Origin of the sequence: Fibrobacter sp. (assembly GCA_024399065.1) — a bacterium.
In the GTDB taxonomy this organism is placed as follows: domain Bacteria; phylum Fibrobacterota; class Fibrobacteria; order Fibrobacterales; family Fibrobacteraceae; genus Fibrobacter.
The window spans coordinates 1-46,221 of record JAKSIB010000027.1 but is presented as its reverse complement, the minus strand read 5'-3'; the positions used below and the strand labels follow the sequence as shown (position 1 = coordinate 46,221).

General features: G+C 49.3%; 46 protein-coding genes and 2 tRNA genes. 17 read left to right on the top strand and 31 right to left on the bottom strand.

Annotated features, from left to right (window positions below; all coding sequences use genetic code 11):
• From MJZ25_12285 to MJZ25_12270, 4 genes are all read left to right on the top strand, one after another.
• The coding region (locus tag MJZ25_12285; protein MCQ2124950.1) for an IMP cyclohydrolase at positions 1-594 on the top strand (594 nt) is incomplete at its 5' end.
• Positions 595-713: 119 nt separating this feature from the next.
• A complete protein-coding gene (locus MJZ25_12280) occupies positions 714-1,169 on the top strand; it encodes a hypothetical protein (GenBank protein MCQ2124949.1) in 456 nt (151 codons plus the stop codon).
• Entirely contained in the window at positions 1,169-2,545 is a 1,377-nt protein-coding gene (gene trmFO, locus MJZ25_12275; GenBank protein MCQ2124948.1) for a methylenetetrahydrofolate--tRNA-(uracil(54)-C(5))-methyltransferase (FADH(2)-oxidizing) TrmFO, read from the top strand. The genes MJZ25_12280 and trmFO overlap by 1 nt, the downstream gene beginning before the upstream one ends.
• A 122-nt stretch (positions 2,546-2,667) precedes the next feature.
• Positions 2,668-3,084, top strand: a complete 417-nt coding sequence (locus MJZ25_12270; protein MCQ2124947.1) for a hypothetical protein — start codon at positions 2,668-2,670, stop codon at positions 3,082-3,084.
• A 61-nt stretch (positions 3,085-3,145) separates the two neighbouring features.
• Here MJZ25_12270 and MJZ25_12265 read toward each other — a convergent pair whose 3' ends face one another.
• The 5 genes from MJZ25_12265 to MJZ25_12245 form a co-directional block, all read right to left on the bottom strand.
• A complete protein-coding gene (locus MJZ25_12265) occupies positions 3,146-3,373 on the bottom strand; it encodes a hypothetical protein (protein MCQ2124946.1) in 228 nt (75 codons plus the stop codon).
• Between the two features lie 195 nt (positions 3,374-3,568).
• Positions 3,569-4,636, bottom strand: a complete 1,068-nt coding sequence (locus MJZ25_12260) for an alpha-hydroxy-acid oxidizing protein (protein MCQ2124945.1) — start codon at positions 4,634-4,636, stop codon at positions 3,569-3,571.
• 56 nt (positions 4,637-4,692) lie between these two features.
• Positions 4,693-5,007: a hypothetical protein gene (locus MJZ25_12255; protein MCQ2124944.1), complete on the bottom strand. Its 315-nt coding sequence runs from the start codon at positions 5,005-5,007 to the stop codon at positions 4,693-4,695.
• Positions 5,008-5,707: 700 nt separating this feature from the next.
• Positions 5,708-5,781, bottom strand: a tRNA-Pro gene (locus MJZ25_12250).
• A gap of 63 nt (positions 5,782-5,844) precedes the next feature.
• Positions 5,845-5,917: transfer RNA gene (locus MJZ25_12245), tRNA-Lys, on the bottom strand.
• A gap of 126 nt (positions 5,918-6,043) precedes the next feature.
• Between MJZ25_12245 and MJZ25_12240 the strand changes: the two genes are divergently transcribed.
• Positions 6,044-7,054, top strand: a complete 1,011-nt coding sequence (locus MJZ25_12240) for a hypothetical protein (protein ID MCQ2124943.1) — start codon at positions 6,044-6,046, stop codon at positions 7,052-7,054.
• A 17-nt stretch (positions 7,055-7,071) separates the two neighbouring features.
• Complete coding sequence (locus MJZ25_12235; protein MCQ2124942.1) at positions 7,072-7,836, top strand: hypothetical protein; 765 nt, start codon at positions 7,072-7,074, stop codon at positions 7,834-7,836.
• A 5-nt stretch (positions 7,837-7,841) separates the two neighbouring features.
• Here the strand turns inward: MJZ25_12235 and MJZ25_12230 are convergent, their stop codons facing one another.
• The 5 genes from MJZ25_12230 to MJZ25_12210 are packed head-to-tail and all read right to left on the bottom strand — an operon-like array spanning position 7,842 to position 11,936.
• Positions 7,842-8,300 carry a hypothetical protein gene (locus MJZ25_12230; GenBank protein MCQ2124941.1) on the bottom strand — a complete coding sequence of 153 codons (459 nt, stop codon included), beginning with the start codon at positions 8,298-8,300 and terminating at the stop codon, positions 7,842-7,844.
• Positions 8,297-10,045 (bottom strand): c-type cytochrome, encoded by a 1,749-nt coding sequence (locus MJZ25_12225; GenBank protein MCQ2124940.1) that lies wholly within the window; start codon positions 10,043-10,045, stop codon positions 8,297-8,299. Before MJZ25_12225 ends, MJZ25_12230 begins: the two co-directional genes overlap by 4 nt.
• Positions 10,045-10,992, bottom strand: coding sequence for a 4Fe-4S dicluster domain-containing protein (locus MJZ25_12220; GenBank protein MCQ2124939.1), 948 nt, complete (start codon positions 10,990-10,992; stop codon positions 10,045-10,047). The genes MJZ25_12225 and MJZ25_12220 overlap by 1 nt, the downstream gene beginning before the upstream one ends.
• Positions 10,993-10,998: 6 nt before the next feature.
• Positions 10,999-11,571 carry a hypothetical protein gene (locus MJZ25_12215; protein ID MCQ2124938.1) on the bottom strand — a complete coding sequence of 191 codons (573 nt, stop codon included), beginning with the start codon at positions 11,569-11,571 and terminating at the stop codon, positions 10,999-11,001.
• Positions 11,568-11,936, bottom strand: coding sequence for a hypothetical protein (locus MJZ25_12210; protein MCQ2124937.1), 369 nt, complete (start codon positions 11,934-11,936; stop codon positions 11,568-11,570). Before MJZ25_12210 ends, MJZ25_12215 begins: the two co-directional genes overlap by 4 nt.
• 40 nt (positions 11,937-11,976) lie before the next feature.
• Between MJZ25_12210 and MJZ25_12205 the strand changes: the two genes are divergently transcribed.
• A complete protein-coding gene (locus MJZ25_12205) occupies positions 11,977-12,534 on the top strand; it encodes a manganese efflux pump MntP family protein (GenBank protein MCQ2124936.1) in 558 nt (185 codons plus the stop codon).
• Between the two features lie 117 nt (positions 12,535-12,651).
• Positions 12,652-13,575, top strand: coding sequence for a hypothetical protein (locus MJZ25_12200; GenBank protein ID MCQ2124935.1), 924 nt, complete (start codon positions 12,652-12,654; stop codon positions 13,573-13,575).
• A gap of 85 nt (positions 13,576-13,660) precedes the next feature.
• Here the strand turns inward: MJZ25_12200 and MJZ25_12195 are convergent, their stop codons facing one another.
• The 3 genes from MJZ25_12195 to MJZ25_12185 all read right to left on the bottom strand — a co-directional run bounded on the left by MJZ25_12195 (position 13,661) and on the right by MJZ25_12185 (position 16,864).
• A complete protein-coding gene (locus MJZ25_12195) occupies positions 13,661-14,680 on the bottom strand; it encodes a hypothetical protein (protein MCQ2124934.1) in 1,020 nt (339 codons plus the stop codon).
• Between the two features lie 256 nt (positions 14,681-14,936).
• Complete coding sequence (locus MJZ25_12190; GenBank protein ID MCQ2124933.1) at positions 14,937-16,526, bottom strand: hypothetical protein; 1,590 nt, start codon at positions 16,524-16,526, stop codon at positions 14,937-14,939.
• Between the two features lie 137 nt (positions 16,527-16,663).
• Positions 16,664-16,864 (bottom strand): hypothetical protein, encoded by a 201-nt coding sequence (locus MJZ25_12185; protein ID MCQ2124932.1) that lies wholly within the window; start codon positions 16,862-16,864, stop codon positions 16,664-16,666.
• A 68-nt stretch (positions 16,865-16,932) separates the two neighbouring features.
• Here MJZ25_12185 and MJZ25_12180 point away from each other — a divergent pair, with 68 nt between their 5' ends.
• Entirely contained in the window at positions 16,933-17,619 is a 687-nt protein-coding gene (locus MJZ25_12180) for a hypothetical protein (protein MCQ2124931.1), read from the top strand.
• Here the strand turns inward: MJZ25_12180 and MJZ25_12175 are convergent.
• The 4 genes from MJZ25_12175 to MJZ25_12160 form a co-directional block, all read right to left on the bottom strand.
• Entirely contained in the window at positions 17,608-18,435 is an 828-nt protein-coding gene (locus MJZ25_12175) for a hypothetical protein (protein MCQ2124930.1), read from the bottom strand. The genes MJZ25_12180 and MJZ25_12175 overlap by 12 nt on opposite strands.
• Entirely contained in the window at positions 18,435-20,792 is a 2,358-nt protein-coding gene (locus tag MJZ25_12170) for an AHH domain-containing protein (protein ID MCQ2124929.1), read from the bottom strand. Before MJZ25_12170 ends, MJZ25_12175 begins: the two co-directional genes overlap by 1 nt.
• Positions 20,793-20,918: 126 nt before the next feature.
• Complete coding sequence (locus MJZ25_12165; GenBank protein ID MCQ2124928.1) at positions 20,919-21,386, bottom strand: hypothetical protein; 468 nt, start codon at positions 21,384-21,386, stop codon at positions 20,919-20,921.
• 76 nt (positions 21,387-21,462) lie between these two features.
• Positions 21,463-22,194 carry a hypothetical protein gene (locus tag MJZ25_12160; GenBank protein MCQ2124927.1) on the bottom strand — a complete coding sequence of 244 codons (732 nt, stop codon included), beginning with the start codon at positions 22,192-22,194 and terminating at the stop codon, positions 21,463-21,465.
• Between the two features lie 115 nt (positions 22,195-22,309).
• Between MJZ25_12160 and MJZ25_12155 the strand changes: the two genes are divergently transcribed.
• Positions 22,310-23,329, top strand: coding sequence for a WYL domain-containing protein (locus tag MJZ25_12155; protein MCQ2124926.1), 1,020 nt, complete (start codon positions 22,310-22,312; stop codon positions 23,327-23,329).
• Here MJZ25_12155 and MJZ25_12150 read toward each other — a convergent pair.
• Positions 23,265-23,870, bottom strand: a complete 606-nt coding sequence (locus MJZ25_12150) for a hypothetical protein (GenBank protein MCQ2124925.1) — start codon at positions 23,868-23,870, stop codon at positions 23,265-23,267. The two genes, MJZ25_12155 and MJZ25_12150, sit on opposite strands and share 65 nt — an antisense overlap.
• 170 nt (positions 23,871-24,040) lie before the next feature.
• Here MJZ25_12150 and MJZ25_12145 point away from each other — a divergent pair, with 170 nt between their 5' ends.
• Both MJZ25_12145 and MJZ25_12140 read left to right on the top strand, forming a co-directional pair.
• The gene (locus tag MJZ25_12145; GenBank protein MCQ2124924.1) at positions 24,041-25,147 is read left to right on the top strand and encodes a hypothetical protein; all 1,107 of its coding nucleotides are present in this window, start codon (positions 24,041-24,043) and stop codon (positions 25,145-25,147) included.
• A gap of 95 nt (positions 25,148-25,242) precedes the next feature.
• Positions 25,243-25,572 (top strand): hypothetical protein, encoded by a 330-nt coding sequence (locus MJZ25_12140; protein MCQ2124923.1) that lies wholly within the window; start codon positions 25,243-25,245, stop codon positions 25,570-25,572.
• A 494-nt stretch (positions 25,573-26,066) separates the two neighbouring features.
• Here the strand turns inward: MJZ25_12140 and MJZ25_12135 are convergent, their stop codons facing one another.
• From MJZ25_12135 to MJZ25_12115, 5 genes are all read right to left on the bottom strand, one after another.
• On the bottom strand, positions 26,067-26,588 hold the full coding sequence (locus tag MJZ25_12135) for a hypothetical protein (GenBank protein ID MCQ2124922.1): 522 nt from the start codon (positions 26,586-26,588) through the stop codon (positions 26,067-26,069).
• Positions 26,589-26,716: 128 nt separating this feature from the next.
• Positions 26,717-27,646 carry an Rpn family recombination-promoting nuclease/putative transposase gene (locus tag MJZ25_12130; protein ID MCQ2124921.1) on the bottom strand — a complete coding sequence of 310 codons (930 nt, stop codon included), beginning with the start codon at positions 27,644-27,646 and terminating at the stop codon, positions 26,717-26,719.
• A 157-nt stretch (positions 27,647-27,803) separates the two neighbouring features.
• Positions 27,804-28,325: a hypothetical protein gene (locus MJZ25_12125; GenBank protein ID MCQ2124920.1), complete on the bottom strand. Its 522-nt coding sequence runs from the start codon at positions 28,323-28,325 to the stop codon at positions 27,804-27,806.
• A gap of 128 nt (positions 28,326-28,453) precedes the next feature.
• The gene (locus tag MJZ25_12120; protein ID MCQ2124919.1) at positions 28,454-29,374 is read right to left on the bottom strand and encodes an Rpn family recombination-promoting nuclease/putative transposase; all 921 of its coding nucleotides are present in this window, start codon (positions 29,372-29,374) and stop codon (positions 28,454-28,456) included.
• A 168-nt stretch (positions 29,375-29,542) separates the two neighbouring features.
• Complete coding sequence (locus tag MJZ25_12115; protein MCQ2124918.1) at positions 29,543-30,007, bottom strand: hypothetical protein; 465 nt, start codon at positions 30,005-30,007, stop codon at positions 29,543-29,545.
• 315 nt (positions 30,008-30,322) lie between these two features.
• On the opposite strand from MJZ25_12115, the gene MJZ25_12110 reads away from it, so the two are divergent.
• Positions 30,323-31,144: a DUF6261 family protein gene (locus MJZ25_12110; protein MCQ2124917.1), complete on the top strand. Its 822-nt coding sequence runs from the start codon at positions 30,323-30,325 to the stop codon at positions 31,142-31,144.
• Between the two features lie 113 nt (positions 31,145-31,257).
• Positions 31,258-32,418, top strand: a complete 1,161-nt coding sequence (locus tag MJZ25_12105) for a hypothetical protein (protein MCQ2124916.1) — start codon at positions 31,258-31,260, stop codon at positions 32,416-32,418.
• Here the strand turns inward: MJZ25_12105 and MJZ25_12100 are convergent.
• Together MJZ25_12100 and MJZ25_12095 are read right to left on the bottom strand one after the other, a co-directional pair.
• Positions 32,396-33,535 (bottom strand): acyltransferase, encoded by a 1,140-nt coding sequence (locus MJZ25_12100; protein MCQ2124915.1) that lies wholly within the window; start codon positions 33,533-33,535, stop codon positions 32,396-32,398. The genes MJZ25_12105 and MJZ25_12100 overlap by 23 nt on opposite strands.
• Before the next feature lie 6 nt (positions 33,536-33,541).
• Complete coding sequence (locus MJZ25_12095) at positions 33,542-34,366, bottom strand: hypothetical protein (GenBank protein MCQ2124914.1); 825 nt, start codon at positions 34,364-34,366, stop codon at positions 33,542-33,544.
• Positions 34,367-34,519: 153 nt separating this feature from the next.
• Between MJZ25_12095 and MJZ25_12090 the strand changes: the two genes are divergently transcribed.
• Positions 34,520-36,367, top strand: coding sequence for a hypothetical protein (locus MJZ25_12090; protein ID MCQ2124913.1), 1,848 nt, complete (start codon positions 34,520-34,522; stop codon positions 36,365-36,367).
• Positions 36,351-37,865 (top strand): hypothetical protein, encoded by a 1,515-nt coding sequence (locus MJZ25_12085; GenBank protein ID MCQ2124912.1) that lies wholly within the window; start codon positions 36,351-36,353, stop codon positions 37,863-37,865. Before MJZ25_12090 ends, MJZ25_12085 begins: the two co-directional genes overlap by 17 nt.
• Here the strand turns inward: MJZ25_12085 and MJZ25_12080 are convergent.
• Complete coding sequence (locus tag MJZ25_12080; GenBank protein MCQ2124911.1) at positions 37,862-39,910, bottom strand: hypothetical protein; 2,049 nt, start codon at positions 39,908-39,910, stop codon at positions 37,862-37,864. The genes MJZ25_12085 and MJZ25_12080 overlap by 4 nt on opposite strands.
• A 97-nt stretch (positions 39,911-40,007) precedes the next feature.
• Between MJZ25_12080 and ligA the strand changes: the two genes are divergently transcribed.
• Positions 40,008-42,173, top strand: a complete 2,166-nt coding sequence (ligA, locus tag MJZ25_12075) for an NAD-dependent DNA ligase LigA (protein ID MCQ2124910.1) — start codon at positions 40,008-40,010, stop codon at positions 42,171-42,173.
• Between the two features lie 308 nt (positions 42,174-42,481).
• Here ligA and MJZ25_12070 read toward each other — a convergent pair whose 3' ends face one another.
• The 5 genes from MJZ25_12070 to MJZ25_12050 all read right to left on the bottom strand — a co-directional run bounded on the left by MJZ25_12070 (position 42,482) and on the right by MJZ25_12050 (position 46,181).
• Complete coding sequence (locus MJZ25_12070; GenBank protein ID MCQ2124909.1) at positions 42,482-44,626, bottom strand: hypothetical protein; 2,145 nt, start codon at positions 44,624-44,626, stop codon at positions 42,482-42,484.
• A 130-nt stretch (positions 44,627-44,756) separates the two neighbouring features.
• The gene (locus MJZ25_12065) at positions 44,757-45,041 is read right to left on the bottom strand and encodes a hypothetical protein (GenBank protein MCQ2124908.1); all 285 of its coding nucleotides are present in this window, start codon (positions 45,039-45,041) and stop codon (positions 44,757-44,759) included.
• 10 nt (positions 45,042-45,051) lie between these two features.
• Positions 45,052-45,630 carry a hypothetical protein gene (locus MJZ25_12060; protein ID MCQ2124907.1) on the bottom strand — a complete coding sequence of 193 codons (579 nt, stop codon included), beginning with the start codon at positions 45,628-45,630 and terminating at the stop codon, positions 45,052-45,054.
• A gap of 58 nt (positions 45,631-45,688) precedes the next feature.
• The gene (locus MJZ25_12055; GenBank protein MCQ2124906.1) at positions 45,689-45,844 is read right to left on the bottom strand and encodes a hypothetical protein; all 156 of its coding nucleotides are present in this window, start codon (positions 45,842-45,844) and stop codon (positions 45,689-45,691) included.
• A 205-nt stretch (positions 45,845-46,049) separates the two neighbouring features.
• Positions 46,050-46,181: a hypothetical protein gene (locus MJZ25_12050; GenBank protein MCQ2124905.1), complete on the bottom strand. Its 132-nt coding sequence runs from the start codon at positions 46,179-46,181 to the stop codon at positions 46,050-46,052.
• Positions 46,182-46,221 lie beyond the last annotated feature (40 nt).

Genomic DNA, 46,221 nt, shown 5'->3' with positions numbered 1-46,221 from the left:
CTCTTGGAAGTTGGCGAAATCAAGAAGGCCACCAAGATGAAGGTCTACAAGCACGTGATCGGCGGTATGCTGGTTCAGGACCGCGACGTTGACGTTTACGAAAAGTTCGAATGCGTCACCAAGAAGAAGTTCGCAAAGAACAAGGAAGCCCTCGCCCGCTTCACTTGGATCGTCACCAAGCACACCAAGTCCAACGCCATCGTCATGGGTTACGAATACGCTCGTGGCTACTTCCAGGTTCTCGGTCTCGGCCCCGGCCAGCCCAACCGCATCGACTCCAACCTCCGCCTCTGCCAGCCCCGCGTTCGCGACAACGTTGCTCGCATGAAGGCTGCCCAGAAGTTCTTCAACGAAAAGGGCAAGTGCATCGATAAGGCAGGTCTCAAAGCTCTGGAAGCTAAGGTGTTCAGCGAAGTCGTTATGGGTTCCGACGCATTCTTCCCGTTCCCGGATAACGTTGAAGCCGCAGCTGCAGCCGGTGTCCAGTACATCGTCCAGCCGGGTGGCTCCAAGAAGGATGACCTTTCCATCGAAGCTTGCAACAAGCTTGGCGTGGCAATGGTCTTCACCGGCATGCGCCACTTCCGCCACTAAGAAAAACGTCGCTTAGCGACACCAATAACAGCCGCGAAATTACGCTCGTTCCTCGCAGGCACCAAACGTGTCATTGCGAGGAGCGAAGCGACGTGGCAATCTAAGCATTTTAGGTATCCATGATTCAAGCTTCCCAAAAGGAAATCAATCAGAAAGAAAAAGAACTGTACTACGCCGTACTTTCTTTTTTGAAGAAGATCCGCAAGGCCGGCAAAACTACCGACAAGGAATGGAAGGAATACCGTTCCGAGCTTAAGGGCATTGCCCTCTCCCCCGATATGGGACGCGCCGCCGATATGTGGACTATGGATAACCTTGACCAGTTCCAGCCCGACAACACCATGCTGCCGCCGCTGAACGACATGGAATGCGTTGCACGCGTTTCACCGGCATTCCTTTCTCAATTAATTGAAGCTCTGTACTACGGCATGCTGAACCTAACCCAGGCCAACATGATTTCCGATGAAATCCAGGACGCAGATCCGGATTGCGTAACTACAGCTTCTCTTGAAGAACTTCTTGTAAAGCTCTGGATTGGCAACGCCAAGACCTACAAGAAAATGGTGATGAACTAATGGCTCAGAAAGTTCGTGTGATTGGTGGTGGTCTCGCCGGATGTGAAGCCGCATTGCAGTTGGCAAGCCGCGGCTTTGACGTTCATCTTTATGAAATGCGCCCCGTAAAGCCTACCCCCGCCCATCGTGACGGTCACTTGGCCCAGCTGGTTTGCTCCAACAGTTTCAAGGCTCTTGGGGTTACAAGCGCACACGGACTTTTGAAGCAGGAACTGAGAATGCTGGGCAGTTTCCTCATGGAATGTGCCGCCGAGGCCGCCGTGCCCGCAGGCGACTCCCTCACCGTGAATCGCGACATTTTCAGCGACCTGGTAGAAAAGAAAATTACGGAATGTCCGAACATCACCTTGCATCGCGAAGAAGTGACTTCTTTGGAAGGCGATTGCCCCACGCTGGTTGCCGCAGGTCCTTTGGCTAGCGACACCTTGGCCGACGACATCTTCAAGCGACTGGGCAGCGACCGCCTGCATTTTTACGACGCCATCGCTCCTGTGGTGGAAAAGGACTCCATCGACTTTGACCACGCCTTCTATATGAACCGCTGGGAAAAGGGCGAAACCGCAGACTTCATCAACTGCCCCCTGGACCGCGAAACCTACGAGAAGTTCGTGGCCGCCCTGGTGGACGCAGAATCTGTGGAGCCCCGCCCCTACGAAAAGCACGAGCTGTTCGAAGGCTGCCTGCCCGTAGAAGAACTGGCCCGCCGCGGTTACGAAACTTTGCGCCACGGCCCTATGCGTCCCATCGGTCTGGGCCTTGGCAATAACGGCAAGCTTTGGTACGCCGTGATCCAGCTTCGCGCCGAAAACAAGCAGAAGACTTTGTACAACATGGTGGGTTTCCAGACACGCCTCAAGTGGGGAACCCAGAAGGAAATCTTCACCATGGTGCCGGCCCTGAAGAACGCAAACTTTGCGCGCCTGGGCTGCATGCACCGCAACACCTTCATCGATTCCCCCAAGTTCCTGGACAAGACCTTGCGCCTGCGCCCGGATCTGGAATGCGCCAAGGACTTGCCGCCCATCTGGTTCGCCGGTCAGATTACCGGTTCCGAAGGCTACACCGAAGCGGTGGCCACCGGCTGGTATTCCGCATGGAACATGGCCCAGACGCTATTGCACGGTCATGCCGACCCGCTGCCCGACGAAAGTTGCATCGGTGCCCTGATGAACCGCCTGGTGGAAGAAAACGAAGACTTCCAGCCCATGAACTTCAACTTCGGCCTCCTCCCCCATCACGAAGGTCTGAAGAAGAAGAACAAAAAGGAAATTCTTGGTGAAGCCGCCCGCGTAAGCGTTCAGAAATGGATCGCAGAACGCACCATCGGAAATGCGAGATTCATCAACCCCCAAGCTGACGAAAACTGCGAAGGTTAATTCTTTTGAATAAAGCCATCATCTTCGTACTTGGTTTACTGCTTTCGTACGCATCGGCGTTCGCTAGTTCGGACCATGAACAGAATATCAGCATAAGCTATGGTTATTTCAATCTCAATGCTATGACTATTGTGTCTGGCAACATAATATCACATGCTTTCGATAAAGATTTCGAAGATGAAGAAGTAGACTTTATAACGGCAAGTTCATTCAACATTGCCTACGGATTTGAAGTCGGAAAACTTCTTGAAACCGGTGGTTTCCTGACTTACGCATACGCCGCAAATGATATCAATATGCATACCATTTCGCTCATGCCCAAGGCAAAGTTCAATTGGGTCAACAAGACAGATTTTCGTTGTTACTCCCAGTTGGCATTCGGGGTCGCCACAATTTTTGACAGTGACACATTTGATGTTGAAGCTGTATTCCACATCTCTTTAATCGGCTTCGAATTCGGATTAGACACATCATTCTTCTTTGAACTTGGTGCTGGACAAGTCGGATCATTTTCTGCCGGCGTAAAATTCAGCTTATAAAAAAGGCTCCCTCGAGGGGAGCTTTTTTAATTCAATAAGCGTAAAGTATCAACAAAGATTCTCATACGCCATACCGGGCATCAAGATATTCATTCATTGATTCACGAATATTTAAAGATTCCGCATCGATGCATCCGGAAAATTTCTTGAACAGGGCAATATTGCCTTTCATTGTAGAATTTTCTTTTGCGCTCATTGCATCAAGTAAAACAGCAAGCAACTCAGCCTGCTGTTCTGCTGTAAGCGACAAAACATTCTCTGTATATTCAGCAAATGCGGTTTCTGACATACCAATAAATCTACTAATAGCCCAATAAAAATGCAAGTACACCAAACATTTTGCAAACAACCGTTTGCACGAGAGTCGCGACAGCCAAGCTTGCTTGAGCTGGCATGACCGAGTGCTGAGTTGTTCTTGAAACAACTGTTTGCACGATCCTATCGGATTTGCGGTCCACCAGAAAAGAAAAATCCGTGATAACAACTAAAAACGAATCATCGAACGATTAATGTCTGCAATTTTTCGGGCACCACACATGTACATGGTGTCTTCAAGTTCCGCCTTGATTTTATCCAGGTAGCATTCGATGCCTTCTTGACCGCCGCCGTAGTAGGAAATCAGCACGGGGCGGCAAATGAGGCAGGCGTCAGCGCCCATGGCCAGAGCCTTGAACACATCCAGGCCGGAGCGGATGCCGCCATCCACGAGGATCTTGGTCTGGTGAGCTGCGCCGGAAACTGCACCCGCTGCGCGACTTGCGACGTTGGCGCCCTTGACGGCAGCAACGATTTCCGGCAGGACTTCTGCAGTAGCGGGAGTGTCCGCCAGGACGCGGCCACCGTGATTGGAAACAATGATGGCGTCGGCACCGGCTTCAACAGCCTTGAGGGCGGTGCGGGCGCTCATGATGCCTTTGACGATGAAGGGCACTTTTGCGTAAGCCTTCAGTTCGCGCAGGTCTTCGACGGTCTTGGTACCGCCGCCCTTGCCATTGAAGGTCTTTAAGTGCGGAAGGCCTGCGCTATCTACGACAACGCACATAGCCTGCGGGAGGCAATCCTTGTACAAGTCCATCAGCTTCTCGATACCTTCGTTGGTGCCGGGATTGAAAACGGGAATGCCGCAGTTGCCGTGAGCCTTTCCCGATTCAATAGCGCGGTCCCAGACTCGCTGGTCGCGGCCATTGCCGTAGGCATGGAAAATTCCGCGGGTTTCGCAGGCGGCCATGCACTTTTCGTTGAAATCCGCCACGTCGTCGGTGGGGTTAAACTGCATGGCGATAGACCCGATGGGAGCGGTAATCAGCGGCAAACTCAACTTGAGGCCCAGCAGATCGGTGCTGGTATCAATGGGAGTGTTGGGAACGAAAGTATCCACATTCAGCTTGATGTTTCGCCAAGCCTTGTAGTTATCATTGGCACCGTTGCCCGGAGCCTTGGAACCGGGGCCCGGCATAGTATTGCCACAGGCAAGGCCGTTACAGACGGGGCAAACCTTGCAGTTGGGGCCAATGTTCTTCTTTGCGTTTTCAAGAACTTCTGAATAATTCATAATTACCTCAGCCACAATATATGAAAAAAGCCCCCATACGGGAGCTCTCGTACAAGTTAATACTGTTCAAACTCGTAAACACTGTCGATGCATTCTTTGTTGCGGCGCTTACCTTCTTCAACAGAAACCGTTTCGCCATTTTTGCACATATAGGACGTGGGTTCGCTACCTGAATTTGAACTATCGTACACGGGACTGCATCTAAGCGCAGGGTCGCACGTTTCTTCGGGGCATTGGCCGCTGCAGCCATAGGTGCAGGCAGTCTGCTGGATTGCCCAAAAACTGGCAAACAAGCCCAAGAAAAGTCTTTTCTTGTCGGCCCACAGAAATGCGGTAAGACCGGCAAAAATCTTGCTAATTAAAGAATGCATCTTTTCGATTCCTTTCACCAAGGGGGGATTATATCAGCCCACAAGGCGATTCAATACTAAGTAAAAATATATAAAGAGGATACCGAAGAACGTAGAAACAGGTAAAATTTGTTTTTTTGTCACTATATTCATATACTTTCTCATTTAGTGGCATAATTTTTAGTTTGTTTGTAGGATAATAAGCAAAAGTCATTCATTTTTAGATGGTTTTATTAATAGAATTCAAGAAAACACCCGATGGCCAACGCTTTGAAGGCTAAATTCCATTAATTTATTCAAAAATTTTGTCACTAATGTTCATATTTGCAATGTTTGGTGACACATTTTTGAAAAAAAGCCATTTCAGAAACGACGAGCCAGCGAGCCCCACAAGGGGTGCCTTTCTCGTATCGGGGTAGCCAGATTGTTCTCGTCGCTACTCGTCTTCGACGAGCTCTCAGCCTCTCTGGCTAGAAGCAAATAAGATGTATCGGGATTATAGCCAGATTGCTGCGCCGGCTCCGGTTTCGCTTCGCTCAACTCCCCGGCTTGCCCTACGGGCAACCCTCTATCGCACTTTCGTGCTCGGGGTAGCCAGATTGTTCTCGTCGCTACTCGTCTTCGACGAGCTCCTCGAACCCTACGGGCGCCGACATAGTCGGCGCTATCTGGCTACCCTAAGATACGAGAAAAGGCACCCACAAGGGGTGCCTTTCTCGTATCGGGGTAGCCAGATTCGAACTGACGACATTCTGCTCCCAAAGCAGACGCTCTACCAGGCTGAGCTACACCCCGATTTTTTACTCGGACTTAAGAAAAAGAAAAGACCGATTCCGATTACTCGGAACCGGCCTTTCCTGAGCTATGAAGGACTCGAACCTTCGACCCACGCCTTAAAAGGGCGTTGCTCTACCAACTGAGCTAATAGCCCGAGTGAGTCCAAATATATTAAAGGTTCCGCTGTTTGTAAAGGCAACGGCGGGCTTTTTAGCCCAATTTGAACAAAAATAAACGTAAAAATTACATTTATCAAAACATTATTTTTTAGATTTAGGTCATGATTTTGAAACGCTTTATGCCCCTCGCCCTCGCATGGCTCGCACTCCCCGTGGCAAGCCACGCCTATTTTACCCAGGGCGACGCCGGTCAGGAAGTGTTTTCCTTCATCAACACCTTTGATAGCCCCCGTAACGCAGCTCTTGAAAAGTCTGCCGGCGCGCTTCCGTCTACCGACCCGACCATCGTTCAATTGAACCCGGCAGCAGTCCGCCTGCCCGAAGGAAAGGACCGCGTAGCATCTATTCATTGGCAGACTGGTGATTTCGCCTCTAACCAGGGTAGCATCGACTATACCACCCACATCGACAAGTACATCCTCCAGGTCACTTACAACTGGATCGACTACGGCACCATCGACGGTTACGACGAAAACAACAACGCTACAGGCGTTGAATACCAGCCCTTTAGCCAGCTCGCCACCATGTCGGTGTCCTTCCCCATGAAGCATTTCCAGTTCGGTGCAACCATCAAGTTCGCATCCGACAAGCTTGCCGAGGAAAAGGGCGACCAGACTGCTTTTGGCGGCGCATTTGACTGGGGTATTTCCTGGCAGTCCAGTACCAAGCAAGTTGGACTTGCCCTGGCAGCCCGAGACTTCGGTAGTCTTTGGCGCGACTATACCGACGATCTCGACGACGACTATTACCCCATGTCCCAGACATTCTCTATTTCTGCATACTTCAAGCCCGGTTCCATCCGCCGCCTGACCTTGTTTGCAAATAGCGATTTCCCCCGTTACCAGGAAGCTTTCCTGAGTCTTGGTGGCGAATACTTCCTGGGTGATTTCTTCGCAGCACGCGTCGGCTTCAGCAGAACATGGCTGGACCTTTACCGCGACGCCCTGGAGCTGATGGCTTCCAAGAAGCGCCCCAACGAAACCAACCGCGCCCACATGCTTAGCGCAGGTCTCGGCTACAACTCTGACATGTTCTCCCTGGACTACGGCATTTCCTACCTGGCACAAGGCCTCGGTTTTGAACATCGCCTGGGCCTCAGAGTTAATTTCTAGCCCCTCGGCAATTTCAAATGCGACAGTTCGACGTTTTCGTCTTTGACGACACTCCCGATTTCGACAGCTGGACTCCCCTTTTCGAAGACCCTGCCTTGGGCTGGTTCCATACCAAGAACCTGAATTCGAAACTGGACGAACTTGAAGCGGAATGGATTGTTTTCGCACACCGATCCATCAAGGTGGATCGTGACTTTCTGAACGAACTTGCACAGGTGACCGAAGGTTTCCCCATGGCAGATGCTTTCGCTCCCCGCGTCAAGATTGGCAATAAGTTCGAAGGTGGTTACCTTTTCGACGGAAACAACGGCTACTGGCAAATTTCCGAAAATTCCAAGATGCGTTTTGTGGCAGCGCCCAACCCGTTGATCGCCGTGTTCTCCCGCAGAATCATCCAGCGCACCGGCCTGTTCGATACAGAACTTCCCTTGGAACTCCAGCTTGCAGACTACGCGGCCCGTATGTTCCACGCAGGCGGCAAGATGTTCAGCGTTCCCTACCTGGTGGCAGAACACGAATCCGCCAACAAGCCCGATGCACAGGAGCCTACATTCAACTACAAGCTTAAAAAGGTGGAAAAGTCCATCTGGGACATTTTCTACATGTGCCTCCCGCCCACCTACCTGATTTCCTTGACTCTCCACCACCCATCCGTTTTGAGCAAGTGGTTCCAGAACAAGAAAGTCCTGCAGGTCAAGCGCACCAAGGCCACAGACCTTTCCAAGCTCACAGAAAAATTCCTGAAGGAAATCACCGTCTCCAAGGCGGAACGAAAGGGATAAAATCCTTAGAAGAAGATCCAGACGGCGATCCAGAACACCATCAGGCAGAATTCCATTTCCTTGGAAATCTTGGACAACAGCGAGCTGAAGAAGGCAATGCCTGCGATGGCAACAATGCGGGTCCAGGAAATATCGAAACCTCGATAGAACAAGGATATTCCGCCAAAGAGTTCAATCCACAGCCAGAACACCTGGGCAAGAACCATGTAACGGCGGCGACGCACCGAAAGGGACGTGGTTGAAAAGCAAAGGCTCAACGCGAGCATCTTGAAGGGATAATGTTCCAGCACAGGCATACTGCCCGCCTCGAACATTTCGCCACCAAAGAAGGTGAACACCCCGAAGACAATCATGAAGAGCACCAGCAGCAAACTGTTGCGGTAGAACGACGACTTGTAACGCCAAAGGAACATGGCGGAAGCAAGACAAAGCAAACAAGCGAGGGCGTTCACAAAGGGAGTCATTTTGCCTCCTTTGCCAGCTGCTGCATGTAACGGACTAGGCCGCGGGCTTCTGCGTTAGACAAGCGATTTCCATAGGCGTTCATATTGACTCGCCCGTTAAGAATGACGTTCACCAGGGAATCTACACCGATGGAATCGATTCTGGCAGAGTCCAGTTTCTGGGGCACCGGATAATATTCGCGAACAAACTTCTCGTTGAACTTACCATCGGTTCCATGGCAAGTGGCGCAGCGGGAATTCCAGATGAGGGCGGCTTGCGGAACAGAAATTTCCGGGAGGTCCGCCTTTTCAAAGTTATAGGGCTGAGCCGAAACGTCCTGCTGACTGGGCGTAGATTTTCCGCCGGCGTAGAACGCACCAAGCAAGCCACCGAAAGCAAGAATCAAGGCAACAGCCACCACATGCAACAACTTGCGGTGCTTAATTTCAACACTTCCCAAGTTGGGGCGTACCTCCTGGATGTAGGCCTTTCCGCAGACAATGAATGCGGCCACCAAGGCGGCAATGGGATAAACCAGAGGCACAATGTTCGCCAGGGAAAGTCCAATATCATCAAAGGTCAATTGAGCGGAACACCAAACGCAGAACAACGTGGCAACAGAGAAACCCACAAACAAGGGGAAACGCAAAGTTCTCGTTTCGTGGGAAGCCCAAGGTTCCACATAGTCTTCATTGGACGGGTCGGAATCGGCTGTCATGTCGCTGCCGTCCACTTCACCAAAGAAGGTGTTCTCCCCTTCCATGGCTGCACCAAGTCCGCCACGGATTGAAGTAAAGGCAAGAATAAAAGCGCCAGATCCAAAGGCAACCAAGCCCAGGTCCACCCAGCCGAATTCAGCACCGGCACTGGTTCCAAGACTTGGAGAAACCAGGAACAAACGTTCCAGGAAAAGTCCCAGAAGGACCGAGGAGAAAATGCAGAAACGGCCCACACGGGTTTCACGGATACTTTCAACCCAGTAGAGCTGCGGGAGAAGGCCTGCGAAAATAAAGGCGGAAGCGCAGAAGGTTCGCTGGGTCGCAAAGTTCCAAAGCCAGATGGCGCAGAGGATCCAGGAGCTGATCATCAGGAGCTTTTCCAGCAGGCGCATGCGGTAACCTTCGAACCAAAGGATGAAGCACACCAGCGCAATACCGGAGTAGACAGCGCCAACGATAAAGTAGACCGGGAAGAACGCGCCCGCCCATTCCGGCACGAAGGAGGCGGCAAAGTCCAGGCTCACCACCGTATGCACCCACAGCACCAGCGGGAACAGCAGCCAGGCCAAGGGCTTGCGGATTTTCTTAAGACCGTTAAAAGCCTTGGCTCCCAGATGGGTCCCGAAGAACAACAGCGAAAGGATGCCGTACACACCAATGCAGCAGAAGTCCCACACCAGAGGGGACCTGACGTTGGCAAAGTTGGCGCGGGCGTCGGCAAGAGGCAGCACCATATAGAAGCGGTCCAACACACCCAAGTGCATCAGCGGATATATGACCGCAATGGCCAAGCTGCACAACGTGGAAAGTTCAGCCATCATGGCGGTTCGCTTGTCCATCTTGATATCCAGAGCAAGGAAGATTGCCGAAAGCAAAGTTCCCGCATGGGCAAGACCGATCCAGAAGACAAAGAGACTGATAGGCGTTCCCCAGAAGGTTCCGGAGTCTACCGCCCAGGCAGCCGGGCCTTGGTACACCGAGTAGCCCAGAGCCACAAGCCCCGGCAGCAGCAAAAGCACACCGATGTTCCTTAGCAAATTGAACATCAGCGCTTCCCCATCATGAATACAACGGCAGGATCATGGTCCGCAAGTTCACGAGGCGCATACAGTTGCCTGCCTTGCGCGGCCTTCACCAGGGGCGACTCCTTGTCGAGCCAGTTCCCGAACACAATGGCGTTACGGGGGCAGGCCTCGGCACAGGCCGTCTTTACGCCACGGCCGCGCCATTCCGCACTGCTACCCGCAATGGCAGCCTCTGTCTTGAAACGCATGCGGTCGTTCTGCAGACGGTGCAGACACAGGCTGCACTTCTCCATAACGCCTTTCTCGCGCAAAGGAACGTCGTAATTCAGCTTACGCACCAGTCCCAATTCCTGCGCATCGTTGAAATTAAATTTGCGGGCCTTCGCCGGGCAATTGGCCCCGCAGAAACGAGACCCGGTACAACGCTTGTACATCATGGCGCTTATGCCATCAGGCGTATGATTGGCCGCTCCCGTGGGGCAAACCTTTTCGCAGGGCGCGTCACCACAATGTGCGCACATGAATGGCGCACCACCGCGCATCTCGATCCAGTGCATAAAGCGGCCTCGGGCAGCCTCTTCATCGGTCACCAGGGCCACGTTGTTTTCCGTATTGCAAGCCAGAATGCACTTGCCGCATCCGTTGCACAAGTCCAAATCGATAGCCATGCCAAAACGATTCAAGCTAGACCCGCGAACAGCTCCAACCGCAGAACCTACGATAGTCCCCGCAGCAAAGCCTGCGGAACCCTTCATTTCTTTCGGCGTCGGAATCTTCACCAGGTCCATGCGACCCTTGGCTTGAGACACCGCCAAACGCACCTCGTCTTCACAACGCTTCATGAAGGTCGACAAACGTTCCCCGCCGGCACCATTGGCACCGTCACCAAGAACACCCTTCTTGCAACCTTGCAACAAGCCCACCAGAGCCATCAGGGAACAGGACTTTATAAAATCTCGACGATCCATACTCCCCTACCTATGGCAAGCGGCGCAGTAAGTAGCCGCGGGCTTAAAGTTACGTTCCTTGAAAGTTTCGCCCTTATGGCACTGCAGGCAAGTCTTCATATCAATCTTCAAACTTCCACCCACACCCTTATTGCCTCCGTGGCAGTCGGCGCAGGTCACCCCAGCCGCAGCGTGAACCCCATGATGGAACACCACATGGTCCGGCAACTGGGATACTGCCTTCCAGGGATGTTCAGGAGCATCGGCCAAGGCTGAATCCAATTTCTCAATTCCCGGATTTTCGGTCAAAGGCAAACGATGGCAATCCATGCAGTCGCTCTTGGCAGGCATAAAGGCCCTTGCACCACTCTTCGCCCCCGTATGGCAGGCGGCACAATCCAAACCAATGGAATCCCCGTGAAGGGCGTGATCAAACGGCACTCCGCGACTTTCTAATCCGCGACTTTCTAATCCGCGACTTTCCATACCGACGCGCGTTCCAGCTTCAGCGACTTGCACAGAAGTCTCCCCCTGGCTCCAGATAAAATCCGCAGTCAAGAAAGCACAGAACAGGCAAAGAACCGCTACGAGAACCTTCACTTAGGCCTCCCAGGGTCATCGGGATTCTTGAGAATATACAGCAGCCAGGCCGTCATCATCTTGGCCTGGGTCTCCGAAAGAGGCGTAATATCCATGGCGGGCCACTGGTCCGGATGCTTCGGCGTAGGCTTCATCAGGTACTGCACCATTTCTTCGGGATGTTCCGCATACTGTGCCACATTATCCTTCATGGGCGGGGCCGCAAACTTGCGTGCCCAACGGTGGCAAGCCTTACATTCGTAGGCAAAAAATTCCTGGGCATTGCTCTTCAGTTCCGGGGTAACTTCGGGCAAGGCAAAATCCAGGGCGAAAAGCCCCGACACCAGCACGAACACACCTATGATAAACTTAAAACGAGCTCCCATCGTAAAAAGAAATATACCTCTTTTTTCTATATTCATGCCCATGGGAATCATTGAAATCATCGTTATCGCAATTGTAGAAGCCATGGACTGTTTCGCAGTCTCCATCGCCACAGGTTTAAGCAAGTCCGGCATCAAATATAGCCGCGCCATGATCCAGGCCGTAAGCTTCGGTGTTTTCCAGGGTGGCATGACCCTTCTGGGCTACTTCCTGGGCAACTTTGCGGAAAAATGGTTCAATTCCATAGGCACCCCCATCGCCTGTGCCATCCTGTGCATTCTGGGCGGCCGCATGATCTGGGGCGCAGTCCGTGGAGGCGACGATGAAGCCGCCGAAACCAGCGCCAAGAACCTGACTATCGCAAACATCCTGCTCATGTCCGTGGCCACAAGCATCGACGCCTTTGCAGTGGGAATCTCCTTCGCATTCATCAACGCCGACATGATTACCGCCACCTCCGCCATCGCCATCGCAAGCTTCGTGATGGGTGTGCTGGGTTACGAAATCGGCCGCCGCGCCGCCAAGCAGTTCAAGACAAAAATCCCCGAAATTGTCGCCGGCATCATCCTCATCGGCATCGGCGTGAAGATGTTCTTCTAGACAACGTAATACATCGTCATACGAGTTTTCCGTTTTTTTTATTACATCTTACATTTGGGCCCCCATATCCCCGAAAATAACCTATACTTAGGCCGCTTTCTTTAGGAGGATTGCGGAGTGTTTATTAAGGAGGAAAAGGGTTCCACCCTTTTGTTAAAACTGTTTGCCATACTCTTTGGCATCTTCATCGTATTCGGCTACGTGCTGGTACACACCGTCGATACCACTGGCAAAATGCTGTTCCAGAAAACAGAAGCCATCTGCAACGTGAACAACGTTGGCTACTGTTTCTCCATGGAAATCCTTTACATGGTGGCCCTGTTGGTCATCGCAGCCCTAGGTTTTCTGAGCGTCACCCTCATCACCATGGAATGGGGCATCCGCAGGGAATCCGAAACATTGTCTGCACAGGCCAAGGCAACCTCCATGCCCGATTTCTACAGGAACTGCGTCTGTTTCCTGAACTGCATCAAGATCGCCATGGCAGTCATTTTCTGCACCATGTTCTTCAAGTACTCCAACGCGACGCTCATCATTCCCATGGCTGTTTCCGCCTCCCTTTTCCTGGACAGTTTCGTTTGGAACAAACGCTGCCGCGAAATGAACGCAAATCACCAGAGCCTGCTCCTGGACGTGGCGCTGGAATTCATGAACGTATTCACTCCTAAAAAGAACCGCAAGGCAAACCAGGTCAAGCACCGTCAAAGCTTTATATTCTACGCCTGCGCCACATTTTTCATAATGTTCTGCATCGCGGCCATCGCCACTAAACTAAACACCGCACCCGTCGCAGAAACCCCGGCACAAGTCTCCGCCCCCATCAACGCCGTGATCGACCCGGTGAACATGGCCGAGAACGAAGCCCTTCTGCAAAAGCAGGCCGCCAAGGCCAGGGCAAAGGCCGCAGCACAAGCCGCCAAAAAACGCAGGGCCGCCCGCAAGAAAGCAGAAGCCGCCCAGGCCGCAGAGCCCGCCAAAGTTTCCGTTGCCCCTCCCCCGTCATCCACCCCCGTAGACGACGATGACGAAGACTGGTGGTAACAAAAGATCCTCATTGAGCTAACCTCTCAATCAAAAAAGGGCCTCGGCGAAAGCCGGGGTCCTTCTTTAAATTGTTCAACGGATGTTACATCTCATTCAATAAGCTATCAGCATGGCTCATCTCTGTTTCACATTCAGAAGTATTGACTGAACCCGGTTCGCCCTCCTTTTCGGACTTGTTCACCAGTTTAACCTTACACATGTTATACAGAACGGTTGCAAGACGAACAAGATTTTGTACCGCAAGTTTTTCATCATCCGTAAATTCATTCCAGTCAGAACGTTCCTGCCCTTCAACAATGTTTTCAATTCTACACAAGTAGCTTGTGTACTTTTCAAATACACATTGGATAGAACGGGTATATCTTCCGGCAACAGCACTGAGTTTTTCAAAATGGGCGCACAGCTTGTTGATTTGCTTTTCAGCCTTATCTACCTTGCGCTCAATTTCGTCCGCCTTTTCTTCAAGCTTAGACCCCGTAATATTGAAGATAATTCCGGCTGCAAGAAGTCCCACGCCTAAAGTTGCTCCACCCAGAACAGCGGAACCAAGAGCCATGCCGCCGCCACCAGCAGCAAGGCTTCCACCACCAAGGAAAGCCAATGTGGCATTAGTTGCCGCGGCACCGGAAAGGGATCCAATCAAGGTTCCTGCAGACGTTGTACCAAAAGCCGCCACCGCAGCCGTTACCGCACCACCAGCAGCAATTCCGCCGGCAGTACCTGCAGCAGCGCCACCAAGACCACCCAACAAAACAGAGGCACCAACAGATGCATCCTTCATCGCTTCCGGATTAAAGGAAAATTTCACATTACCTATATCAATGTCTTTAAATTTCGGTCTGTTCTTGATTTGTGCATACAAGTCAGCAAAATCCTTAAAGCTTTTCATGACTTCAAGTTCCAACTTGCCAAGACCATCCATCGATTCCTTCATATTCTTTTCAGCGTTATTGTACTTTGCAACGTTTCGTTCATTTCGACTTTGCGCGCTCTTGATGGTATCATTGGCATCCTTCATCTTAACAGCACCTTTGACTCCGGCACCAACACCAGCAGCGGCAGCGAGGGCAGCAGCGGCACCCACAATAAACGGAATAGGCATAATTTTCTCCTTTTTTATTTATTCAATTGTTCACAAGCTTTTTTGTTCAGTTCATAGTATTCTTCTAGAGTCATGTGATCCTTGAAGAACGCTTCATACGCATCATCTACACGGCATATGATTGGGCGATCCCTGTATATGGAGCACAAGTTACCCTTCAGATACTTACACACTCCATCCCCGTTATGCAAGTCGGCATAAATGGGGGATCGATTTAAATTCCTGCAACATTTGCCACATTGGGTACACGGGAACATTAGCAGAACTCCAGCGGAGGTGCATTCTTATCCTTCATATAGGCGTCAAAGCTTTCGTATTGATCATAGACCGGCTTCCAACCCATTTTTTTGAACATATCCTTCAAGACCTTATTGAGAGCAGCATCGTCTGCGGCATCCGAGATCTGGTTGGCAAACCCATTGAACACTTCGGTTTCCTGTTTGAACTTTTCAACGTCTAGATCCATGACCTTTGCTGCATACTCTTCCAAAATTGCAAGCATATCATCCAGTCTTTCGGAATATGCCGTAAGACTCGTTTTGAACGTGTTCAAGACAGCGACAATTTTCTTGACCAAAGTGCTATTGTCCAACACATAAAGCAACGTGCAGCTCATGATGCCAGAAACAAATGCTCCACAGAATGCCTGGACAATTTCTCCCACCACAGGGAAAGCACCAATAGCTGTTTTTGAAATAGCCTCACTCACCAGGGAACCCACGACAACACTGGCTCCCGTGGCAATCACCTTGGATGCAGCCAGCATTCTATCGCCAAACAGGAGATGGTCCGGATTGATGAACAGAATCTTTACAGCTTCCACAATGGAAACCCAAGTCTGTCTAATGATTCTCACTACATTTTTAGCTGTAGTAAAAAAGATATTGCACAAGGTCGTTGTAACGCTAGACAAGAAACCTGCAATAGCACCGTCCTTGAAGGAGTCCAAGAGAGCCTTGTAATTCTTCTTGCAATTTTCAAGACCCTTCTTGACACCATTTCCAATGGCACGGAAAACTTCCCCCATGTCGGCATTCATAATCGAATTAAAACGATCCAGTTCTTCCTTTACTGCAAACCACATTTCGGAGAACACAAAGCCCAGCATCTGACGTGTACCCATCTTGATGCCTGCCGTTCCCGCAGCAACCATAAGATCTTTCTTGAATGAAGCACTGGAATAGTAAGCCTCATTTAGCTTTTTTTCATACTCAGCACGAGCATCCTTGTCTTTTTTCAACATTTCGGACTTAGTCTTTTCACTAAGTTCCGGATGTTCATTTACATAGTCGGATTTTTTCTTGTCACCAAGAGATGCGTTCAAGCTCTTATTGGTAAAGGCGAGATTAGACTTGTCGTCAGCAAGTTCCGTGGCATCCAAGCCAGCCAATACCCTACCTCGGTCATTATGAATTTCCTTGGAAGAAATAATATGGTCCAGTTCAGCTTTCTTATCTGGAGAAATCGCTTTTGTATGACCATAAAAACCAATATCACCGCCAGTGTACTCATCTCGGATGGTTTTACCAGTTGCCTGGAAAGCCTCTCTGGCCTCATGCTTCATGGATCGGAAATTCTGGCCGTTCCTATGAATTTCATTATGAATATCCTGGGAGTATTCAGGGTTAGCGCTCCAATTCTTAGCGTTCTTGGCGCTTTTGTATCCCATGTTCGGATCTTTACCGATTTGTCGAACATTATGGATAGTATCCACATCGCCACCATGACGGTCCTTGATGAACATATCCAGGCCAAACGATGTAATGATGCTATTGATAATAACCTTTTCGTACTGAGCGAAAAGAGAATCCTTTGTACCCGAAATCTGCGCTGCACAAGCCGCCATAAAACTCCCTCTTATTTCCCAATCAATGTATACTAAAATTTTACCTTATCATCAAAGAAATTCTCTTTTTGTGATTTTTCCCACAAAAAAGGGCCTCGGCGAAAGCCGGGGTCCTTCTGTTTTAAAATCTATGTGCGTTAGCGGTTCCAGCCGTTGGGGGCGTCGCCGTACACGGGGGCTTCGCCGTCCCTGGAGAATCCACCGGAATGGGAGGAGCTGTTAATGCCGAGCCAGCCGCGCATTCTCTTGACACGGTCGGAAGAAGGCTTGTTTGCCGGCTGTGCATTGTTCTCTGCGGCAGGAGCTGCAGCGTTGTTTTCTTTCAAATTCTCGTCCATATCCCAAAGATAACTAAAAAAGCCCCACGAAGGTTTTATATCTTTGGTTGCACGGAGGATTTTGGAACATGTCCAAGCATTTCAGTATCGTAATCGCAGCACTGGCACTGGTCGCGGCAAGCGCCCACGCCGAAGGCAACTACAACCCCTACGAAGAGAGTGCCCGCCATACCTATTCCAGCGATTCGTACCTGAAGGATGAGTACTTCCTCAAGGACTACAAAATCATCCCCTTCACCCAGCTCGGTGTTCTGCAGAACAACTTCACTTACAAAACCAAGGACGGCTTCGCCCTCGATTACGGAAGCCTCAGCCCCGCCTTTGGCGCAGGCCTCGCAGTCACCTCCAACGTCACTAGTTTCTTTTGGGCAGGTGTCGCCCCCTCCCTCATGGTGTACGCCTTCAACTACTACACCGACTCTTACGACGACGACATCTCCATGACCTTGCTCCGCCTGGACCTTTCCGCCGCCGTCGGCATCAAAAACAGCATCATCGGAGTCTACTTCCGCCCCATCGTCTCCCTGGGCCTGTACAGCGAAGTCACTTCCGGCTACCTGTATAAGGGTAAAGTTGAGGGAAACAGGGTTGTCCCAGGCTTTGAAATCGGCATCAACATCTGGAAAAAGCAGACCATCTACTTCGGCGCCCTCGGCCCCCTCACCACCAAGCCCGCCTTTGTGCAGGATCAGTACGCCTCATTCTACCTGGGCTACAGAGTCAAGTGGTACGAAGGCAAGTTCTCACTGTTTTAATGAATCCTGTTTTGAGTAGGCTTTTTTCAAGGCCTCTCCAATCTGAGCGTTTTCATCAGCCATCGGCTCCTGCATAGCGCTGTTCTCAGATCTATAATTAAAATCTTCGGCACGCTCAACTCCCTGAATACCGACTTTACCATCTACAGGTTCGACACTTTCTATTGGGGCTACGTTTTCAGGAATAACTGGAGGCTTGCTTGTACAGCCAGAAAGTGCAATTGCAACAAAAGGCACAAACAACAAGCAGCTTAGATGAAAAAGCCTTTCAAACAGGGATGGGCCCGTAACTTTGCATGGTATAAAATCGATACCAGTCATATTCTTCTCCCTGATTAATTGGACAAACTTGTCATCTACAAACATTTTGGTAGGCATTTCAGAAAGCCTAAACATTCGCTTTTGTGGACAATAGCTGAATACAAAATCGCTAATCCAAGAAATTGTTCCGTCGCTTGTGTACTGAACTTTGGATTTTTTCAAATTCAAGGCAGAATCCTCACAAGAGAGTGGATTTAGGATATAGAATTTTTTTCCGCAATCATCCTGTGCAGGTAAAAGTTCCACATCGGCATGGTCCAAATCGATTGCAGATAATGCAGATTCAGACACCACAGGGATGAAACCTCCGATGAAATAGAAATCAGGAATTTCTCTGCCATCGTCACTTAAAAACTTAAGATTTGCGCAAGACCACTGCTCAGCCAAAGGGCTACCCCAGTTATCGAATAACCAAGATTCCACCTTGTCGTCTAGCTTCGGAAAAAGAAATCCTTCCTGTTTCGAAGCAATCATCCAAATATTTACAGCGTTCATCACTTACCTATCAAAGGAGAAAAAATCGAAAAAGGCTTTTTACTATTCAAAGAAAGCGTACCTGCATAAAGTTCATCCTTTATGTCGTCTAGAACTTTCTCAATAGCATCCACCGGACACTTACCGCCTTTCTTCTTTCTGTATACAGTTTCAAGACGTTCCAAGACATAAGTTTCATAGTTTGCCTTATGATTGCTATGAATACTTCCTTTAAAAATGCTAGACGGATCAATAGGGAGCAAAATTCCATTACGAGGATCATTAATATCAATCCCGCAGTTCCCTAGAATTTCATTAAATCTTGCCGAATTTTTTCCACCCTTGGGCACCACGTGGTGTGCTTGCGCCCTACGCTTTCCAAGAAAATCTCCTTCAGCCTCATCCAAACGGCAATCCATACACTGGCACATATTTTTTCTCAAAATGCCACCATCACCTGCTAGTCCCAAGCTTAGCTTATCCTTATTACGGCAAACTTTATATTCCTTCTTTTTCAAATACTGATCCGAAGCTTTTGAAACAAGCTTGTACGCAAATTGCCTTGCCTTTGCCGGAACAAGTTTCTTGGCCAAATTGCCGGCTTCATCTTTAACAACCTGGATCGTTTTTGCAAAAACCTTTTTCCCATTTTTCGCAATATTAACAAGAGCAGGGGCTTTCTTTACTGCAGTTTTACTCAAAGAGGATACAATCCCTTTTGCAAAAGAAGACGATAACAGTTTCGGAGCAACAATTGAAATAGAATTAGCACCAATATTTAAAGCTAAATCACCCACTGCAGACCCAACAGAACCTCCTGCCTGTACGGAATCATATAAATCCACTGAACCGGAAAACGCAACAACAGCAAGATTAATGCCGTTTACAGCAAAATATAGGGGCGCAACTTCAGGGACGAAAACCGATGCTACACCTAAGACAATACTAGAGTAATCAACAAATTTCTCCCATTGAGCCTTATGAGCCTTATAGAAATCATTTACAGTATGAGCAAAATCCTTTGTTTCACGCTGTTTTTGTGTAGACCACACACCTTCATCTGTCGGAGCACCATTGACTAGCGGACCATCGTAAACATCACCGTTGGAAAAGAGGATACTCGCATAAGAAGGCAATTTATTTTCATTACTAGACCAATTGGCTGTAATTGACACGGTATCATTGTCTAACACAAGAACCAAGGTTCCATCACCGTCAAATTTTCCGTTGGTGAATTCGCCATCATAATAACTGCCATCCTTATAAGAGTAATGACCTAAACCGTTGGGAAGATTTTCAACAAACTCACCCTCATACACATTTCCATTTTCAAACTCGTAATGGCCCAGACCATAGCGCTGCCCAGCCAAAAATGTACCAGTATATAAATCTCCATTGGAATATCTTATTGTTCCATTCCCATGAATCAAACCTTCTTCCCACGAGCCCTCATAAACATACCGATCAGTTTTCACCCTACCATGACCATTCTGGGTACCATTTTTCCATTCACCTGCATAGTAGTCCGTATTGGTATACAATTCACCATAACCAGAGGGTTTTCCATCTACAAACATGCCATGATACATCAAAGTATCGGTGGTAAGCTCACCATAACCATAAAAACGGCCGGCTTTAAAGTCTCCGCTATACTGAGAACTATCACTAATATATTCAGCATAGCCTGTAATAGTATCGTTCGTCCAATTTCCTTCAAGGGAATATCTATCGGTTATCAACCGGCCTTTTCCATTGGCAATTGGACGGTTTCCTTTAAACGTAACTTCCCCGACATATTTGCCATTCACCGTTTCCAAAGAATCCTTACGAGAAACGCGCTGGTTATTCTTCCACAAAGTATTCTTACATACACCCTTGGCATCACATTCATCGCCCCAGCCATCACGCAAATTATTGACAACGTTCCCGCGGTAAACCACAGTCCCGTTTTCCACAATGCTTACAGCTCCATTAGCCAAGCCATCGGAATAACTACCTATATAGACTTTTCCAGAGTCCTTAACAACAACAGCAAAACCATTAACCTTTCTATAGGAATCCAGGTTACCGATAATCGTGTCGTTTTTGGAAGTCACTCCATAGGATTTCGGGGAAAATGATCCATAAAAAGCATTAGCCTCACGTTTAGCCAATGTTTTCCCATTTTTAGAAATAGTCATGGTTCCTGGACCATGGGCTACCTTTTCTATAGCTTTCCCCTTCCAGGAGTAATCGTAGTCTAAAGAATCCTGATTCACCCACACATAGATATTTTCACTCGTTTTCTTCCAGGTGTAGGCGGCTTCACTGGTTCCAGCAAAGCAAAGAAGGGCAAACAATATCGTCTGCAAAGGAAATCTTGTAATACTTGTTTTCATAAACGGCATTTTCCAAACAAATTATTACAAATAAAAATATAACCAAAATTTCATAAGGGTAAAAAAAATGACAACACCGTGAGCATTGTCATACAAAAAAGGCCCCTATTGTAAGGGGTCTTCATTCTAAAGCGCTTTGGTTTCTTTTGCTTTTCGCCTGATTTCCAAAAAGTTTTCTAGTTGCACATTTACAGGAGTTGAATCTTCGTCTCCTTGACTCAGAAGACGTTGATTGTAAACATCAATCACAGCACCGAGCTGATCAAATATCGTACCACCAAAAAGTTCTAAATAAGTTCGGAAAGATTCCTTCTTATGGGATTCATCCATAAGTAGAATTGGATTCGCGCATTCATACGCGTCCTGTATTTCTCTATATCGATTGAACGCTAGTTCATCATTTTCAAACAATTCCTTATATTCAGAGCCTTGAATATCTTGATATATAATCGCAGGAAAAGCATCTGGATTTAATCCGCCCGAAGATCTCGCTTTCCTAAGGTAAAAAAATATTATATGATCTAAATTCAAAGTTACTGGAACAAAACAAGCATGCATGTTATAAACTTCTGCCGACATAATTTCTATTAACATATTCAATCTCCCTATTATTTACAGACTAAATATATACAAATTCCCCAAAAAAATATGGCTTGTGTTTAAATATTCATCATAAATTCACCTTATACCACAGGTGAACAATGGCGGGGCAGCCGTCTTCCTCCATGTCATTGAAGTTGGCGACAATGGAATTGATCCCCTCCGGAATAGCATTTATAAGCCGTTGCATTCGGTCCATGGTGAATTCGGAGTCATGTTCCACCTGCAAGACACAGGCCTCTATTTCATCCTTGGCCATGTCAATCCAGTTAGCCGCAAACATGCGTTCAAACTTCAGCTCTTCCCCATCACCAAAGATTTCCATGAAATCTTCGTAGGACGTACGGGATACACCTGGATCCTTCAGCAGGTAAACCAAGCTGGCAATGACATAATACTTGCGCGAAGCACTTGCGTCCATTGACAACACCGTAAAGAAGTCGCAATGGCCTTTAGGCAAGTCGGTCCATTTGGGCAAACCGTTGTCCGGGCGATTTTCGGAACGAAGCATAATCACCCCCATGTCCCAACCGGAATTCTTTGCGCACTTGTAGAACACAGGGATAATGGAGCCGACTGCTGGGCCTTCCACTCTAGTGACGAGCAAAAGCAACTTGTGGTCCACCCTCGTCGAGAAATCATCCAACTTGAAGCACTCCGCAATATGCCCACGATATTCGCTGCAGCCAAAAACCATGAAATCCAGCTGGGGAAAAGCAGCCTCGTCCAACGCACTCTGGGCTCTTTCCACAATCTTGGCCCCATCATCTTCAAAACCCACAACTCTTACATAAGTTCCCATAATATTTTCCTTTTGTTGCGGCCCAACGTGCCATTTTAACAATTAAAACGTAGATTAACGATACGACAACCATTGTCGCATAGAATTCAAGGCAAACCAACCGAGAGATACCCGCATGGCTGAATACACGAAGAGCGAAAGGCAAATCCAGATTCTTGTCCACCTGCTGAACAAACCAAAGCAGAGCTTTTCACTGACGCAAATTATGCAGGCGCTTTCCTACCCCGAGGCGGACCGAAGGAACATCCAGCGAGACATCAACAGCCTCCTGAGTTTACCCGGGCATCTTGTGGAATGCCAGGGAAACGGTCCCCATAAGGTCTACAAGTCCGGCATCAAGGCCATGCACAACCTTGAACTACCCAACTTCGAAGATACCATGCAGCAGCTGGTTTTCCTGAAGCGCATCACCTACATATACCCCGGTACTGCCGCCCTCATCGAGGATCTTATCGAAAGAATCCTTCAAAGTATAACCATGGAGCAAAAGGACAAGCTGAAGGAAGTCTATGACGCTATCAATTCCAAGGTCCTTTTCATGGGTACGCAGCCCGACCTTGACGAAACGGCCAACCAGAAACTGAATATCATTCTGAAGGCAATCCGTACCCGGCACGAAATACACACACTCTACAACCCGACCTGGGACGAAGAAAAGGAATCCGACAGGATCCCTTTGATGATAGTTCTGTTCCAGAACGAAATCTACGTTGCCTGCGCACGCCATGGGAATCCCGAGGCTGTCTACGTCATAAAACTGAACCGAATCAAGTCCGTAGAAATCAGCCCAAAGACTTTTGTGGAAAATAGCGTCTCCCTGAACGCAGTTCGCACAAGAGTTCGGGACCTGTCTTTGCTAGACAATGGCCAGGGAGCGGAAAAAGTGGTCCTGACCATCCCTAAGGAGTACCGCCCCTACATCGAGGAGCGCCCCTTCCATCCATCCTTGAAGATTAAGGAAAAAAAGAGCCACCTTCAGATTACAATGAACGTGAAGGTGACTCCCCAACTGGTACAGTGGCTGTTGTTCCACACACCGAACTACATCACTGTTGTCGAACCAGCCTACCTCAAGGAGAAACTTCTTTCACTTGGTCAAGAACTGGTGGAGAAATACCGCCATCCCTCCAGATAGTCTTGTACCTGTCAAAAGGGAAAGTCCCCATGCCCATGGTTTGCGCGCGGTAAAATGAAATATTTATCTGGTGACGATACCGTTCCAGGAATTCGGAAAAATTTGAACTCTGACTTTCGGCAATCAATTTATCCAAGAATTCGTTCAAAGCCTCATGTTCTAAGCCACGCGTGCCATGATACAGCAGCGTTAACGTAGGCAGAACACTCTGAGGATAGTTGGCACAAATCATGTAGCCCACCTTGTGGTATATCTCAGGATTCAGGCTCCAATTCCATAAGGTTCGGTACACATGCTGAATTTTTCTCCACAGATAATCCGGATGGCATCCCTCCCCTATTTCCTTTTGAAAGTATTTGAAAGAGAATTCGTCGTCGGTGCAGCACAACGGTTTCCGGGATACAATATCCATAATCAAGGACATTCTACTCTCCGGTTCCACCGATTCATTAGAAAGGAAATACCAGAGGGTATCATCGTTGAGGGAATACTCCATCAACCGCCATTCCTCTATATGTTTGCTAAAGAGGGATTTTATCATCGCAAGCCTCATTTACCTTGATTTCTTTGATACCAAAAGTAAAACGGCTATGCGACAAATTCAGTCGTGTAGAAAAAAAACGGTTTCATGCAAAACTGATTTTTCAATAAAATAATGTTAAATTACAAACTAGAGTTTTTTTTGTAGGAATCGTTTGTTGAGGTTTAAAGATGGAACTTGAATATTGGAATAAATTTATCAATCGAGCAATAAATCTTTTTGGTGACAACCAGCCACATATTCTCCCCTATATTGGAGATAATTATAACCAAGTACCAATAAAAGTTCTTTCTTTAGGAGAATCTCACTATGGAAAAAATGCAGCAATAGATTGTAGTAACACAATTGATGTCTTTTTAAATTCATATCAATGTCATAACGAAAAAAAAGTAGCTTCTTTTTCAGAACGAGCAAAAGATATTGGCGTTGCAAGATTCTGCAATTGCTACAGAAAAGTTGCATCTATGATTTCTGGCGAAATCCCTAAAAAGGCCGACTATATTTGGGATAATTTGTGTTTTTACAATTATTTCACGAAATTTGTTGGAAAAAGATTTGACGAATTCAAATTACCACAAGACAAGAATTGTACCGAGGAGAAGAACGATCTTTTTGAAATCATTTTGCCCCAAATTAATCCAGATATTGTTATCGTATGGGGAAAACGGTTAAGAAATCATCTTCCAAAACCTGATGGAATTATAGAGAATAATATCTTGCTGGATTTAGGATGTTTTAAATACCAAAAATATCCAAATACAGTCTTTTATCCTATAACGCATCCTTCAGCTTTTAGAAATAATGGATGGGATTCATATAAAGAATGTTGTAGATGGAAGGAACTGAAAAGTGTTTATCCAAAACTAGAAACCTTGGCAAGGCGTCATCCGGCACATAAAATTGTGCAAGACATCCATAATACAATAAAAAAAAGAAGAATGGGATTTGGCCAGAGCTATAGCGAGAAATCATGCGATTTTTATTTAAACCCCATAGAACATGGAAAACAAAATCCAAACTCTCCTAGGTTGCCACATTTAGAAATAATCTTTGATGAAAAACTAAATGCGAAAATTCGTTTCTATACTCAAAGATACGATGTTACCATAGCAAAGGAAATTCTAGCACATCCAATATGGAATGTTGACGTCAACGAGATTAACAAAGATGAAAATGGAAAAGTAACACTAAGAGAAATTTCATCTAACGAAAACTATATGGAAGTTTTGGAAAAATACCTAAATAGAATGCTTCTTTTTAGGAAAGAAAATACATAGGAAAAGAGAAATTGCTATTCAGGAAAGCCGGTAAGAGAAATCTCAAAAATAAAAAAGGCTCGGGTGATCCCGCATTAGCTATCTTTGCACCCATTATGCAGGCACTTATATCTTCACTAAGGAACTACGTGGTCGCTCCCAACGAACTCGACCTGAGCTACGTGATGCAGCACCTTGCGAAAATAAGCGTGGCCTACTACATGCAGATGGCCTATCCGCCCAAGAAGAAGCTGAGGGTGCTGAAGGAGCTGTTTGCGGAATCCCTGAAGATCGGGGCCTACCCCACCGTGCTCCAGGGCGAGCATAACGAGAACTTCAAGATCAAAACCGACGCCTACCTGGCCAAGGTGAACAAAGACTACAAGAAAACCGCCGAGGCCATGGTCAAGCAGGTCAAGTACCTGATCGACCAGCTTGCCGGATAGAATTTTAGCATTATCTTCTTCATCAATCATTTTACACCATCTTCATCAAGACTGTTCAAAACATCAAAGCTATCACATATCTTGCAGCAAAGGTTCTTTGCTTCTGATAAGCGAGATTCGATAAACAATTGATTTCCCATTGCTTCCCCTTAAAACGGAAAAAACCAAATCCAACAAATTTGACGGCTTCGACATAATAAATGGAATAATGGGTTTTGGTAGTCGGCCAATTCCCCTATCCTTATATTCCAGCGCACCTTGCAGTTCGCGGGCCTACAAGAACTCGCAACCATTTTCATCGATATTCCAGCAAAACATTTACATATGTTTGGTACGGAATGCCGGCTGCGGCAGCCTTTTTCTTTATTGCTCTAGAGTAAAAATTCTTTCTGCACAAAGTGCCGTGTCAGAAACCATCTAATTTTTACAATAAACGACACAAAAGAAACCCCGAAGCTCTCGCCCCGGGGTTCCCCGACACAACACAAAATTCGTTACATATCATCACCGTCAAAGTGGTTTTCGTTGCCGGGCATGTTCCTGAAGCTTTCAAGGAACTGTTCCTCGATGCTCTGGTTTTCAGCCTTTTTGGCCTTATCGGTGTTGTCGATGACTTTCTGATCCACCACCACGCCTTCCTGGATTTTAATCAGCAGATCCCTTTCGTAGATGGAGCCGAAGCCCATGTGCACATAGTGCAGTTCCTTGCCCTGGGGAATCCTGAGCACCCCCGTAAACCAGGTGGCCTGAATAGGTTCCTTTTTGGCAAGGCGAACCGCCCCATCAATTTTCTTTAGGTAGAACTTGTCGTCCTTGATTTCCCAGGTGCCGATATAGCCTCTCCAGCATGCCGTGGAATAGATGATGCCGTCGATTTTACCGGCGGCCATTTTCTCGCGAACCTCCTCATCGGTGAGCCTTGTAAGGATTTCGGGTGAATCGGGAATCGGCGGGCAGAACGCCATGGATGTTCTTTTGCCGTTGAGAATCAGTTTTTCGTGGACCTGGGCTGTCATAATCACCTCGTTTCTAAAATTTCCACTAATGTAACTTCCCGAGGTGCATTTTTTGTCGCTCAGCAGGCGACAATAAAGAAACCCCAGGGTATACGCCCCGGGGATTTCAACAAATGCTAGCGACGGTTTCAAGCCGGTTTCGCAATCCTGTCGGCGATGGCCTGCACCGTTTCGAGAGGGAGCTTAAGGACTCGAGCAACACGATCGACAGGGTCTCCGTCACGGAGGAGCGCCTCGGCATCCTCAAGCTTACCTTCCTCCTTGCCCTGCAGGTAGGAGCCCTGCTTTTCGTAAAGCAAATCAGTCATTCCATCAACCTCCAAGAGTAAAAGTTCATCGGTAAACCCTTCAAAATTTACATCTTTTACGAAGTCGCTGTCAAGGAGCCTTGCTGCTTTTTCTTCGTCAATGGTCTTATCCTCCAAAACGTCGCGGAACATGCGCAGCATTTCCGCCCTGTCGTTAGTCTCGCGCTTTTCGGGCGGGGTTCGGTCATCGATGGCAAAGAACTTATTCATTTCCACAAGCAGCACGTCAATCTTCTTGAAAGGATACATGCGGTTCCGCAAGATCAGGCAATGGTGCAGATAGGCATCCTTTTCCCGAGGGAACTGGTTTTCGCACAGCAGCGAAAGCACGTAAATATGCGGCAAATCGTAACTCTGGGACTTTTTCACCTGATTACTGATAACGCGGGCAGTGTAATAAACCAGACGATCGACAAACAAAGTATTGAAATTCTGCTGAACTTCAATGAGAACGGGGGCCCCACCCTCCGTGGTGCCATAGATATCAAAAATTGCGGTTTTCTGGTCAAGAATTCCGGGCTGCTCCTGGACTCCCAGGGTAAAAGACCTGATTGCGTTTGGACCGGAAAGATCAAGCATTGCATTCAAAAACTTGATGGTACGTTCAGGTTTCGCCTCGTTGGCCATAAGAATCTTGAAAATTCCGTCACTAAACGGATAAACATACTTGTACTGCTTACGGTATTCCGCAAGTTTCTGCGGATTGGCCTTCAAATCTAGGGCCATGGCCCTAAACTGAATTTTGTTCATTTCACCTCCTATCGGTTATAGAATTTTTGCAGGCTTGTGACCCGCCTTCTATAACACGCAGGAAATGTCTGGAACGACCCCATGTTTTTTGTAAAAAAAGTGCAAAAAAGAACCCCGAAGCTCTCGCCCCGGGGTTCCCGACACAACACAAAATTCGTTACATATCATCACCGTCAAAGTGGTTTTCGTTGCCGGGCATGTTCCTGAAGCTTTCAAGGAACTGTTCCTCGATGCTCTGGTTTTCAGCCTTTTTGGCCTTATCGGTGTTGTCGATGACTTTCTGATCCACCACCACGCCTTCCTGGATTTTAATCAGCAGATCCCTTTCGTAGATGGAGCCGAAGCCCATGTGCACATAGTGCAGTTCCTTGCCCTGGGGAATCCTGAGCACCCCCGTAAACCAGGTGGCCTGAATAGGTTCCTTTTTGGCAAGGCGAACCGCCCCATCAATTTTCTTTAGGTAGAACTTGTCGTCCTTGATTTCCCAGGTGCCGATATAGCCTCTCCAGCATGCCGTGGAATAGATGATGCCGTCGATTTTACCGGCGGCCATTTTCTCGCGAACCTCCTCATCGGTGAGCCTTGTAAGGATTTCGGGTGAATCGGGAATCGGCGGGCAGAACGCCATGGATGTTCTTTTGCCGTTGAGAATCAGTTTTTCGTGGACCTGGGCTGTCATAATCACCTCGTTTCTAAAATTTCCACTAATGTAACTTCCCGAGGTGCATTTTTTGTCGCTCAGCAGGCGACAATAAAGAAACCCCAGGGTATACGCCCCGGGGATTTCAACAAATGCTAGCGACGGTTTCAAGCCGGTTTCGCAATCCTGTCGGCGATGGCCTGCACCGTTTCGAGAGGGAGCTTAAGGACTCGAGCAACACGATCGACAGGGTCTCCGTCACGGAGGAACGCCTCGGCGTCCTCAAGTTTGGTCTTTTCAATACCCCTCTGTTCACCGAGTTCGATGTCGGCGTCGGAAATAGACTTGTAGCCCTTATTGCGCAAGACTTCTTCGGTATCCATGAACAGCTCCTTATCCTTTACGGGAATTACCTTGCGCAAATATACATATACCTCCTTGAGGAAGTCAAGGGCACCTTCGCGACCCAAAGCCTTGAAGGCCTTCAGCGCAGCGAGGAAACGTTCGCGTTCGCTAGGTTCAAATGCGTAACGCATGGCAACGAGAGCCAAAGCAAGCTGAGGGTCCGCATTCGCAAAGTCCACCGTATCGATTTCATCGCCCACGTCAATGAACTCGCAGATGAACGGGTATCCCACCTTGTTAAAGTAAGCAGGATATTCTGGGTAGGGAGTTGCGTAGCTGGGGTCCGTAATCGGGTTCCAGTCGTCACTGCCGTTGTAAACGATGATTGCAACAGTCGGAATGTTCCCAGCCTTCTGCAGGATAACCTCGAAATAATACTTCATCAGTTGCTGCAGAACATCGTGATCCTCGTAGGACTTGTGCTCCAGAAGCACGCCCACGTGAAGATTCGCCATCTGTTCGGAGCCCCTCAAGTTCACACGGAACGTAAGGTCGGATGCACCCGAGAGTCCCTCGCGGGTTGCCTCGCCGGGCATGGGCTGCAAGGTATCAAGATTCACTGCCGCAAGGAAATCCTGCAGTCCCTCGTTATGCTTTGCTGCAAGGCGGAGCAGCTGGGCGGCACGTTCGGGTTTGCCCAGCGCCGTCTTGAAGAATTTATCGTGATCCAAATTCTTTGTCATTATCTTCTTTGTTCCTGGCTACCTGCCGATTTCGCTGGCGGCCCTGCGCCGGGCACATGCACGGCGGAAAAGGATGAACATCCTATCCGCATATATACACGCAGGAAATGTCTGAATCGGCACGATATTTTTGTAAAAAATTTCGTAGTTGTCAAAAAAAATTATTGTTCAGCACAAAAAAATCTCGTTCTTCATAAAAAATCGGAGCATCATTTCAGTTTTAAAATGGAACTTTTCCATAAGTCGGAGCGTCATTTCAATTCTAAAATGGAACTTTTCCATAAGTCGGAGAGTCTTTTCAATTTCAAAACGGAACTTTTCCATAAGTCGGAGCGTCAGTTCAATTTTAAAACGGAACTTTTCCAAAAGTTGGAACACCAGTTCAATTCTAAAATGGAACTTTTCCAAAAGTCGGAGCGCCAGTTCAATTCCAAAATGGAACTTTTCTAAAAGTCGGAGCGCCATTTCAATTCTAAAATGGAACTTTTCCATAAGTCGGAGCGTCAGTTCATTTCTAAAACGCAACTTTTCCAAAAGTTGGAACACCAGTTCAATTCCAAAACGGAACTTTTCCAAAAGTCGGAGCGCCAGTTCATTTCTAAAATGGAACTTTTCCAAAAGTTGGAACACCATTTCAATTCCAAAACGGAACTTTTCCAAAAGTCGGAGCGCCAGTTCATTTCTAAATCATAACTATGCAAAAAGTCGGAGCACCATATCAAATTCAAAACGATGCTCCTCAAAAAAAATGAATGACAACAAAAATACATTGTCATACAATGGTCAAAACGTGACACAAACGTGACAAAACTAACATAAACTTTTACACAATCGTGACCATCTGAGACATTCGAACTTCGTAGTTTATTCTCAAGGCCGACGCGGAACACCCAAACGGTGAACACGAAAGCTGAAACATAAACAAACTCTCAAAACGAGGTTTCTAATATGAAAATGATTACTTCTATCACCTTCTCCCTCCTCCACAACGACGAATTCAAGGGCCTCCATTCCGAAGGCGTGAATCTCGCCAAGGCAATCACAGACAAGGATGTTCAAAAGGCTGTCGCAGAATACGAAAGTTCCGTGAACGCTCTTTCCGAATTCCTGAAGGCAAGCTTCACCGACTCCGTGGAAAAGAAGGCTCATGATCTTGACATCGAACGAAACGATATTTACGTGGCGAGCCGCAAGGTGGCTATGGCCGCCACCAAGATTCCCGATGCAAGCGTCGCTGAAATCGGCGAACAGATCAGCAAGCTGTTCGATTCCACCCCCTCCCCCATCAAGGCGAACCAGGCGAAATCTACAGGTATCTTCGACAGTATCATCCAGGGGCTCAAGGTATTTGACGAAGAAAAGCTCGCCGCCTGCGGATTCAAGGAATGGGCAGAACGACTCGAAACAGCAAACCGCCAGTTCATGGAAGCCGATCTCGCCAGATTCTCCAAGCGCTGCCAGAAGGAAATCGAGAACTGCAAGATTTTGCGCGCCGCCTGCATCAAGGCATACAACATCTTGGTAGGTGCGGCATTCTTCAAGGCTGCCGAAGGAAGCGAAAGTTGCAGCAACTTCCTCGAATGCATGGACAAGATTGTAATCGCAAAGAAGGTGCAGCTCAAGATGCGCCAGAAACCTAAAAAGAAGGAAAAAGCAGAAAACGCTGCGACTACCGAAGCCACAGAAACTGCGGCGAACAATGAAGCGGCGAACAATGCCGCCCCCACCACGGACAATGATTCCACGGTGGGTGTAGAAAATGCAGCATGATCTACACAATACATATAAAACGTTAGAAGGAGACAAAAGTCCCGGCATCTAAGCGATGTCGGGATGTTTTTTATATATATTTTCAAGGATTGTAAAACTTTTTGGGAGTTTATATGAGAACAAATCGTTTCTTGACCACGGCTTTTGTTGCAGCACTGGCAGGTTCCATGCTTGCAGGCTGTTCCGACAACCCGAGTTCCTCCAGCGCACCTGTCGCAGAAATTTCAAGTTCATCTGTCGAGCCCCCGAGTTCCTCCAGCGCACCTGTCGCAGAAATTTCAAGTTCATCTGTTGAGCCCCCGAGCTCCTCCAGCGCACCTGTCGCAGAAATTTCAAGTTCATCTGTCAAGCCCCCGTTCTCCTCCTCATCTTGGGATTTTGGCCCCTACTACTACGAGAATGTCACGAAGGCCCTTGGCGAATGCACCGAGGAAAAATTTGGAACAATGGCGCTCCACGAAGACCGCTACTATGAATGCACCAAGTATTCCAAGCCCAACTGGGAGGCAGCTCTCCAAAGCCAGATTGACACCTACGGCATAGAATGCGTAGAAGGGGCAACCACCCACGGCAAGGTCAACCCCTCCATCGAGTACTTTTGCGAAAGAGGCTGGAATGGTTCGCTGGTTTGGACGCAGAAGCCCCATACTCCCGGCAGCCCTTGTGGCATTATGGATACCTGGTTTGGCGACATGTGCCTGTACCAGATGAATACCCACTGCGACGAGGGCAACGAAACATCTGGCTACTGGATCAGTGGACACGACAGTAAGGAAGGTGGCGCCTCCCTCACCATCTGGCCTATCACGACAGATCTAGGCTTCATTGGATCCCTTGACCCCATTATCGAAGAATGCCTCGGCATATGCGGCTCCTACCAATTGGAAAAACATTCCTTAGACAAGGACCCCTACGTGTCCCTGAACTTCAACATCGGCGGTGAAGATGATAACGGCAAGCCCTTTGTTGTTGATGCTTCTTCCTGGGGCGGGCTCTGCGTATCCTATTACTCCGACGACCCCATAATTCTTGAACTGAGCTCCGGGGTATCTAAGGTTCTGCCCGCCGATACCACAGGCCGAGTCGAGAATGTTGCCTGGAGCGAATTGGTTCCGACAGGTTCCGCAACTCTAACTGGCGAAGAAGCCGCCAAGCAGATCGGAACAGTCACCTTCAAGATCCAGGGTGCAAACGGCACCAGAGGCCGATTCCATATTATGTCCGTTGGACCTTACAACGGCGGTTGCCTGGTTACTGTACCTTTCCACAAATAAGTTCCTTCACCTTGCCGTAGCCCATGCCCACTCCTTTCCAGAAGTAGTTGATGGCATATGAGCACACAAAGGTAAGGGCGATCAGCACCGGAAGCGACAAGATGGCGTACCTGGGAGCGGTCACCACCGCAGAAAGGGCGCCGATATAATAGCAGAAGAACGTGTGGGTAAGCCACATGTTTGTGCTCTGCTTGCCAACGAGAATGCAACCCTTGCGCACCAGCTTGATTCGGTTCACCAGGTCAATGGTCACCACGGTAAGCACAGGGATAAAGAAGATATCGAACACTTCGCCAAGCTCAAGCTGCCTCAGGAAAATCACAGCCACCCATACCAGGATATCAAAGGCCGGGTTCAGCAGGTTGTGAGCCCTGAGGCCTTCGTGTAGGCGATCCAGCAGGCCGCTCCTTGCAACAATGGCACCCATCCAGAAGCTGGTGGCGTAGGGCGCGATCTGGCAGAAGAACTTCAGGTAGATACGGTTATTGGCCAGCACGCCGATGGTCTGGTTCTGGGCCAGGCCCGGGAAAACGTTCACCATCAGCAGGCTCACGATGAGCATCAAGAAGAGGTTCATGCGGGCGGTATGCCTGTCGATAACGCCACGGATGAACGGGAAGGTCACCAGGGCAAAGGCATAGCTGCTCAGGAACCACCATTCCCTATTGTAGGTGGAGGTGAATCCCAAAAAGTTGGAGATAAGCTCACGGGTGGAGAAGGTGGAGAACCTGGTGCAAATGAAAGGATCCAGGCAATAGTTCCCCTGGTCAGAGAAGAAAATGAATCCAATTGGGATAAAGATCAGGAACACCTTCCAGTAGGCAAAGTAGAGGCCCTTCAGCTTGCCCACAAGGTCGAACTTGCGGCCGAAATAGCTCTTGTATACGCCATAGCCGCCCAGGAAAAAGAACATGGAAACGCAGATCTTTCCGAAGAAGCCGAAGAATACCGGGGAGGAGACACCGAAAACCGTGGAGAGGTTGATGAGGGGTTCCCCTGCCAGGCGGTTCGGGAAGCACCACAAGTGGTGCATGAGCATAAGGCAGATGGCAAAGGCCTTCATGACCTTGGTGTCATCTTTCGAGAGGAAGGTATCCGGCGTTATGTTCTTTTCCATAAATGATTATTCGGAGTCTTTCAGGCAGCGAACGGCGTAAGTGTCGTCGGAGTCGCCTGCAGTAACCGTAACGGCGTCGCGGTCACCGCTGAATACCACCACCTTGCCGTCACCACCTTCCTTGGCCTTGGTGGAGGTCCAGTACTTGGTGGACTTCAGGGTCACTGCCATGGTGGAATTGTTGGTATTGCGTTCGTCGATGGGCTTTACGTTAAAGCCGTAGGCGTCCACGCCCTTGAAGTCGGTCGTGTAGGAATCGGTCTTGTTCTCGATGGTGCGCCATGCGTCGGTGGATCTCAGAAGAACACCGGCAACCTCGCTACCGCCAATGTAGTCGAAAAGGTCTTCCCAGTCGCCTTCGCTAGGCAGGTGCCAGCCGTCGAAGCAGGCGTCTTCCTTGGCCTCGGACCAGGAGTAAGCTCCATCGCCGCCTTCGGGGATTCGGTAGGCAATATCTTCGGCCATCCACACCTGGTTACCGATACGCACGGTCTTGTAGGCCTGCTCGTCGCGGTCGTCCTTCACGAAACTGAAGATGGTGTTCTTCACCCATTCTTCCTCGGAGCCTTCGTAGCCGTTCTTCACGGCGATTTCGTAGGCGGAAAGTCCGTTGAGACCCACCAGGGTGTCGATGGAGTGGATGGTATCGTGCTCGCTGATGTACAGGGTGTCGATAGAATGGATGGTATCGATCTGGTGTATGGTATCCAGCACCACCAGGGTATCTACCCTAGCTTCGGATTCGTAGTAGTTGTTGGTGATATTATCGCTGCAGGAAGCTGCCAGCAGACCAAATCCCAGTACACCCAGGGCAATATTGAGCTTTACCATAAATTCTCCATCCTATAGATTTTTGCGAAATATAATTCTTTTGAATTTAACCAAAATCACTTTTTTCGAGTTTTTTCCTTGAAAACGGCTTTTTCCCGTAAGTTTTTTGTAAATTATTCAAAACCAAAACATGTATGTAAAAGGAGGCATGTAATGAAATTCAAGAAATCCACAGCCCTCGCTGCCGCAAGTGTCGCAGCAATGATGGCTGCATGTTCCACTACAGAAGATCCTGTCGGTTCCGGCAACGAAGAAAAACCCAGCGAAGAAGTCAAGGTCGAGCTTTCCGCCTGTGAAGAACTCACCGACGAATCCGCCATCAAGGAAATGAACGCCGCCCAGCAGGATATCTACGACTTTATGGAAGCTTTCGCAGAAGGCGACCTCAAGGAATCCCAGAAGCTGAGCGCCACCATCAAGAGCGCATATTCCAAGGCTCTCGACGCTCATCCGGGTAACTGCGAAGCACAGGTGGGCTATGCCCTCGCTACCGTGGCAGACCTTCTCAACAACAAGACTTTTAACGACGTCGTAGACACCATCCAGACCCTCATCGGTTCCGACGACTCCGAATCCGACATGGATCTTGGCGATGTAGACGTTCGCGCTTCCCTCTACAAGATTAACGCTGGCGACGCCGCAAACATCGTGGTGAAGACCGCAGCCCTGGCCAAGGAATCTTCCCAGAAGGTCATTACCGACCGCATCCAGGACGCAATCGCCAACGAATGGCTCCCGGCAGTGGATACCGCCATCACCTACTTCAAGAACGTGATGGATGCCGAAACCTTCAGCATCAAGTATTCCTTCGACAACCACACCGTTACCTTGGATAACGGCGAATTCGGCCCCGCAGTTGCTGCCCTCTACGTTGCACGCGCCATCATGACCGCTGTGGCAAGCTTCGACATCGATGTTTCCAAGGACGGCAAGTACGACTGGATCGATTCCCTCATCAACCTCAACGAATCCAACTACAAGACCAACGTTGGCGCCAAGTACGTGGTGGAACTCCTGGACCGCGACCATCCCTTCGGCACCGTCAAGAAAGATTGGCTCACCCGCTACAAGAACATTCCGAACGACCTGGAAAACGCCATTGACTACGTGAAGTACGGTTTCGAATACAAGCTGTACGAAGCAGAAAACAAGATTGACCAGAGCAACGACATGTACGTTGTGGGCAAGGGCGAAGATGCCGACATGAGTATCGCTCAGGTGGAAAAGATCATCGACTCCCTGGAATACTACAAGAAGGGCCTCAGCGAAGCCATCGACATTACCTTCGACAAGCAGGTCTACAAGGTGAACCTAGGCAAGTTCTTCGAACTCACCTCCGATATCAAGGGCTACGCTCCTTACTACAAGGTCGTGGATCCCAAGGACTGGTTCTCCATCGATGGCGACACCCAGTGGGATTCCGAACTCTACGGTTCCTATGCAGCCTACATGAGCGAACGTCAGATCCAGAACGACCTGGCCGAAAGCGAAGGTGCAACCTATGCTTCCGCCTACTACGAAGAAGGTGAAGACGGCACTACCATTTCCTTCAACATTGACTACGAAGGTGGCTATGCCTACGGTACCTTCAACGTGGAAGTTGTGGATTGCGTTGCAAAGTTCACTCTCGATGGCGATAGCTACAACTACTACAGCTATGATGACGAAGACGATGTTCCGCCGGTAGTTACCATTAACGACCTCGACCTGGGCAACGAATTCTGTAAGGAAACCACCGACGGATCCGTATTTGCTCGCAGCGAAGGCGAAATCTTCCCCAACGTCGTCAACTTCACCGACAAGAGCGGCAAGGTTACCGCAAAGTTCACCGACTTCGTCCAGGGTATCGTTTCTCCTGAAGATGCAAAGTCTGTAGTGATCTTCCCGGACTACACCTTCGGCGGCATGTTCCCCGAAATGACCGAATCCAAGTTCTGGAACTTCTTCGACACTTACATCATCGGCGACGATTACGAAGAAAATGATGACTACGAAGACTAAGTTCTTCGGAAAATGCGGTCTCGCAGCCCTTGCTGCGACCGCGTTTCTACCAAGCCTCGCCTGCAGTGCAGATTTTGCCTGCGGGGGGCTTTTTTTATTGAACGATTATTCCCTGAAGGTTGGCGAACACAAGTTCTCCGCCAGCGTGGAATATTCACGTTACCATTTAACCTATGGTGACGACTGGGACCTGGATATTGGTTCCTACGGATTCCCGGGCAACGATGGCTCCAAAGGCAACGGTTCCGGAAGCTTGGTGGGAAGCTTCGCCTACCAGAGTGATTACAAGTTTTTGACCTTGGGAGCTTCGGTGGATACCCGCCCCTGGGTTACCGCCACCATGACGCTGCACGCGGCAGATTCCCTGTTCTATGTGGGAACGGAACTTGGCAGAGGCGATCTAGATATCGCGCGGGTCAAGTGGGCCTACAACAAGAGCGACATGGTGCCGGATATTTCCGCCGACTGGGAAAGCCATATTTTGAACAAGGGATTGTCCTTGGGGTTTAAGGCCCGCGGACACCGCTTGGACCTGGCCGGCAATTACTACAAGAGTACGCCCTTCAACAGGAGCGAAAAGTACTTTATCAGGGACTCCCTGAATATTTGGAATTTAAGGGGACGGTATAGCTGGGGCCGCAACGATCGCTTTGGTGACCGCGTCGAAAAGTTCAGCGTAGGCTATAGGTACATCAATGGCGACATTACGCTGTACGGCATCCGCTCCCAGGATGGGGATACCAAGCGCTTTATGTACACGCCGGTCTCGGGGTCCGTGCATGTGGCCGATGTTAAGTGGAATGATGTAATCGGAACGTTTGCCGGTAATGGTGACGCCGCCGGTTCAGCAAGTGCCGCCGGTTCAGCAAGTGCCGCCGGCTCCCTGGATTTTAACGCCTTGGCTATTTACGCCCAGGGTCATCTGGATAACGACGGCAAGCGCTTCCACGAAACTCTGGCTCCCAACAGAGCTCTGCAAACATCCGTACTGCAGGCCCTGTCCTTCAACTTTTTGCAGATGAACTACCGCGTGGACGCCGACGCGGAAGGTGGCCTCGGTTTGGCGGGCCTCGCCTACCACAAGACTTTCGGCAACTCAGCCGGCGACGCGAAAAATGTTCCCGCCGAAAGGACCTTCGCCATCGAGCCGAGAATCGCCGCCAACTTCTACTACGCCAAGGCCTCCGCCGACGCTGAGTTCACCTCCGAAACCACCCAGCTGATCATCACCAAGAAGGAAGTGGAAAAAAACTCCTGGGATGTAACAAGTATCGGAGCCATCGCGGCTCTCGGTGTGCGCCTGGCCTACGGCCCCTTCCATTTCGACGCAAACGCCTACCAGCTCATTCCCTTTACTGCCGAAGTGGATGACCACAAGCCCAAGCCGGAATTACCAGTGGACCCCGATCAGCCCGTAAAGCCAAGCACAAAAAAAGACGAGTCCTATGCCTTTGGCAACGGACTCTTCTGCACACTGAATATCGGGTTTAACTTCTAGTTCACCTCGCGAACGCAACGTACTGCCATGAGGTTTTCGAGCTTCGAAGCCCACGAAACATCGCTCCTTCCTGTCGAAACATCATACTGGGCAACAAACTCATCTTTAAAGGCATAGTAAACGTATTCTGTGGATGTCCAGAAATAAGCTTTGGTGCCCGCATCTACATATCCTTCCTCGCCCTCTACACCATATCCTGTGGGTCGGATCGCCAGACCAAGCTCATCACCTACAGATATTTTTTCAAACAAGGCTTCGTATTCAGCCTTGGTAGGAATTCGCCATCCCGCCATGCAGGCATCCTTGGCCTGTTTCCAAGGGTACATATAGCCATAGAGTTTATGGTTGCTAAGCTCTAATTCACCAATGGTCGCACTATAGCATCCACTTTGATGATAGTCCAGGTTCTGGGCAAGCCAATAGAGGGTGTCAATCTGGATGGCCTTGTACACCTTGTTCTCGCGGGCATCCATTACATCCATGTAGGTCATATTAGGGTCAAGGTACTCCGTCGTGATGCAGTCGTAATAGGAGTAGGGGGAGCAATCGTAGGTGCCGTCGGGCTTGACTTCGGCGGCGGAGGAACTGCTGCTGGTAAATAAGCTGGAGGAGCTCAGTTCAAAGAGAGTCTCATCGCTTACGCAACGAACAGGGAGCTTAGACTTGGGATATTCCTTGGTTACTTCGGCGTAGTTGTCGTTATTTACCAGGCGGACGATGATGGCGGAATCACCATACGCAGATGCTGTCCAGAATTTCGCAGTTTGGCCAATGCCAAGGGTATCACCGTCCTCATTAACGAAGCCTATGGCACGGGCATCGAAGCCTAGTTCATTGGAGCCAATGTCCTTGCCCACCCAAGTTTCGCTAGACTTGAGTTTGCTGCCCACATGGCTATAGTACACGCTGCTGCCTTCGCTGCGGGGGTCAGCAAAACTGGACAGCATGTAGGCCCATTCCCTTTCGGTAGGCAGATGCCAACCCGTGGGGCAAAGCTGCATGGCGGAGGACTGGTCCATGTATTGTGTTTTGTAATCCAGGTTGCGGGCCATCCACTTCTGCTTTCCAATCACGATGGACGGGTAGACGGTGCCGATGTCGTCCTCGAAGGCTTCCCACCTTTCATCCCAGAAGGAGGAAGAGGATCCGGTTTTTACACTACTGGAGGACTTCGCGCTGCTGGAGGAAACTTTCGGAGGGAAAATGTCGCCGGAGGTAGTATCCTCTTTCGCCTTGCCGTAGATACAGCGGACAGAGAGGGCGTACTCATCAAATTCCTCGTCGATCATCGCGTAGTCGTGATCGGAATCCATTTCAACCACGGCACTCATGCCATAAAACTTCGTCTGCGTGGAGGTCCAGAATACAGCCACGGAGCCCTCGCTAAAAAGTACTTCGTAAACCGTGTAGCCTGCAGGCAGGGCGTTGAATCCAAGTTCGTCTTCTCCAGTATAGGGCGGGTCCCAGAGGTCCTTGGATTTGAGCATGGTACCCATGTACTCATAGACGTAATTTTTTCCGTCTTCGCTGACGCTCTTGGCGGCAAAGGAATTGAGGAGGAATTGCCATTCCGATAAGGAGGGCAAGTGCCAGCCGATGGGGCAAACCTTTTTGGCGGTTTCCTGGCTGTAGTAGTAGCCCATGCGGTTGCTGACGATATAGGTTCCCGATGCGATGTCGGAGCGCCAGTAGCGCATGTTTTCGGCAAGCCATACCTGGTGGCCGATAGTCACGATCTTGTAGATTTTGCCGTCGCGTTCATCCATCATCTGGTCGGGGCCAAGGCTGGAGGAACTTTCCAGCTGGTTGGCGGCAGTGTCCAGCGGGGTACCCGTGCTGCAGTCGTTCAGCACGCCGTTGATGGTGACGCAGACTCGTTCCGCGCGCTTGCTGGAAGAGGAGGCTTGGTTCGTAGCGGAAGATTCGATAGCATCCACTTGAACGGAATCAACAAGGCTCGTGTCGTCGTTGCCACAGGCCGACAACAGCAGGAGTAAAATCCATGCCAAAACCTTCAAGTAATTTGCACCGTTCTTCAGCTGCATTGAATCTTTCCACGCCTCCTAAGCCACGAACAAAACTAAAAAATTTGGTACAGGGCACTGCACTTTTTTTATTTTTAACCGCGAAATAGGATATAAAATGATCAACCAGAAAGACATTGACCTCGCCCGATATTCCGAGCTTAAGAAACAGTTGGAAGAAGCCAGCCGCCTTTACTACAAGGAAGGCGTATCCCCCATGAGCGACCAGGATTTCGACTTTGGCCTCAAGGAGATGGAAGCCCTGGAAAGGAAGTATCCGGAGCTGGGCGATGGAACCTCGCTGACCAAGAGTGTAGGTAGCGACCTGGTCAATGATTTCGCAAAGGTGACCCATGCGGTGCCGATGCTCAGTATTTCCAACGTGTACAGCGCCGAGGAAATGCAGGAGTTCGTGGATGCCGCCGAGAAGGGTCTGGAAGAAATATTCGGTGGTTTGAATTCGCGCGCCTCGAGCCCGGAACCTCGCACCTCGAGCCAGGAACCTCGCGCCTCAAGATGGATTTGCGAGCGCAAGATCGACGGCGTGAGCCTCAGCATCGTGTACGAGAATGGTCGCCTGAAGCAGGCGGTGACCCGCGGCGACGGCGCCCAGGGCGACGACGTCACCTTAAACGCCCTGACGATTTCCGACATTCCCGAATACTTTGACGCAAAGAAGCTGAAGGTCGACCCGTCGGAAATTCCCGCAGGCACTTTCGAGGTCCGCGGCGAAGTCTACATGGAGCGGGAGGCCTTCGAACGCCTTAACGAGCAGTTGATTCTTGAAGGCAAGAAAATTTTCCAGAACTGCCGTAACACGGTTTCCGGTTCCCTCAAGCTGAAGAGCGTAAACGAATGCAAGACACGCCCCATGCGCTTCTTTGCATACCATATTCCCCAAAGTTCCAACCAGACTCATCAGCAGAATTTGGAACTGCTGAAGAAGCTGGGTTTCAACACCAACCAGTTCTGGACCGCCGATACGGTTGATGAAATCATGAAGATTTCCGAGAAGATCGGAGCGGACCGCGACAACCTGCCTTTCGACATCGACGGCATGGTGGTGAAGCTGAACAACTTGGAACAGCAGCGTGCCCTGGGCACCACCAGCAAGAGCCCCCGCTGGGCTATCGCCTACAAGTTCAAGGCGGAGCGCGCCTACACGCCCCTGCTCTCCGTGGAATTCCAGGTGGGCCGCACCGGTGCCGTGACGCCGGTAGCGAACCTTGCACCCGTGCGCCTTGCAGGTACCACGGTAAAGCGCGCCACCCTCCACAACTTCGATGAAGTGGCCCGCCTCGATTTGCATTTCGGCGATACAGTTGGCGTTGAGAAGGGTGGCGAAATCATCCCGAAGATTACCGACGTCAAGAAGGAATTGCGCCCCGTCGGGGCTGAACCTGTACGCGCCCCGGAAGTGTGCCCCGAATGCGGCACTCCCCTCACCCATGTGGATGGCGAAGTCATTTTACGTTGCGAAAATCTCCACTGCAAAGCGCAAGTGCAATGCCTCTTCGAACACTTCGTCAGCCGCGAAGCCATGAACATCGAAAATCTGGGCCCAAGCCTCATCGCAAGCCTCATCGCCACAGGCAAGATCAAGCGTATTCCCGACTTGTACCGCCTTACCATGGAGGACTTGGAAAGCCAGGAGCGTATGGCAAAGAAGAGCGCCAAGAATGTGTTTGACGCCATCCAGGCCAGCAAGGAACGCAGCCTGGAGAATCTGCTCCACGGTTTAGGAATCCGCTTTGTAGGCCGTACCAGCGCCCGCAACATCGCAAAGCATTTCCGTACGCTGGAGGCTATCCGCACAGCCACACCGGAACAGCTGCAGGGCGTTACAGACGTGGGCGAACGCATCGGGTACTCCGTATACGATTTCTTCCATACGGACATGTACACCGCAGAAATCGATGAACTGGTTGCCCTCGGGTGCCCGCAGGAATTCAAGGGCGTCGTAAAGACGCTTTTCGCCGGCCAGACCGCAGTCATCACCGGCACCTTACCGTCCATGGACCGCGACGAAGCCCGCAAGCTCATCGAAGAGAACGGCGGTAAAGTCAGCGGATCTGTGAGCAAGAAGACCAGTTGGGTCCTGGTCGGCGAAGCAGCGGGATCCAAGCTGACCAAGGCAAACGAGTTGGGCGTGCCTGTGCACGACGAAGCCTGGCTGCTGCAGCAAATCGCAGAAAGTACTGAAAACGCGGCGGAACCCTCTGCCGACGCCGCTAAAACCTCAGCCGACGCAGCAGAAATGCCCCTTCAAACGAGTCTTTTTTAGATCGCAAAGGGGATAATTTTCAAAAACACCCCTTTTTTACGGGAAAATCCTCGCATTTTCGTGTCGTTTTCCCGTAAAACATTAGTTTATCCACACACAAAAGCCTGATATTTGTAAAAAAATGGTGTAAACGGGGGCTTCGCAGCCACTTTTTTCTTATAAACACACCAAAAACAAGAACAAAATCAGGAAAACCAGCCTATTTTCGTTACTTTATATAAAAAATTACGGGAAAAACCACTCGTTTTTTGTGATTTTTCCCGTAATTTGAGCGATTTTTCCGAAATTTGCTTCCGAAAGGCGTATAATTACTGTTTTTCCGCGGCAGCTTTTTCCGCGGCAGCTTTTTCCGCGACAGGTTTTTCCGCGGCGGCTTTTTCCGCGACAGGTTTTTCCGCGGCGGCCTTGTTCTTCACGCATCTCAAAGAGAAGGAGAACTTGTCGAAGTCTTCCATGGGCGTAAAGTCGTCCTTGGAATTGATGATGTTCCAGTACACAGCACCGTTTCCGTCGCCGCCCTGGGCAGCCCAGAAGTAGGCGCTAGTTCCAAGTTCCGCATACTCGCCTTCCGCAAAACGGCTACCCGACGGAAGGGCGTTGAATCCGCTTACTGCAGAAATGGGGGCGCCACCGCGGACCCAGCCTTCCTTGCTCTTCAGGGCGGAACCGATTCCTCCCCTACGCATGTTCAAGGCCTTCTGGCCCAGGGCAATCCATTCGTTGTTCGTAGGAATATGCCAGCCGTCGGGGCAAATACCCTGATGTTCTTCCAGGATCATGCCGGTCATGGATTCATCGATGTAGTTTTCAGGCAATCTCATAGCCACATGCCACGGATACAAGCGTCCGTAGGACTTGCAGCGGATATCCTTGTCTTCGTAGCAGTAGCTGCCCGGAGCCGCAAAGCGCAGGTTCTCGGCCATCCAGGTATCTTCGCCCACCACCACAGTCTTGTAGCGGTTATCGTCGCGCTTGTCGTAGATGGAAGTGCTATCATAGATTTCGTCGATATCCGGCGGGTCCATGATGCAGCGCAGGTAGTAGGCTTCTTCCTTCTTGGCGGAATCCTGGATAAAGTCGTCTTCGTCGTTGGAAAGCTTCCAGACCACGGCGGTCGTAGTATCCGCCTCGGTGCCGGACCAGAATCCCGTAAAGTTCCCGTGGGCGGTGAATGCCAGCGCCGGTTTCCATTCAGGATCCACCACGCAGGAGTCCGTCAAAATGGTGTCAGGCTGTGCGCCCTTCTTTTCGGGCAGGATAATGTCCTTGATGATGGTTTCGCAGATCATCTTGGGTTCGCCGTACTTGATGACGCCGAAAGGTTCCGCGTTGAAGCCGAAGCCGTTGATCCCCTGCAGGGCGTCGTCGCTTTCGTTCCAGCCGGTACGGGACTTCAGGTTGGTGCCCACGCCCACGGCATCGTCAATATCCTTCAGGTAGGAATCCAGTCGATAGTAGTCGCGTGCGGTAGGTACATGCCAGCCGTTGGGGCAAATGCCCTTGGGCTTCACCTTGGAAATGGAGTCGCGGGCCACCTTGTTCGTGTACTCGGCGGCAAGCTTCACCACGGCTGTCCACGGGTACAGACGGCCATACTTCTGGCAGTTTTCTTCCTTGTTCTCGTAGCAGTAACTGCCCGGAACCTTGGTATCTACGTTGTTGGCCATCCACACCTGGTCGCCGATATGCACGGTCTGCAGCTTGCGACCCTGGACTTCAACCACCTTGGGCTCGATATGAGGCACAGGAGAAGGAGGTTCCTTGATTTCGTAAAGCTTGTCTTCGATGCAGCGGATGGAAACAGCGTTTTCCTTGCTTTCGTAAATGCGGTCCAAGGTTCTGGAATCGTAGGAAAGGCGCCAGAAATAGCCACCGCCAGCATCGTATTCGTTGGAGGCCCAGAACTGGGCGGAGGAACCCTGGTCCATGTACTCGCCCATAAAGTAGCGTTCACCGGCAGGGAGCGCACTGAAGCCAAATTCATCGCTACCAGCAGGAAGGCGCAGTTCCTTTTCCCACAGTTCCGGGGACTTGAGGCTAATGCCAACACCGTCGCTAATGCCAAGCTTACCCACGTAGGCCTTCATGGTCTTCCATTCCTTATTGGAGGGAATGTGCCAGCCCATAGGGCAAATGTCGTGAACCTTGTTGATCTGCTTGATCTTCTTGATGGAGGTGCTGTTGTAGTAATCTACCAGCATGCGGGCCTGGGCCCAGGTGTAAAGGCGGCCGTAGGTTTCGCAGTTGTAGTCTTTCTTTTCGTAACAGTAACTGCCCTTCAGGCTAAAACGGAGGTTCTCGGCAAACCAGCGCTGCTGACCGATCTGAACCGTCTTATAGACACGACCGTCGCGTTTGTCCTTGAAATCGGGCATCTTTTCCACATAGGCGAAGGAAGACGTGGCACCAAGCAGCGCACACAAACTAACGACGGACTTGAAATACTTAAACAAGGGGAACCTCCTAAAACACAATATAACAAGAAAAAAACTCTATGTAAGAAAAAATTAATAATAAACTTAAGACTGTGACGAACGCACAAAAAAGGCCGCGACGGATCGCAGCCTCTTTAGAACAACATTTTTATTTGAAAACTTTTGGACTATTTTGGTCAGGATCACGAATGCAACGAATTGACGAGCCAACACTTACTTTCGAAGGCCAAATACTTAAAGACCCAAATTCACCCGTTTTCAGAAACATTTGAGTAACGTAAAATTCACGTTCTTTCTCATCATAATAGTTCGTCGATGTCCAAAAGAACGCCATATGGTCAGGACCTAGATTTTCATACTCAAAACCGAGAAGATTGCACTTAAAATCTAAATAATCTGGATCGAAGTCATCCATCGAACAACCATCACCCACACTCAATACATTATTTTTCACTGTTTTTTTTTTCAACACAAGAGGTTAATAAAGGTCCTGTTTTTTCCTTTATTTCGCGTTTTAACTCCGAAAGCAAACTGTAAAAATCATCTCTTCTGGGCAAGTGCCAACCTTCGGGGCATATACCACGGACATATCCTGCTCGTTCACATAATTTGCCCGACCCGCATTCCAAACCGTCTCGACCATAAAGTCCTGCACTGTCCACTGCAGCAGCCCATGTGTAGGTGCGACCATGCTTATCACATTCCTCTGGATAGACGGCGGCCTTGCAACGAGCCATAGTACTCCCTTCTGGAGTGGAAAAATCACAACCAGGAAAATTACCTTTTACCATCAGACAGCCGCTCTTTGCTGTGCCCACATTGTATTCGAGATTCAGGTTCTCCGCCATCCATTCCTGCCCGAGAATGGTAACGGTCTTATAAGTCTTACCATCGCGTAAATCCGTCAAAGAGCCAGCAAAACTCTCCTGAACGGTTAGTAAAACAAATAGGGCACATAAATTTATGAAAAAGAAATTTCTCATCGACTGTTCTTCAAAACAGTGAAAAAGATAATAATTCACGAAACAAAAAGAGACGCCGATATGAACCGTCGCCCCTTTGTGTAATATTTCTTGTAGTTTAGAAGCAGACCTTCAAACCGAAACCGGAATGAAGTTCCCAGTCCTTATTGTTCAATTTATCCACACTGCTATCGTAGTGCAAATAGTAGCCACCATCGCCGGCATAGAAACCTGAGCCAACTTCAAAATAGGCTCCCAAACGCTTAAAGAACATGTGCTGGTAACCAAAGTCAAAACACGCTTCATGATTCCTCCTAACGATTGAATTTTTTATGAAGTTGCTTGGAAAACACAAAACAACGCTATACGAAAACAACTGTCAGCAAAAAATTTTGTGTCAACAAAAAAAGACCCCCGGTTATTCACCGAGGATCTTTTTACAGCTTTGGAAGCTTGATTTAATTTTTGCTTCGCAAAAATTAAACTGCACCCTGCCACTTCATAGCGTCGGCAACCTTGAGGAAGCCAGCAATGTTTGCACCCATGACGAGGTTCTTCTTGTCGCCGTACTTTGCAGCAGCGGAGGAAGCAGCCTTGTAGATGGAGGTCATGATGCCATCGAGCTTTGCGTCGACTTCCTGGAAGGTCCAG

Bases quoted from the DNA above. Each gene is read 5' to 3' on its own strand.
- MJZ25_12140 (MCQ2124923.1), top strand. From the start codon at position 25,243: ATGCAGGCACTTATATCTTCACTAAGGAACTACGTGGTCGCTCCCAAC.
- MJZ25_12220 (MCQ2124939.1), bottom strand. From the start codon at position 10,992: ATGGATCGTCGAGATTTTATAAAGTCCTGTTCCCTGATGGCTCTGGTG.
- MJZ25_12260 (MCQ2124945.1), bottom strand. From the start codon at position 4,636: ATGAATTATTCAGAAGTTCTTGAAAACGCAAAGAAGAACATTGGCCCC.
- MJZ25_12100 (MCQ2124915.1), bottom strand. From the start codon at position 33,535: ATGGAAAAGAACATAACGCCGGATACCTTCCTCTCGAAAGATGACACC.
- MJZ25_12280 (MCQ2124949.1), top strand. From the start codon at position 714: ATGATTCAAGCTTCCCAAAAGGAAATCAATCAGAAAGAAAAAGAACTG.
- MJZ25_12160 (MCQ2124927.1), bottom strand. From the start codon at position 22,194: ATGGGAACTTATGTAAGAGTTGTGGGTTTTGAAGATGATGGGGCCAAG.
- MJZ25_12205 (MCQ2124936.1), top strand. From the start codon at position 11,977: ATGGGAATCATTGAAATCATCGTTATCGCAATTGTAGAAGCCATGGAC.
- MJZ25_12255 (MCQ2124944.1), bottom strand. From the start codon at position 5,007: ATGCATTCTTTAATTAGCAAGATTTTTGCCGGTCTTACCGCATTTCTG.
- MJZ25_12080 (MCQ2124911.1), bottom strand. From the start codon at position 39,910: ATGCAGCTGAAGAACGGTGCAAATTACTTGAAGGTTTTGGCATGGATT.
- MJZ25_12230 (MCQ2124941.1), bottom strand. From the start codon at position 8,300: ATGACTCCCTTTGTGAACGCCCTCGCTTGTTTGCTTTGTCTTGCTTCC.
- MJZ25_12090 (MCQ2124913.1), top strand. From the start codon at position 34,520: ATGAAATTCAAGAAATCCACAGCCCTCGCTGCCGCAAGTGTCGCAGCA.
- MJZ25_12155 (MCQ2124926.1), top strand. From the start codon at position 22,310: ATGGCTGAATACACGAAGAGCGAAAGGCAAATCCAGATTCTTGTCCAC.
- MJZ25_12145 (MCQ2124924.1), top strand. From the start codon at position 24,041: ATGGAACTTGAATATTGGAATAAATTTATCAATCGAGCAATAAATCTT.
- MJZ25_12050 (MCQ2124905.1), bottom strand. From the start codon at position 46,181: ATGACCTCCATCTACAAGGCTGCTTCCTCCGCTGCTGCAAAGTACGGC.
- MJZ25_12110 (MCQ2124917.1), top strand. From the start codon at position 30,323: ATGAAAATGATTACTTCTATCACCTTCTCCCTCCTCCACAACGACGAA.
- MJZ25_12225 (MCQ2124940.1), bottom strand. From the start codon at position 10,045: ATGTTCAATTTGCTAAGGAACATCGGTGTGCTTTTGCTGCTGCCGGGG.
- MJZ25_12125 (MCQ2124920.1), bottom strand. From the start codon at position 28,325: ATGACAGCCCAGGTCCACGAAAAACTGATTCTCAACGGCAAAAGAACA.
- ligA (MCQ2124910.1), top strand. From the start codon at position 40,008: ATGATCAACCAGAAAGACATTGACCTCGCCCGATATTCCGAGCTTAAG.
- MJZ25_12190 (MCQ2124933.1), bottom strand. From the start codon at position 16,526: ATGGCGGCTTGTGCAGCGCAGATTTCGGGTACAAAGGATTCTCTTTTC.
- MJZ25_12270 (MCQ2124947.1), top strand. From the start codon at position 2,668: ATGACTATTGTGTCTGGCAACATAATATCACATGCTTTCGATAAAGAT.
- MJZ25_12180 (MCQ2124931.1), top strand. From the start codon at position 16,933: ATGTCCAAGCATTTCAGTATCGTAATCGCAGCACTGGCACTGGTCGCG.
- MJZ25_12185 (MCQ2124932.1), bottom strand. From the start codon at position 16,864: ATGGACGAGAATTTGAAAGAAAACAACGCTGCAGCTCCTGCCGCAGAG.
- MJZ25_12130 (MCQ2124921.1), bottom strand. From the start codon at position 27,646: ATGAACAAAATTCAGTTTAGGGCCATGGCCCTAGATTTGAAGGCCAAT.
- MJZ25_12115 (MCQ2124918.1), bottom strand. From the start codon at position 30,007: ATGGTGTTCCAACTTTTGGAAAAGTTCCATTTTAGAAATGAACTGGCG.
- MJZ25_12235 (MCQ2124942.1), top strand. From the start codon at position 7,072: ATGCGACAGTTCGACGTTTTCGTCTTTGACGACACTCCCGATTTCGAC.
- MJZ25_12195 (MCQ2124934.1), bottom strand. From the start codon at position 14,680: ATGCCTATTCCGTTTATTGTGGGTGCCGCTGCTGCCCTCGCTGCCGCT.
- MJZ25_12120 (MCQ2124919.1), bottom strand. From the start codon at position 29,374: ATGACAAAGAATTTGGATCACGATAAATTCTTCAAGACGGCGCTGGGC.
- MJZ25_12210 (MCQ2124937.1), bottom strand. From the start codon at position 11,936: ATGGGAGCTCGTTTTAAGTTTATCATAGGTGTGTTCGTGCTGGTGTCG.
- MJZ25_12175 (MCQ2124930.1), bottom strand. From the start codon at position 18,435: ATGAACGCTGTAAATATTTGGATGATTGCTTCGAAACAGGAAGGATTT.
- MJZ25_12165 (MCQ2124928.1), bottom strand. From the start codon at position 21,386: ATGTTAATAGAAATTATGTCGGCAGAAGTTTATAACATGCATGCTTGT.
- MJZ25_12105 (MCQ2124916.1), top strand. From the start codon at position 31,258: ATGAGAACAAATCGTTTCTTGACCACGGCTTTTGTTGCAGCACTGGCA.
- MJZ25_12135 (MCQ2124922.1), bottom strand. From the start codon at position 26,588: ATGACAGCCCAGGTCCACGAAAAACTGATTCTCAACGGCAAAAGAACA.
- MJZ25_12265 (MCQ2124946.1), bottom strand. From the start codon at position 3,373: ATGTCAGAAACCGCATTTGCTGAATATACAGAGAATGTTTTGTCGCTT.
- trmFO (MCQ2124948.1), top strand. From the start codon at position 1,169: ATGGCTCAGAAAGTTCGTGTGATTGGTGGTGGTCTCGCCGGATGTGAA.
- MJZ25_12150 (MCQ2124925.1), bottom strand. From the start codon at position 23,870: ATGATAAAATCCCTCTTTAGCAAACATATAGAGGAATGGCGGTTGATG.
- MJZ25_12095 (MCQ2124914.1), bottom strand. From the start codon at position 34,366: ATGGTAAAGCTCAATATTGCCCTGGGTGTACTGGGATTTGGTCTGCTG.
- MJZ25_12085 (MCQ2124912.1), top strand. From the start codon at position 36,351: ATGACTACGAAGACTAAGTTCTTCGGAAAATGCGGTCTCGCAGCCCTT.
- MJZ25_12055 (MCQ2124906.1), bottom strand. From the start codon at position 45,844: ATGTTCTTTAAGCGTTTGGGAGCCTATTTTGAAGTTGGCTCAGGTTTC.
- MJZ25_12170 (MCQ2124929.1), bottom strand. From the start codon at position 20,792: ATGAAAACAAGTATTACAAGATTTCCTTTGCAGACGATATTGTTTGCC.
- MJZ25_12240 (MCQ2124943.1), top strand. From the start codon at position 6,044: ATGATTTTGAAACGCTTTATGCCCCTCGCCCTCGCATGGCTCGCACTC.